The 55,239-nt window shown below is 59.5% G+C and carries 58 protein-coding genes, 1 tRNA gene and 1 pseudogene (1 of these 60 cut by a window edge); 27 read left to right on the plus strand and 33 right to left on the minus strand.

The window, feature by feature from the left end:
- Positions 1-242: 242 nt before the first annotated feature.
- The 4 genes from AGR7B_RS11315 to AGR7B_RS11330 all read right to left on the minus strand — a co-directional run bounded on the left by AGR7B_RS11315 (position 243) and on the right by AGR7B_RS11330 (position 3,638).
- A complete protein-coding gene (locus AGR7B_RS11315; RefSeq protein WP_080856676.1) occupies positions 243-1,151 on the minus strand; it encodes a DMT family transporter in 909 nt (302 codons plus the stop codon).
- A 161-nt stretch (positions 1,152-1,312) separates the two neighbouring features.
- On the minus strand, positions 1,313-1,702 hold the full coding sequence (locus tag AGR7B_RS11320; protein WP_003520528.1) for a DoxX family protein: 390 nt from the start codon (positions 1,700-1,702) through the stop codon (positions 1,313-1,315).
- Between the two features lie 241 nt (positions 1,703-1,943).
- Positions 1,944-2,561, minus strand: a complete 618-nt coding sequence (locus tag AGR7B_RS11325; protein WP_065655057.1) for a L,D-transpeptidase — start codon at positions 2,559-2,561, stop codon at positions 1,944-1,946.
- 180 nt (positions 2,562-2,741) lie between these two features.
- Positions 2,742-3,638: a DMT family transporter gene (locus AGR7B_RS11330; RefSeq protein WP_065655058.1), complete on the minus strand. Its 897-nt coding sequence runs from the start codon at positions 3,636-3,638 to the stop codon at positions 2,742-2,744.
- Positions 3,639-4,081: 443 nt separating this feature from the next.
- Between AGR7B_RS11330 and AGR7B_RS11335 the strand changes: the two genes are divergently transcribed.
- The 7 genes from AGR7B_RS11335 to AGR7B_RS11365 all read left to right on the plus strand — a co-directional run bounded on the left by AGR7B_RS11335 (position 4,082) and on the right by AGR7B_RS11365 (position 9,600).
- Complete coding sequence (locus tag AGR7B_RS11335) at positions 4,082-5,491, plus strand: circularly permuted type 2 ATP-grasp protein (protein WP_065655059.1); 1,410 nt, start codon at positions 4,082-4,084, stop codon at positions 5,489-5,491.
- Positions 5,492-5,494: 3 nt separating this feature from the next.
- Positions 5,495-6,436, plus strand: a complete 942-nt coding sequence (locus AGR7B_RS11340; RefSeq protein ID WP_065655060.1) for an alpha-E domain-containing protein — start codon at positions 5,495-5,497, stop codon at positions 6,434-6,436.
- 21 nt (positions 6,437-6,457) lie between these two features.
- Positions 6,458-7,279: a transglutaminase family protein gene (locus AGR7B_RS11345; protein ID WP_080856677.1), complete on the plus strand. Its 822-nt coding sequence runs from the start codon at positions 6,458-6,460 to the stop codon at positions 7,277-7,279.
- A gap of 4 nt (positions 7,280-7,283) precedes the next feature.
- A complete protein-coding gene (locus tag AGR7B_RS11350) occupies positions 7,284-7,880 on the plus strand; it encodes a class I SAM-dependent methyltransferase (RefSeq protein WP_080856678.1) in 597 nt (198 codons plus the stop codon).
- Positions 7,881-7,997: 117 nt separating this feature from the next.
- On the plus strand, positions 7,998-8,462 hold the full coding sequence (locus AGR7B_RS11355; RefSeq protein ID WP_080856679.1) for a GNAT family N-acetyltransferase: 465 nt from the start codon (positions 7,998-8,000) through the stop codon (positions 8,460-8,462).
- A gap of 50 nt (positions 8,463-8,512) precedes the next feature.
- Positions 8,513-8,923 carry a VOC family protein gene (locus AGR7B_RS11360; RefSeq protein ID WP_080856680.1) on the plus strand — a complete coding sequence of 137 codons (411 nt, stop codon included), beginning with the start codon at positions 8,513-8,515 and terminating at the stop codon, positions 8,921-8,923.
- A gap of 23 nt (positions 8,924-8,946) precedes the next feature.
- Positions 8,947-9,600, plus strand: a complete 654-nt coding sequence (locus tag AGR7B_RS11365) for a histidine phosphatase family protein (protein WP_080856681.1) — start codon at positions 8,947-8,949, stop codon at positions 9,598-9,600.
- 188 nt (positions 9,601-9,788) lie between these two features.
- On the opposite strand, the gene araD1 is transcribed toward AGR7B_RS11365, so the two are convergent.
- From araD1 to chvE, 4 genes are all read right to left on the minus strand, one after another.
- Complete coding sequence (gene araD1, locus AGR7B_RS11370; protein ID WP_080856682.1) at positions 9,789-10,784, minus strand: 2-keto-3-deoxy-L-arabinonate dehydratase AraD1; 996 nt, start codon at positions 10,782-10,784, stop codon at positions 9,789-9,791.
- A gap of 120 nt (positions 10,785-10,904) precedes the next feature.
- On the minus strand, positions 10,905-12,101 hold the full coding sequence (gene gguB, locus AGR7B_RS11375; protein ID WP_065655067.1) for a sugar ABC transporter permease GguB: 1,197 nt from the start codon (positions 12,099-12,101) through the stop codon (positions 10,905-10,907).
- Positions 12,098-13,636, minus strand: a complete 1,539-nt coding sequence (gene gguA, locus AGR7B_RS11380; RefSeq protein WP_003520541.1) for a sugar ABC transporter ATP-binding protein GguA — start codon at positions 13,634-13,636, stop codon at positions 12,098-12,100. Before gguA ends, gguB begins: the two co-directional genes overlap by 4 nt.
- 90 nt (positions 13,637-13,726) lie before the next feature.
- Positions 13,727-14,791 carry a sugar ABC transporter substrate-binding protein ChvE gene (gene chvE, locus AGR7B_RS11385; protein ID WP_065655068.1) on the minus strand — a complete coding sequence of 355 codons (1,065 nt, stop codon included), beginning with the start codon at positions 14,789-14,791 and terminating at the stop codon, positions 13,727-13,729.
- Positions 14,792-15,046: 255 nt separating this feature from the next.
- Here chvE and AGR7B_RS11395 point away from each other — a divergent pair, with 255 nt between their 5' ends.
- Together AGR7B_RS11395 and AGR7B_RS11400 are read left to right on the plus strand one after the other, a co-directional pair.
- Positions 15,047-16,051: a LysR family transcriptional regulator gene (locus AGR7B_RS11395; protein WP_020808912.1), complete on the plus strand. Its 1,005-nt coding sequence runs from the start codon at positions 15,047-15,049 to the stop codon at positions 16,049-16,051.
- 71 nt (positions 16,052-16,122) lie between these two features.
- Positions 16,123-16,599, plus strand: coding sequence for a hypothetical protein (locus AGR7B_RS11400; protein ID WP_065655069.1), 477 nt, complete (start codon positions 16,123-16,125; stop codon positions 16,597-16,599).
- 54 nt (positions 16,600-16,653) lie between these two features.
- Here the strand turns inward: AGR7B_RS11400 and AGR7B_RS11405 are convergent, their stop codons facing one another.
- Together AGR7B_RS11405 and AGR7B_RS11410 are read right to left on the minus strand one after the other, a co-directional pair.
- A complete protein-coding gene (locus AGR7B_RS11405; RefSeq protein ID WP_065655070.1) occupies positions 16,654-16,917 on the minus strand; it encodes a hypothetical protein in 264 nt (87 codons plus the stop codon).
- A gap of 258 nt (positions 16,918-17,175) precedes the next feature.
- Complete coding sequence (locus tag AGR7B_RS11410; protein WP_003520548.1) at positions 17,176-17,682, minus strand: MarR family winged helix-turn-helix transcriptional regulator; 507 nt, start codon at positions 17,680-17,682, stop codon at positions 17,176-17,178.
- Positions 17,683-18,202: 520 nt separating this feature from the next.
- On the opposite strand from AGR7B_RS11410, the gene AGR7B_RS11415 reads away from it, so the two are divergent.
- Positions 18,203-18,279: transfer RNA gene (locus AGR7B_RS11415), tRNA-Arg, on the plus strand.
- A 99-nt stretch (positions 18,280-18,378) separates the two neighbouring features.
- Positions 18,379-19,740 carry a site-specific integrase gene (locus tag AGR7B_RS11420; RefSeq protein WP_162934112.1) on the plus strand — a complete coding sequence of 454 codons (1,362 nt, stop codon included), beginning with the start codon at positions 18,379-18,381 and terminating at the stop codon, positions 19,738-19,740.
- Here AGR7B_RS11420 and AGR7B_RS11425 read toward each other — a convergent pair.
- The 8 genes from AGR7B_RS11425 to AGR7B_RS11460 all read right to left on the minus strand — a co-directional run bounded on the left by AGR7B_RS11425 (position 19,721) and on the right by AGR7B_RS11460 (position 24,911).
- A complete protein-coding gene (locus AGR7B_RS11425; RefSeq protein ID WP_080856684.1) occupies positions 19,721-19,984 on the minus strand; it encodes a hypothetical protein in 264 nt (87 codons plus the stop codon). The genes AGR7B_RS11420 and AGR7B_RS11425 overlap by 20 nt on opposite strands.
- A 157-nt stretch (positions 19,985-20,141) precedes the next feature.
- A complete protein-coding gene (locus tag AGR7B_RS11430) occupies positions 20,142-21,035 on the minus strand; it encodes a hypothetical protein (protein WP_080856685.1) in 894 nt (297 codons plus the stop codon).
- 29 nt (positions 21,036-21,064) lie between these two features.
- Positions 21,065-21,319, minus strand: a complete 255-nt coding sequence (locus tag AGR7B_RS11435) for a hypothetical protein (protein ID WP_080856686.1) — start codon at positions 21,317-21,319, stop codon at positions 21,065-21,067.
- 367 nt (positions 21,320-21,686) lie between these two features.
- Positions 21,687-22,151, minus strand: a complete 465-nt coding sequence (locus tag AGR7B_RS11440; RefSeq protein ID WP_080856687.1) for a hypothetical protein — start codon at positions 22,149-22,151, stop codon at positions 21,687-21,689.
- Between the two features lie 5 nt (positions 22,152-22,156).
- On the minus strand, positions 22,157-22,504 hold the full coding sequence (locus tag AGR7B_RS11445) for a hypothetical protein (protein WP_080856688.1): 348 nt from the start codon (positions 22,502-22,504) through the stop codon (positions 22,157-22,159).
- A 611-nt stretch (positions 22,505-23,115) separates the two neighbouring features.
- Positions 23,116-23,580: a BRO-N domain-containing protein gene (locus AGR7B_RS11450; RefSeq protein WP_080856689.1), complete on the minus strand. Its 465-nt coding sequence runs from the start codon at positions 23,578-23,580 to the stop codon at positions 23,116-23,118.
- An 86-nt stretch (positions 23,581-23,666) separates the two neighbouring features.
- The gene (locus tag AGR7B_RS11455; protein WP_080856690.1) at positions 23,667-24,245 is read right to left on the minus strand and encodes a recombinase family protein; all 579 of its coding nucleotides are present in this window, start codon (positions 24,243-24,245) and stop codon (positions 23,667-23,669) included.
- A 288-nt stretch (positions 24,246-24,533) separates the two neighbouring features.
- The gene (locus AGR7B_RS11460) at positions 24,534-24,911 is read right to left on the minus strand and encodes a hypothetical protein (protein ID WP_080856691.1); all 378 of its coding nucleotides are present in this window, start codon (positions 24,909-24,911) and stop codon (positions 24,534-24,536) included.
- Between the two features lie 473 nt (positions 24,912-25,384).
- On the opposite strand from AGR7B_RS11460, the gene AGR7B_RS25515 reads away from it, so the two are divergent.
- Positions 25,385-25,525, plus strand: a complete 141-nt coding sequence (locus AGR7B_RS25515) for a hypothetical protein (protein ID WP_104679577.1) — start codon at positions 25,385-25,387, stop codon at positions 25,523-25,525.
- 239 nt (positions 25,526-25,764) lie between these two features.
- Here the strand turns inward: AGR7B_RS25515 and AGR7B_RS11465 are convergent, their stop codons facing one another.
- From AGR7B_RS11465 to uppW, 7 genes are all read right to left on the minus strand, one after another.
- Positions 25,765-27,711, minus strand: coding sequence for a methyl-accepting chemotaxis protein (locus tag AGR7B_RS11465; protein WP_080857073.1), 1,947 nt, complete (start codon positions 27,709-27,711; stop codon positions 25,765-25,767).
- A 354-nt stretch (positions 27,712-28,065) separates the two neighbouring features.
- Positions 28,066-28,977, minus strand: coding sequence for a homocysteine S-methyltransferase family protein (locus AGR7B_RS11470; protein WP_080857074.1), 912 nt, complete (start codon positions 28,975-28,977; stop codon positions 28,066-28,068).
- A gap of 19 nt (positions 28,978-28,996) precedes the next feature.
- A complete protein-coding gene (locus AGR7B_RS11475) occupies positions 28,997-29,686 on the minus strand; it encodes an ABC transporter permease (protein WP_059754423.1) in 690 nt (229 codons plus the stop codon).
- A gap of 12 nt (positions 29,687-29,698) precedes the next feature.
- A complete protein-coding gene (locus AGR7B_RS11480) occupies positions 29,699-30,421 on the minus strand; it encodes an ABC transporter permease (RefSeq protein WP_078051708.1) in 723 nt (240 codons plus the stop codon).
- A gap of 12 nt (positions 30,422-30,433) precedes the next feature.
- Positions 30,434-31,210, minus strand: a complete 777-nt coding sequence (locus tag AGR7B_RS11485; protein WP_065655094.1) for a transporter substrate-binding domain-containing protein — start codon at positions 31,208-31,210, stop codon at positions 30,434-30,436.
- 41 nt (positions 31,211-31,251) lie between these two features.
- Positions 31,252-32,031, minus strand: coding sequence for an ABC transporter ATP-binding protein (locus AGR7B_RS11490; protein ID WP_065655095.1), 780 nt, complete (start codon positions 32,029-32,031; stop codon positions 31,252-31,254).
- Positions 32,032-32,205: 174 nt separating this feature from the next.
- On the minus strand, positions 32,206-33,576 hold the full coding sequence (gene uppW, locus AGR7B_RS11495; RefSeq protein WP_080856692.1) for a Wzy-type polysaccharide biosynthesis protein UppW: 1,371 nt from the start codon (positions 33,574-33,576) through the stop codon (positions 32,206-32,208).
- A gap of 511 nt (positions 33,577-34,087) precedes the next feature.
- Here uppW and AGR7B_RS11500 point away from each other — a divergent pair.
- Entirely contained in the window at positions 34,088-35,158 is a 1,071-nt protein-coding gene (locus AGR7B_RS11500) for a GNAT family N-acetyltransferase (protein WP_161987865.1), read from the plus strand.
- A gap of 40 nt (positions 35,159-35,198) precedes the next feature.
- On the opposite strand, the gene uppG is transcribed toward AGR7B_RS11500, so the two are convergent.
- On the minus strand, positions 35,199-36,278 hold the full coding sequence (gene uppG, locus AGR7B_RS11505; protein ID WP_065655097.1) for a polysaccharide biosynthesis glycosyltransferase UppG: 1,080 nt from the start codon (positions 36,276-36,278) through the stop codon (positions 35,199-35,201).
- A 2-nt stretch (positions 36,279-36,280) separates the two neighbouring features.
- Complete coding sequence (uppI, locus tag AGR7B_RS11510; RefSeq protein WP_080856694.1) at positions 36,281-37,351, minus strand: polysaccharide biosynthesis UDP-hexose transferase UppI; 1,071 nt, start codon at positions 37,349-37,351, stop codon at positions 36,281-36,283.
- 177 nt (positions 37,352-37,528) lie between these two features.
- Between uppI and uppH the strand changes: the two genes are divergently transcribed.
- Positions 37,529-38,440: a polysaccharide biosynthesis endo-1,4-beta-xylanase UppH gene (uppH, locus tag AGR7B_RS11515; protein ID WP_233283546.1), complete on the plus strand. Its 912-nt coding sequence runs from the start codon at positions 37,529-37,531 to the stop codon at positions 38,438-38,440.
- 8 nt (positions 38,441-38,448) lie between these two features.
- Positions 38,449-39,393, plus strand: coding sequence for a polysaccharide biosynthesis UDP-hexose transferase UppJ (uppJ, locus tag AGR7B_RS11520; protein ID WP_080856695.1), 945 nt, complete (start codon positions 38,449-38,451; stop codon positions 39,391-39,393).
- A gap of 17 nt (positions 39,394-39,410) precedes the next feature.
- Here uppJ and AGR7B_RS11525 read toward each other — a convergent pair whose 3' ends face one another.
- Both AGR7B_RS11525 and uppL read right to left on the minus strand, forming a co-directional pair.
- Entirely contained in the window at positions 39,411-39,659 is a 249-nt protein-coding gene (locus AGR7B_RS11525) for a hypothetical protein (protein WP_065655100.1), read from the minus strand.
- A gap of 190 nt (positions 39,660-39,849) precedes the next feature.
- A complete protein-coding gene (gene uppL / locus AGR7B_RS11530; protein WP_080856696.1) occupies positions 39,850-40,650 on the minus strand; it encodes a polysaccharide biosynthesis UDP-hexose transferase UppL in 801 nt (266 codons plus the stop codon).
- Positions 40,651-40,895: 245 nt separating this feature from the next.
- Here uppL and AGR7B_RS25875 point away from each other — a divergent pair, with 245 nt between their 5' ends.
- Complete coding sequence (locus AGR7B_RS25875; protein WP_003509414.1) at positions 40,896-41,105, plus strand: hypothetical protein; 210 nt, start codon at positions 40,896-40,898, stop codon at positions 41,103-41,105.
- 22 nt (positions 41,106-41,127) lie between these two features.
- Here the strand turns inward: AGR7B_RS25875 and uppM are convergent, their stop codons facing one another.
- Positions 41,128-42,750 carry a polysaccharide biosynthesis protein UppM gene (gene uppM, locus AGR7B_RS11540; RefSeq protein WP_161987845.1) on the minus strand — a complete coding sequence of 541 codons (1,623 nt, stop codon included), beginning with the start codon at positions 42,748-42,750 and terminating at the stop codon, positions 41,128-41,130.
- 257 nt (positions 42,751-43,007) lie between these two features.
- On the opposite strand from uppM, the gene uppO reads away from it, so the two are divergent.
- The 3 genes from uppO (at position 43,008) to AGR7B_RS11560 (ending at position 45,350) form a co-directional block, all read left to right on the plus strand.
- Positions 43,008-44,423 (plus strand): polysaccharide biosynthesis phosphomannomutase UppO, encoded by a 1,416-nt coding sequence (uppO, locus tag AGR7B_RS11550; protein WP_065655103.1) that lies wholly within the window; start codon positions 43,008-43,010, stop codon positions 44,421-44,423.
- Between the two features lie 133 nt (positions 44,424-44,556).
- A complete protein-coding gene (locus tag AGR7B_RS11555; protein WP_065655104.1) occupies positions 44,557-44,958 on the plus strand; it encodes a globin domain-containing protein in 402 nt (133 codons plus the stop codon).
- Positions 44,955-45,350, plus strand: coding sequence for a DUF423 domain-containing protein (locus AGR7B_RS11560; protein WP_065655105.1), 396 nt, complete (start codon positions 44,955-44,957; stop codon positions 45,348-45,350). Before AGR7B_RS11555 ends, AGR7B_RS11560 begins: the two co-directional genes overlap by 4 nt.
- Before the next feature lie 3 nt (positions 45,351-45,353).
- On the opposite strand, the gene AGR7B_RS11565 is transcribed toward AGR7B_RS11560, so the two are convergent.
- The 3 genes and pseudogenes from AGR7B_RS11565 to rutR form a co-directional block, all read right to left on the minus strand.
- Positions 45,354-45,644, minus strand: a complete 291-nt coding sequence (locus tag AGR7B_RS11565) for a hypothetical protein (RefSeq protein WP_020813661.1) — start codon at positions 45,642-45,644, stop codon at positions 45,354-45,356.
- Positions 45,625-45,948: pseudogene (locus AGR7B_RS11570) on the minus strand (DUF2325 domain-containing protein); the annotation flags it as partial. The gene AGR7B_RS11565 and the pseudogene AGR7B_RS11570, both read right to left, overlap by 20 nt.
- A gap of 354 nt (positions 45,949-46,302) precedes the next feature.
- The gene (gene rutR, locus AGR7B_RS11575; protein WP_003520582.1) at positions 46,303-46,944 is read right to left on the minus strand and encodes an HTH-type transcriptional regulator RutR; all 642 of its coding nucleotides are present in this window, start codon (positions 46,942-46,944) and stop codon (positions 46,303-46,305) included.
- A gap of 259 nt (positions 46,945-47,203) precedes the next feature.
- Between rutR and AGR7B_RS11580 the strand changes: the two genes are divergently transcribed.
- The 8 genes from AGR7B_RS11580 to AGR7B_RS11620 all read left to right on the plus strand — a co-directional run.
- Positions 47,204-48,451 (plus strand): Zn-dependent hydrolase, encoded by a 1,248-nt coding sequence (locus AGR7B_RS11580; RefSeq protein ID WP_121490415.1) that lies wholly within the window; start codon positions 47,204-47,206, stop codon positions 48,449-48,451.
- A complete protein-coding gene (gene hydA, locus AGR7B_RS11585) occupies positions 48,448-49,905 on the plus strand; it encodes a dihydropyrimidinase (RefSeq protein ID WP_080856697.1) in 1,458 nt (485 codons plus the stop codon). Before AGR7B_RS11580 ends, hydA begins: the two co-directional genes overlap by 4 nt.
- Positions 49,902-50,345 (plus strand): NUDIX hydrolase, encoded by a 444-nt coding sequence (locus AGR7B_RS11590; protein WP_162934113.1) that lies wholly within the window; start codon positions 49,902-49,904, stop codon positions 50,343-50,345. Before hydA ends, AGR7B_RS11590 begins: the two co-directional genes overlap by 4 nt.
- Complete coding sequence (locus AGR7B_RS11595; protein ID WP_080856698.1) at positions 50,342-51,136, plus strand: ABC transporter ATP-binding protein; 795 nt, start codon at positions 50,342-50,344, stop codon at positions 51,134-51,136. The genes AGR7B_RS11590 and AGR7B_RS11595 overlap by 4 nt, the downstream gene beginning before the upstream one ends.
- A gap of 234 nt (positions 51,137-51,370) precedes the next feature.
- Positions 51,371-52,246, plus strand: coding sequence for an ABC transporter permease (locus AGR7B_RS11600; RefSeq protein ID WP_080856699.1), 876 nt, complete (start codon positions 51,371-51,373; stop codon positions 52,244-52,246).
- The gene (locus tag AGR7B_RS11605) at positions 52,243-53,115 is read left to right on the plus strand and encodes an ABC transporter permease (protein WP_080856700.1); all 873 of its coding nucleotides are present in this window, start codon (positions 52,243-52,245) and stop codon (positions 53,113-53,115) included. The genes AGR7B_RS11600 and AGR7B_RS11605 overlap by 4 nt, the downstream gene beginning before the upstream one ends.
- A gap of 20 nt (positions 53,116-53,135) precedes the next feature.
- Positions 53,136-54,128 (plus strand): ABC transporter substrate-binding protein, encoded by a 993-nt coding sequence (locus AGR7B_RS11610; RefSeq protein WP_080856701.1) that lies wholly within the window; start codon positions 53,136-53,138, stop codon positions 54,126-54,128.
- Between the two features lie 556 nt (positions 54,129-54,684).
- Positions 54,685-55,239, plus strand: the 5' portion of a protein-coding gene (locus tag AGR7B_RS11620) for an efflux RND transporter periplasmic adaptor subunit (RefSeq protein WP_003520590.1). It continues 639 nt past the right edge of the window; 555 of the gene's 1,194 nt are visible here — the first part of the coding sequence; its start codon is at positions 54,685-54,687; its stop codon lies beyond the right edge, outside the window.

Here is a 55,239-nt window from a genome sequence, read left to right on the forward strand (position 1 = left end):
GCGCGCGCGACGACGCGCGCGCGCGAGCGAGCGCGCGCGCGAGCGCGCGCGCACGCGTGCGCGAGCGAGCGAGCGAGCGAGAGAGAAAACAAAAAAAAAGCACCGTTGCCGTATCTCACCACCCTTGCCCCCTCATCCCGCTGCCGCGACCTTCTCCCCGGGGGGGAGAAGAAACAAGCGGCACGCGCTCGCCAATAATCAAGCCCCGCAGCCACAGCCAGCCAGCGGGGCTTTGCTTTCCCTCACCCGCCCTGTGCGACCGGATGACGCCGTGACGGCAGGGTCATGGCCAGCACGCCGGCAATGACGCAGACGAGGCCCACCCACATGGCAGGTGTCGGCATTTCCCCCAGGAACGCCATGCCGATGGCGACGCCGACCGGCACCCTGAGATAGGCCTGCGACGTCGTGCCGACGGAGCCCAGCGTCTGCATCAGCCGGAAATAGATCATGAAGGCGAGCGCGGTCGAAAACACGCTGAGGCACAGTAGCGCCGTCAGTGACGCCGCCGAAGGCGACAACGTCCAGGGCCGGTCGACGATCAGGCTCACGGGCAACAGGAAAACAGCGCCGCAGATAAGCGAACCCGCTGCCGGCATGATCGGATCGAGCCCCTTGAAATTTTTACTGAAAATAGCCGCACAGGCATAGGAAAAAGCCGCCGTCAGCACGGCGAGCTGGCTCCATATCGCCTCCCCCGCGCCGCTCAGCGCTTCGACGCCGATGATGAGGCACACACCCGTCATGCCGGCAATGGTGCCGAACAGCTTGCGCCCGCTGACCGGCTCGTGCCGGATAACGAGTGCGGTGAGAAGAAAGGTGAAGATCGGCGTCGTTGCATTGAGAATGACGGCAAGACCGGCATCGATGCTCTGTTCCGCCCAGGCGATCAATGTGAAGGGTAGAACGCTGTTGATGCAGGCCTGAATGAAGAACAGCCGCCATGTCGCCACATCCGTGGGCAGGCGCAGCCCGCGCAACCGGATCACCGCAAAGAGCAGCAGACCGGCGATCAGGGTTCTCGAGGCGATGAAGGTGATCGGCGGTATCGTCTCCACCCCGATCTTGATGAAGGTATAGGATGCGGCCCACAGCGTGGACAGCAAGGCAAGAAACAGCAATTCGCGGGCGATGGGGTTCTGGGAGGTCACGGATCGATTTTCCAACTGCGTTCAGGATGGCCCGTTCTTAACCCGAAAACAAGCATCTATGCTTCGGCCACGGCCGAAGTTTTAATCCTTCTCAAAAAAAAGCTCCGCACGGCGTGACCATGCGGAACTTCTGCAAAAGAGATCGATGACGGGTCGGGCAATCAGGCCCGGCGCTCATCCACCGAGAAGGCGCCCGGACCGGCAACGAACAGATAGAGGAAGATGAAGCAGAACAGGATGGCGGCATCGCCACCGTTCAGGGCCGGGAAGAAATTGCTCGGCGCATGCGCCATGAAATAGGCGACCGCCATCTGGCCGGACAGGATGAAGGCGACCGGGCGTGTGAACAGGCCGATCAGCACGAGAATGCCGCCGACGAGTTCCAGCAGCGCCGCCACCAGCAGCATCGTCGGCAGGGAGCCATCCATCTGCGATGCCGGAAAACCGAACAGCTTCTGCGTTCCATGCGAAATGAAAAGCAGCGCCGTCATGATGCGCAGCGCCCCGAGTGCCTGCGGGCGATAGCGGGAAAGAGAGTCGAAAGTTGCCATGTTCATGTGTCCCCGTTGAAGTGGTGCCGCGCTCGATACAGTGCATTTAGGCCTTTATGGATACACGTCTCGAACACCGGAAATCACGTTTCCGATATAGCAGAACTCCCTTAAATATAGAAAGGGAGGCATTCTACACATGGTTGATTTTCCAGCATAAAATTGACCGTCTGCCGAAAAAATCAACTCAAGGATACAGGCATTTTCTGGCGTGGCAAAGGCGGAAAAATCCGCCTCTTCCTCACGCCTGCAAGACGACGACCTTCGAACCGACCGGCACGCGGCTGTAAAGATCGATGATGTCGTGGTTCAGCATGCGGATGCAGCCGCTCGACATGGCGTGGCCGATGGATTGCGGCTGGTTGGTGCCGTGCAGACGGAACATGGTGTCGTTGCCGCCGCGATAGAGATAGAGCGCGCGGGCGCCGAGCGGATTGTTCGGGCCGCCCGCCATGCCGCCGGCGAATTTCAGATTGCGCGGATCGCGGCGCATCATGTTCGCGGTCGGCGTCCAGGACGGCCATTCCGCCTTGCGGCCGATATAGGCATCGCCCTTCAGCGCAAGACCCTGCCGGCCGACACCGACGCCGTAACGCATGGCGCGACCATCGCCCATAACGTAATAAAGCCGCCGCGCCGGCGTATCCACCACGACCGTTCCGGCCGGGTGCATGGTATCGTAGGTGACTTCCTGCCGGCGCAGTTCCGGCTTGACCTTGTCCAGATGCATGGCAGGAAGCGGGAATTTCTCCTCCGGCTTTGCCGCATAATTCAGCCTCTGCTGGCCGATGCCGGTATTCGCGCAGCCGGCCAGAAACAGCGGCAATCCGAACAGAACACCACGACGTGAAATAGACATGTAACCCCCGCCAAATCTTTGGATTAACGAGAGGTATAATTTTATGGTTAACAAAGCCCTAATATGAGGTTGTGGTAATTAAAGAATTTCCAGGAAAAGTGGAGCCCCGCTTTCCGTCCGGAAATGCAGCAAAACAAAGAGTTAGAGCGCTTTCGCTGCTCGAAGAAAAGCGAAAAGGCTCTAACGTGCGACAACCGCTGCGGCAGGTTTGCGATTGGCGAGATAAACCCCCGTCACCGCCAGAACGGTGCCGGCAATCATGGCCGGTGTCAGCGTTTCGCCGAAAAGCAGTGCTGCTTCCACCGCCGCAAGCGGCGGGACGAGATAGATCAGCGAGGCGGCCCGCGAGACCTGCCCGCGTCGGATGAGATAAAGAAGCAACGCCACGGCACCGATGGAGATCGCACCCACCGACCAGGCAAGCGTGGCGGCAAGACCGAGGCTCCAGTCCACATGCCCATCCTCCAGCAGAAGCGCGAAGGGCACGGTGACCAGCAGCGCACCGACATATTGCAGCGTGGCCACCGCCATGATGTTTCCACCATGGACGTATTTCTTCTGGTAGAGCGTGCCATAGGTAACCGACGTCATGCCCAGCACATTCACCGCCACGGCGTAAAGCGGCACCGACAGGCCGACAGCACCGGTGGCCATGACCTTCGGCAGCACGGCAATGGCGATGCCGGCAAAGCCGATGAGCAGGCCGGCGCGCTGCAAGGGCGAGATCCTTTCGCCGATCATGTAGCGGGCGGCCACCGCCGTCATCAGCGGCTGCAGACCGGCGATGATGCCGCCGATCGCCGCCGGCACGCCCTGCCCTATCGCCCACCAGATCATGCCGAGATAAAGACCGTGCAGGAAGACGCCGGAGAGGATCGCCCGGAAGAGATCGGCACGCCGCTCAGGCCACTGGATGGAAGAAAAGCGGCAGATCGCCCACAGCAACGCCCCCGCCAGCAGATAGCGCAGACAGAGAAAGGTCAGCGGTCCGGTATAATAGACCGCATATTTGGCGGTGACCCAGCCGGTCGACCAGAGAAAGACGAAGATGGCCGGAGCCAGACGGTCGAGCGACATGGGAACATCCCCTGTGCCGCACCATGCCCGTAACCGGACACGGTGCGGGAAAGGCGGCGAATTGATATTTCTGCGGCTTCACGCAAACCGGCGAAAGATCGAGCCGGGTATTCAGCAAGGCGGTATCCGCATCCCGACGAAAGGTCAAAGGCGTTTTCGTGATCACATCTTTCAGATTTTCTGATGCGACGCCCGATATTCATCAACCGAAAGCGAGCGACTAAAATTTATGCATTCGCCCACGGCGCACACAGTGCCGCCACCCCAATACGCGCCTCGTCCCCGCGCAACCAATTTTCTAATGCCGCATTTATAGGCTGAAACCGAAAAAACGCTTCTTTTTTAAAACTCTAGGGCGGTAAAAAATCTTCTCGGGGAGGCCTGCATAGTTCTTGCATTGCATTTAGCGTTGTATTCATATGGCAAAAAAGGGGACATCGAAGTTGGCATTTGACGAAATGATAAATGCGGACGACACGCCGCGAAGCCCATATGAAAACTATAACGAGTGGTACAGCCGACAGGACAGGGCGCACCTGATCCAGAAATCAAAAGACGCGGAAAACATCTTTCGAAAAACCGGTATTACTTTCGCAGTCTATGGCCATGCCGACAGTTCAGAAAAACTGATCCCCTTCGATATCATCCCGCGCATCATCTCCGGACGGGAGTGGCGCAAACTGGCCCAGGGCATCGAACAACGCGTCCTCGCCCTCAATGCTTTCCTCGACGATATCTACCACAAACAGGAAATCATCCGCGCCGGGCGCATCCCCCGTGAGATCATCGAAAAGAACGAAGCCTTCCTGCCGGAAATGATCGGCTTCACGCCGCCCGGCGGGGTCTACACCCATATCGTCGGCACGGATATCGTCCGCACCGGCGAAGACCAGTTCTACGTTCTGGAAGACAATGCCCGCACACCGTCCGGCGTCAGCTACATGCTGGAAAACCGCGAAACGATGATGCAGATGTTCCCGGAGCTCTTCCATGAAAACCGGGTGCGCCGGGTGGAGGATTACCCCTATCTGCTGCGCCAGTCGCTCGCCTCGCTCGCACCGCCCGGCTGTTCCGGCAAGCCGCGTGTGGCGGTTTTGACGCCCGGCATCTATAATTCCGCCTATTACGAACATTCCTTCCTCGCCGACATGATGGGCGTGGAACTGGTGGAAGGTTCCGACCTGCGCGTCATGGACGGCAAGGTCAAGATGCGCACCACCCGCGGTTATGAGGCCATCGACGTGCTTTACCGCCGCGTTGATGACGACTTCCTCGACCCGCTGACCTTCCGGCCGGATTCGGCGCTCGGTGTTCCCGGCATCATGGATGTCTACCGCGCCGGCAACATCACCATCGCCAATGCCCCCGGCACCGGCATTTCCGACGACAAGGCGATCTATTCCTACATGCCTGAGATCGTCGAGTTCTATACCGGCCGCAAGCCGCTTCTGGAAAACGTGCCGACCTGGCGCTGTTCGGAGCCGGACAGCCTGAAATACGTGCTGGACAACCTCGCCGATCTCGTCGTCAAGGAAGTTCACGGTTCGGGCGGTTACGGCATGCTGGTCGGCCCCACGGCGACGAAACGCGAGCGGACGCTGTTTGCGGAAAAGCTCAAAGCCCGTCCCGCCAATTACATCGCGCAGCCGACGCTGTCGCTGTCCACCGTGCCGATCATGGTGAAGAACGGCATTGCGCCGCGCCATGTCGATCTGCGCCCCTATGTGCTCGTCTCGGACAAGGTGCAGATCATTCCCGGCGGCCTGACCCGCGTGGCGCTGAAAAAGGGCTCGCTGGTGGTCAATTCCAGCCAGGGCGGCGGCACCAAGGATACCTGGGTACTGGAGGATTAAGCCATGCTGGGCAGAACGGCAAACGGGCTCTACTGGATGTTCCGGTACATCGAGCGCGCTGAAAACATCGCCCGGCTGATCGATGCGGGCCTGCGCGTTTCATTGACGCGCTCGGGCAGCGGCGATGAGGACTGGGATGGCGTGCTGCAAAGTGCGGGCGTGCGCGAAGCCTTCCTTGAAATGCACAAGAAGGTGACGGCGGCGGACGCGATCGATTATCTGCTTCGCGAAAAATCGAACCCTTCCAGCGTCATGTCCTGCATCGAGGCGGGCCGCAACAATGCCCGCATGGTGCGCACGGCGCTGACGCGCGAGACATGGGAAGCCACCAACGAATTCTGGATCGAGCTGAAGAACATTCTCGGTCGCAAGCTCAACCATGCCGAACTGCCGCAGACCATCGATGTCATCAAACATCGCGCCGGTCTGGTGCGCGGCGCCTTCCACGGTTCGATGCTGCGCAACGATCTCTATAACTTCTCCCGCATCGGCACTTTCATCGAGCGCGCCGACAACACGGCCCGTATTCTCGACGTCAAATATTACGTGCTGCTGCCGGCGGTCGCGCATGTGGGGTCGTCGCTCGACAATGCGCAGTGGGAATCCATCCTGCGTTCGGTCTCGGCGCACCGCTCCTATGGCTGGGTCTATGATGCGGAATACAAGCCGGCCAATATTGCCGACTTTCTCATTCTCAATGGCCGCATGCCGCGCTCGCTGGCCTATTGTTATGAAAAGATCGCCAGCAACCTCAATTACATCGCCGAGGATTACAGCGAGAGGCACAAGGCGCACGACACGGCCGAGAGCATTCGCGACAGCCTGCGCGCGACCACCATCAGCCGGGTGATGGATGAAGGCTTGCACGAATTTCTGGAGAGATTTGTCAACCGCAACGGACAATTGGGACAGGAAATCACGGAAGGCTACCGCTTCTATCAATAAGCGCGTGGACGGGGACAGCTTATGCGTCTGAAAATCACCCATACGACGGAATATGTCTATGACGAGCCGATGCCCTATGCGTTGCAGCGGCTGCGCCTGACGCCGCAGACCGGCCCCGGCCAGACGGTGGAGAACTGGGATGTCTCGGTCGATGGCGCCACCGTCGAAGTGACCTATGACGACCACTTCGGCAACCGTGTTGCGCTGGTGGAAACCGAAGGCCCGCAGCAGCGGGTGAAGGTGGTGGCGAGCGGCACCGTGAACACCGAGGACAAGGCCGGCGTGTTCGGTTACCACATCGGCAATGCGCCGCTGTGGCTTTTCCTGCGCGAGACGCCGCGCACCAAACCCGGAAAGCTCGTGCGCGAACTGGTGAAGGTGAGCGCCGGCGACAGCGAGCTGGCCCGCCTGCATGACCTGATGGAAAATATTCACCGCAAGGTAGAGTATGTGCCGGGCGCAACCGATATCGAAACCACGGCGGAAACGGCGCTGGAAGCGGGCAAGGGCGTCTGCCAGGACCACGCCCATATCCTGACTTCCGCCGCCCGGCTGATGGGCCTGCCCGCCCGTTACGTTTCCGGTTATCTGATGATGGAAGAGGTGGAGGAACAGACGGCCACCCATGCCTGGGCCGAAGTGCATCTTCAGGGGCTCGGCTGGGTGGGTTTCGACGCCGCCAACAATATCTGCCCCGACGACCGCTATGTGCGCATCGCATCGGGCCTCTGCTACCGCGATTGCGCGCCGATATCGGGCATGCGCATCGGCCCCGCCGGTGAGACCCTGAATGTATCGGTCACCGTGCAGCAATCGCAGGGCCAGAGCCAGTCGCAAAGCTGACACGATGACCGGCAGGGACGACGACACAATCGGCTTTTATACGGGTAACGCCGCGGCCTACACGTCGCGCGGGCAGGCGGCGGATCGCCCGCATCTGGAAACATTCCTGGCGCGGCTGCAAGAGGGGGCACGCATTCTCGAGCTGGGATGCGGCGGCGGGCAGGACAGCGAATTCATGCTGGCCGCCGGTTACGATGTCCACCCCACCGACGGAACGCCTGAAATCGCCAAAGCGGCGCAAGCCCGGCTCGGCATTCCCGTCCGGACATTGCTGTTCGAGAATATCGATGAGAGTGCGCGATATGACGGCGTCTGGGCCAATGCCTGCCTGCTGCATGTGCCTCGCCCTGCCCTGCCGGGCATTATCGGCCGCATCCACACCGCGCTGAAACGGGGCGGTGTTTTTTATGCCAGCTTCAAGGCGGGAGAAGCCGAAGGCCGCGACATGTTCGGCCGTTATTATAATTACCCTTCGAAGCCCTGGCTGGAAGACGTTTACGGACAGTTTGACTGGGCGGTGGTGGAGATCGAGGCGAGGCAGGGCAGCGGTTATGACAAGCTCCCGACCGCATGGCTGCATGTGACGGCAACGAAACCCTGACCCCGCGCGACAACTTGACGGTTGCGAAACCCCGTCCCACCCGGTTTAATCCCCGCATCGATTTGAAAGCATGATCCGGCTTCAGCCTGCGGGAGGAAAGCCGGCCGGGAGACGGCCTTGTACAGCATTTCCGACTATCGCGACTGCCAGTCGCATGGACCCGTCATCGCCGAACGGGTCTGGACGGCATGGTGGCAGGATAGCGGCCTTCAGGTGGGCGACGTCGCCGAGCACCTGAAGGACATGACCAACCCCCATACGCTGCCCACCGGCTTCGTCGCCCATGACGGCAGCGATTATGTCGGCTCCGCCTTCCTCATCCATTGCGATCTGGAAGAACGTCCGCAATATCTGCCCTGGGTCGCAGCCCTGTGGGTGGAAGAAGACCGCCGGCGCTCGGGCGTGGCGCGGGCCTTGATGCAGGCCGCGACGCAAAGGGCAGCCGAACTTGGCCACGAGACCAGCTATCTCTGCTGCCAACGGGGTCTCGAAGCCTATTATGTCAACTGCGGCTGGACCGTTCTGGAACGTGGCGTCGGCAAACACGACCTGACGGTGCTGACCTACACAACAGGTAAATAGGTTTCCGCCGCGATCCGCCGCCGGAAACCCCTGAACCGCCTGGAGGAACCATGCAACCGCCAACCGCCATTATGGAAACCGCGCTCTACACCGACGACCTCGACGCCGCCGAAGCCTTTTACCGGGATGTTTTCGGGCTGGAAGTGGTGCGCAGGCTGCCGGGGCAATTCATCTTCTTCCGATGCGGGCAGCAGATGCTGCTGCTCTTCGACCCCGAGCAATCCCGCCGGGCCGACCCCGACAATCCGATCCCCCGCCACGGCGCGGTGGGGCAAGGTCATTTCTGCTTTTACGCCAGGGACAAGTCGGAGGTGGACGGCTGGAAGGCCCACTTCGAAGCGCTCGGAATTCCCATCGAACATTATCACCGCTGGCCGAATGACAGCTGTTCCGTCTATATCCGCGATCCCGCTGGTAATTCGGTGGAGATTGGGGAAGGCAAGCTGTGGGGATTTGGATAAGCCCAATACCCGGAAGAAACGCTATGAAGAACATTTTTGTCGTCACGCACACTCAGTCCATCCACCATGTCGAAAACAAGGTCGGGGGTTGGTATGACACCGAGCTGACACCCAAAGGTGTGGCAGATGCGGAAGCAACAGCTGCTAAGCTTATGACCTTGATTGGCAGTGCATCAATCGAAATCTTCAGCTCCGATCTTCTCCGGGCCTCCCAGACTGCGGCAATCGTTGCTGAACATCTCAAGCGCCCTTTTGAAATCACAAATGACCTGCGAGAAATCAGCTACGGTTCGGCTGGCGGCATGCCACAGGAATGGCTCGACGCCCGCCAAATCCCCGCTCAGGACCACAATCGGATGGATCACCGAGGCGGAATCGCCGATGCCGAAACGAGACGTGAGGTGGCGGAAAGAGTGTATCGCTCTGTTAACACCATTATTTCGCGGCCATGCCCAACACAGATCATCGTTACCCATGGCTTTGCCCTTACCTTCGTCATCGCAGCATGGATCAAGATGCCAATAGAAAGCGCCGGCTATGTCAGCTTTCCGGCGCGGTCTGGAAGCATTACCCACCTAAGACAAGATGACTATTGGCAAAGTCGATCCGTTATTGCTTTGGCGGATGTTTCCCACCTGAAGGCAAGCTGTGGGGGTTCGGGTGAGGCAAGCGCCTGACAGTTGCCCGACACACAAAGGGATAACGGGATGAAAGAGGTATCATTTTGCGCATCCTCGGGCTCGTCCCGAGGATCTATCCACGTCGCTTAAAAATCAATCGGTCGCAGGTCCTCGGGACAAGCCCAAGGATGACGTCGAGGGAGGGATGACCCACCCCCGACCATTTTTCACGCGCAGTCCGCAGATCATATCTGACGAACGGTGATCTCTTCTTCCGAATCCACGGCCAGCGGGTTCTTCAGCGGCAGGCCGAAGCCGGCGGCTTCGATCTCGAAGACGTCGCCCGCTTCCGGCTTGATGCCTTCTGCGAAGGAAAGCGTTGCCGTGCCGAACATGTGCACATGCACATCGCCAGGCGCACGGAACAGGCCGTATTTGAAGTGGTGATATTCGAGGTTCGCAAAGGTGTGGGACATGTTGTCCTCGCCCGAAACGAACGGCTTTTCGAAGATAACCTTGTCACCGCGGCGGATGCGCGAGGTGCCACGAATATCCGACGGCGGGGCGCCGACGCGGATTTCCGGGCCGAAGCTTGCCGGGCGCAGCTTGGAATGGGCGAGGTAGAGATAGTTGATCCGCTCGGTGACGTGATCGGAAAACTCGTTCGAAACGGCAAAACCGATGCGCACCGCTTCGCCCTTATCGGAGATCACGTAGATGCCGGCCATTTCCGGCTCTTCGCCGCCATCGAGCGCGAAGGAGGGAGAGGTGAGAGCCGCACCAGGTGCTGCCGCCACATGGCCGTTGCCCTTGTAGAACCACTCGGGCTGAACACCCTTTTCACCGGCCTTGGGCTTGCCGTTTTCGAGACCCATGCGGAACATCTTCATGGAGTCCGTCAGGCTTTCTTCCGCCGCTTCCGTGGTCTTCTTGTGCATGCTGTCACGGGTCGCGGCCGAACCCAGATGGGTGAGGCCCGTGCCGGTCAGATGCAGATGCGCCGGATCGGGATGGGTGATCGGCGGCAGGAAACGGCCTTCGGCATAGGCCTTTTCGAGATCGACGGCATCGCCGAGACCATGGGCGGAAATGACATCGGCAAGGCTCTTGCCGCCATTGGCGGCTTCCATGGCAAGCGCATAAACCGACGCCGCAGCCTCGACGGCGTGCGCCTGTCCGCCTTCTTCGCGAACGGCTACGGTGATCTTGCCACTGGCATCTTTGATCTGTGAAATGAGCACGGGATTTCCTTCCTCCGGCGCAACGCGCCTTTATCTCTTCTACGCGGCACATAACGCCTGCATCTTATGAAAGTGGCCGGAAACCGGCCACTTTTTTGACTTGCTATGTGGGTTGGGCAATCAGCCCTTGTTCTTGTTGTAAACGTCGAAAAACACGGCGGCGAGCAGCACGAGGCCCTTGACCATCTGCTGGAAGTCGATGCCGAGGCCGACGATCGACATGCCGTTGTTCATGACGCCCATGATGAAGGCGCCGATGACCGCACCGGTGATCTTGCCAACGCCGCCGGATGCCGAAGCGCCGCCGATAAAGCAGGCCGCGATAACGTCAAGTTCGAAGCCTACACCCGCTTTCGGCGTCGCCGAGTTGAGGCGTGTCGCGATGATCATGCCGGCAAGACCGGCCAGCACGCCCATGTTGACGAAGGTGAGGAAGCTCAGGCGCTCGGTGTTGATACCGGAAAGCTTGGTCGCCTTTTCATTGCCGCCCATGGCGTAGATGCGACGGCCGATGGTGGTGCGGCGGGTCACGAAGCTGTAGAGCGCAACGAGAACAAGCATCACGATCAGCACGTTCGGCAGGCCGCGATAGGTGGAAAGCTGGTAGCCGAGGAACAGGATCGCGGCCGCGATCAAAAGGTTCTGGGCGATGAAGAAACCGAAAGGCTCGACATCGATACCGTGCTTCACGTTCACGACGCGACGGCGCCATGCGAGATAGAACAGCACGACGGTAATCAAGACCGTCAGGATCATCGAGGTGGTGTTGAGACCTTCAATGCCGCCGATATCAGGCAGGAAGCCGGTGCTGATGATCTGGAAATCGGTCGGGAACGGACCGATGTTCTTGCCGCCGAGCACGAACAGCGTCAGGCCGCGGAACACCAGCATGCCCGCCAGCGTCACGATGAAGGACGGGATGCGGTGATAGGCGATCCAGTAACCCTGTGCAGCACCGATGATGCCGCCGATGACGAGACAAATCAGCGCCGCAAGGAACGGGTTCATGCCCCATTGCACGGTCAATATGGCCGCTATCGCGCCGACAAAGGCGACGATGGAGCCGACCGAAAGGTCGATATGCCCGGCCACGATGACGAGCAGCATGCCCAGCGCCATGATGACGATGAACGAGTTCTGCAGGATGAGGTTGGTCAGGTTCACAGGGCGGAACAGGATGCCGCCGGTGTAGAACTGGAAGAAAACCATGATGGCGACGAGCGCGATCAGCATACCGTATTCGCGAATATTGGCGCGAATATAGGACGAGATCGAGACGACGTTACTTTCTTCGTTTGTGGTGTTTGCCGAACTCATGAGTTCTTCTCCCCTGAGCGCATGATAGCGCGCATGATGCTTTCCTGGCTCGCCTCTCCCTTCGGCAATTCAGCGACGATGCGGCCTTCGTTCATGACGTAGATGCGGTCGCAATTGCCGAGCAGTTCGGGCATTTCCGATGAGATCATCAGAACGCCTTTGCCGTCGGCAGCGAGCTGGTTGATGATGGTGTAGATTTCATATTTCGCGCCGACATCGATACCGCGGGTCGGTTCATCGAGGATCAGCACGTCGGGATTGGAGAACAGCCACTTGGAGAGCACGACCTTCTGCTGGTTGCCGCCCGAAAGATTGACCGTTTCCTGAAAAATCCCCGACGAGCGGATGCGCAGGCGCGTGCGAAAGTCGCTCGCCACCTTCATTTCCTTGATGTCGTCGATGATGCTGGCACTCGACACGCCGGCCAGATTGGCAAGCGTGGTATTGTGCAGAATGTTGTCGTTGAGCACGAGACCGAGATGCTTGCGGTCTTCCGTGACATAGGCGAGACCCGCATCGATGGCCTTGCGCACGGTGCTGACATCGACCGGCTTGCCGTCGATCAGCACTTCGCCGCTGATCTTGTGGCCATAGGACTTGCCGAACACGCTCATCGCAAATTCGGTGCGCCCCGCACCCATCAGACCGGCAATGCCGACGACTTCGCCCTTGCGCACGGTCACGTTGATATCGTGCAGAACCTGGCGGTCGCGGTGCTGCTGGTGATAGGCGTTCCAGTTCTTCACTTCGAGAATGGTCTCGCCGATCGGCACGTCGCGCGGCGGATAACGATCCTCGAGATCGCGCCCCACCATGTTGCGGATGATGACATCCTCGCTGATTTCTTCCTGATGACAGTCGAGCGTCTTCACCGTCATGCCGTCGCGCAAAACGGTGATCTGGTCGGCCACCTTGCGCACTTCGTTGAGCTTGTGGGTGATGATGATCGAGGTCATGCCCTGCTTGCGGAATTCCATCAGCAGGTTCAGCAGCGCCTCGGAATCGCTTTCGTTGAGCGAAGCCGTCGGCTCATCGAGAATGAGCAGCTTCACGCTCTTCGACAGCGCCTTGGCGATTTCGACGAGCTGCTGCTTGCCCACGCCGATATCGGTGATCAGCGTCTCCGGCGATTCCTTCAGACCCACCTTTTTTAAAAGTTCGCGGGTACGGTTGAAGGTCTGCTGCCAGCTGATGACGCCGCTCGAAGCGACCTCGTTGCCAAGAAAGATGTTTTCCGCAATCGACAGAAGCGGCACGAGCGCCAGCTCCTGGTGAATGATGATGATACCAATATCTTCACTGTCGTTGATGGCGCGAAAATTCCGCACTGCGCCTTCATAGTGGATTTCGCCCTCATAGGTGCCGGCGGGGTAAACACCGGAAAGGACCTTCATCAAGGTCGACTTCCCCGCGCCGTTCTCACCGACGAGTGCGTGGATCTCACCCTCTTTAACCTTGAGGTTGACGTTCTCAAGCGCTTTCACGCCCGGAAACGTCTTGGTGATGTTCCGCATTTCGAGAATGGTATTGGCCATATCGCAATCCAGCGCCCGATTAATTCCGGCGTTTTTATTTTTATGGAAAAACGGGGATGACGCCAAGTCATCCCCGCATGTGTGTCGAGCTTATTTCAGCTGGTCTTCCTTGTAGTAACCGCCATCGACGAGAACCTGCTTGTAGTTCTCCTTGGTCACTGCAACCGGCTTCAGCAGGTAGGACGGAACGACCTTGACGCCATTTTCATAGGTCTTGGTGTCGTTCACTTCCGGCTCCTTGCCTTCCATCACGGCGTTGACCATGTTCACGGTCACCTTGGCGAGTTCGCGGGTGTCCTTGAAGATGGTGGAATACTGCTCGCCGGCAATGATCGACTTGACGGAAGGAACTTCAGCGTCCTGACCGGAAACGACCGGCAGCGGCTGGTCCTTCGTGCCATAACCAACGCCCTTCAGCGAGGAGATGATGCCTATGGAGAGACCGTCGTAAGGCGACAGAACGGCGTCAACCTTGGCGTCGGTGTAATAAGCCGACAGCAGGTTGTCCATGCGGGCCTGGGCCGTTGCCGGGTCCCAACGCAGCGTACCGACCTTGTCCATGCCGGTCTGGCCGGACTTCACGACGAGCTTGCCGCTGTCGATGTAAGGCTGGAGAACCGACATCGCGCCGTCATAGAAGAAGAAGGCGTTGTTGTCGTCCGGGGAGCCGCCGAAGAGCTCGATGTTGAACGGGCCCTTGCCGTCCTTCAGGCCGAGCTTGTCGACGATCGAAGTCGCCTGCAGAACGCCAACCTGGAAGTTGTCGAAGGTGGCGTAGTAGCTGACGTCGCCGCTGTTACGGATCAGGCGGTCATAAGCGATGACCTTGATGCCCTGCTCGCCGGCCTGCTTCAGCACGTCCGACAGCGTCGTGCCGTCGATCGATGCGATCACGAGGACCTTGACGCCCTTGGTGACCATGTTTTCGATCTGGGAAAGCTGGTTCGGAATATCGTCATCGGCATATTGCAGGTCGGTCGTGTAACCGGCTTCCTGAAGCTGCTTTACGATGTTGTTGCCGTCGTCGATCCAGCGTGCGGACGACTTGGTCGGCATGGCGATACCAACGGAACCCTTGTCCTGTGCGAAAGCCGGCACTGCGAAAGAAGCAGCACCGATGGCACAAGCCGCCATCAGCGAAATAATGGACTTCATTAACTCTCTCCCTTGAGCCCTTCTCTGGAGCCCGCATGCTGCGGTGCACCATGAAATTCATGCCGTCAGAGGAAGAAGCCGCATTGCGCTCATTCCGATTTCGCAATTGCGAAATGGAACAGCTGCCGCTCCTCCCCGGCATTCCGCAAATTGTTCTGAATCCATATAACTGTCAAATAGAATAAATCAGTTTCCATATATCAATTATGATATATTAAATCGATACAAAAACCGATGAGGGGTATAAAACCACGAATGAACAACCAAAAAGTGTATGAGCAGGCGCAAACAACGGATGCCCTTTTCGTCTTTGAGGACAACCCTTTGCTGCGGGCCGGATTGAAGATGAGCCACCTGCGCATGCTGGTCATGATCGAGGAGCACGGGCAGGTCAGCGCGGCCGCCGCCGCCATGAACATGACGCAGCCGGCCGCCTCGCGCATGCTCTCGGAAATGGAGGCGATCGTCAAATCACCCCTTTGTCAGCGGGCCTCGCGCGGCGTTGTGCTGACGAAATTCGGCGAGGCGCTGGCGCGGCGGGCGCGCACCATATTGCTGGAACTGCGCGAGGCGAGCCGCGAGCTGAACCAGATGAAATCCGGCAGCGGCGGCTCGGTTTATATCGGCGCCGTCACAGCACCTGCGATCAGCCTCGTGGTTCCCGCCATAAGGCGCGCCATGGACACCTATCCCGGAATCGAAATCAACGTGCAGGTGGAAAGCAGCAACGTGCTGGCCCGGGAACTGCTTGCGGCCCGGCACGATTTCATCATCGGCCGGATACCGGACGATTTCGATCCCGGCCTCTTTTCCATCCATGAAATCGGCATAGAGCGCGCCTGTCTGGTGGTTCGCGAAGGCCACCCGCTGCTTCGCGGCGAGCCCGTGACCCTGCAGGATCTCTCCGGTTACGACTGGGTCTTCCAGCCGCCCGGCGCGCTTTTGCGCAGAACCATGGAGGATGTCTTCCTCACCCATGGCGTCGCCATGCCGCGCAACGTCATCAACACACCATCCGTGGTGCTCACCCTTGCGCTTGTCTGCAACACGGATGCCATCGCCCCAATCGCGCAGGACATGGCCGAATTCGTTGCCGGCCAGCAGGCCGATATCGGCCGAACCCGGATATTGCCGACGGATTTCGAACTCGTCGTAAAGCCATACAGCATCATCACCACCAAGGGTCGCGTTTTGCCGCCCAGCGCCCGCCTGCTCTACGATCTGGTTCTGGATGAAAGCCGCAAGCTGACCGGCCCGTGACGGCGGCAAGCCAGACACCACCTTCATGATCCATAAAGGCCGGATAGTCAGACCGGCGAGGGAAAAGCTGCATGCTCTTCGGACAATCCGTCTTCCAGTCGGTCGTCGACAGGCTGAAACACGAAAAAGAAACGGAAGAGGAAGGCGCGGAGCCGCCACCGCCCGCCGGTCACCGCATTGCCGGTTTCAGCTCGGGCTTTGTTATCGATACACATATTGAAACGCCGCCGCCCGCGAACGGCAATCTCGATGCCTATCTCGCCTTCCTGGCCGACCCCGCGCCACCGCCCGAACCGGAGCCCGAACCGGAACCGATGCCGGCCCATCTCGAAAAGACGTCGCTTGCCGATGTTTCGGCGGAACTGGCGATCCACGACACCGACACGGCCGCAACGCTTGCGGAAAAGCGCCGCGCCTTTGCCCGCCTCAATCATCCCGACCGGGTGAAACCGCAGTTCCGGCACAATGCGACGCTGCGCATGACGGCGGCCAACCTCCTGATCGACCAGGCGATACGGATGCTGCGGGCGCGGGAGCATTTTCGGTAAAGCGCCGGACGACCTTATCTCGTAAAATACATGAAACGAAAGATAGGAAGCGCTTCAGCCCACATCGTTCTTGTCGGTGGGCGCGTTTTCGGCGGCAGGCTCATCCGCGCCATTTCCGCTTTTGACAGCATCGCTTGCGGGTTTGAACTTCAGCAGCAATTCATAGGCCGCATAAGCGCCGATGCCGGCAACGATGGTTCCCCAGAAAAACTCGCGATTGACGAATTCGATGACGGCCCACGCGGCGCAAAAGCCAACGATGAGCAACCGGACCCATAGGGGACGATAAAGCGGATGACTCGTATCGATATTCAGCATGGCATTCCCGTCCCGGGCCTTTCCAGTCGATCGCATGATTGCGGTTCCACGCCCAAAGGCGTGAAGATGCTTATGCGTCTTGGCGGTTTCACAGGAAAATTGCAACGCAATTCAGCCCCGCTACCGATCAGGCTGGCGTGAAAGACCCACGCAGGAAGACCGTCACCGGTGCCGAAGGCAATGGCAAGACGGAACACCTGCGTCACAGGCCGCACCTTGCGGCGGCCAGCGCCCGGGTTGCCCCGCTCTCGTCGAAGCTCAGTCGCGCAGGCGTCCGAGCAGCGCCAGAAGCTGGTCGCGGGCCTTCTTGCCGCCGATCCTGTCAATCAGCTTTTCCTCACGATCCCGCCAGGTGTTGGAAAGCCGGTCGAGGAGGCTGCTGCCCTCCTCCGTCATGTCGAGGAAATGAACGCGCCTGTCTTCTTCCGATTTGCGGCGGACGAGCAGTCCCTTCTCTTCCATGCTGTCGACGATGGCGACGAAATTGGCGCGCTGTATGCCGAGCGCTTCGGCCACATCGCTCTGCTTGAGACCCGGATTGCCGCCGACGATGACGAGAACGGAAAAATCGGCCGGCCGTAACCCCTGCTCCGCCAGCACATCGGCAAAACCGTTTGCCACGGCAAGTTGCGAGTGCCGCAAATGATAGCTGATCGCAGTCGTCAGCAACCCATAGTCGATTGCCGTGATATGCGCCGCTTCCGCGCTGCCGCTTTCGGCCTTTTCCGTCCGCGGCCCGTTGCTGTGTGCCAATCGCAAAGCCATCCGATCCCCCGCCTGATTCGTTCCTTTACCCTGTCGAAATCATAACCGACAACGTCACGAAACTGTATCCCAAATAAATGTAGATGATACTAATATTGTATAATAATTTGACAGTTAATCGCCGGAAAAGCAAACCCGGACTCCGGATCGCCACCCGGCCAACGAAAAAAGTATGACTATTTACCCGCCAGTTTTGAGGGGATAAAATCGCGTCCCGCGCCGTATTTGAAAGGCGTTGCCCTCATCCGGCCGCCTATTCGTGAAAGCGGCAAAACAGCGGCCCGCCCCGGCAATAACATACTACTTATAAGGGAAACCCTGTTCCGGCAAAAAGACAATACGTCAAACGACGCACCACCCCGCCGCCGTTGAAAGGCCCACGACCACCCCAAAACAGGCCCCGCGCCCCACCCCGCCCAAAAACAGGCAACGTTTCGCAAATCTCTGATTTTTAGACATTGATGCGAAAACAAAGCTGGGGTATGAACCAACCGCTGCACGCGATTCAAGCGTGACCGCTGCACCCGTAGCTCAGCTGGATAGAGTGTTGGATTCCGATTCCAAAGGTCACAGGTTCGAATCCTGTCGGGTGCGCCATTTCCATCAAGAAAACCATTAAATCCCAATAGTTTCAATGCTTTCGTAATCTTTCCGGTCCACATTCGGGTCCACGGAAGGTACGCAATGGGGTTAACTGTGAAGTATGTCATTAGAAGCAAGGCGGGAACATTTCACTATCGACGCAGAGTGCCGAAGGACGTTGCCGCGATCATCGGCAGGAACGAGTTCAAGCGTCTCTTGGGTGAGACGGAGCGTGAAGCCCTGAAAAACTTCATGAAGGTCAATGCGCTTTATGAGCGGATGGTCGAGGAAGCGAGAGGACGGAGCGCCGGGGAAGCCCCGACACCACTTGAGTTGCACCGTATGGCCGAACTAAGGGCCGCTGAACTGGCTGACATGAAGGTCTATATCGGGGGCCGTGAGTTGACTGGGGCTGACCCGGAAGCCGCTGACGTGATTCGTGATAGCGCCCTGTCGCGGGGTGTCGTTGATCCTGTGGAGCGTCGGGCGGTCAATCTGGTGGCAAACGGCGGGAACCTTCCCCGGCCTGTTCCGACTGTCGAGGACGCGAAGCGGCTATATCTCAAGGAAAAGATCAAGGGCGACATAAACGAAAGCAAGAGAACACTCCGGCTTGATCGTGTCATGGATATTCTCGGCCACTCTGTCGAGGCCAGTAGGCCGCTCGACAAGCTCACCCGCGAAGATGCCCGTGAGGTCCGGGACCATATGCTCCGCGATCTCGACATGAAGCCCGGAACCGTGAAGCGGTATATTGCCGACATCCGGTCTATGGTGAACCTCGGTCTACGGGAAAACGACATGAGCAATGTCGGCAACCCGTTCAATGGTCTTCCGATCAAGATGGAAACGCTTGCCGTGGATGAGCGGCACCCGATCCCGGAGGACATGCTTCCAGCTATCAACGGCACCATATCAACCCACGCGGGGGCCGATCTGTGGCAACTATGGCGGATGCTAGAGGGGACCGGATGCCGGTTAGCGGAGGTTGCCGCGCTGCTGGTCGAGGACGTGAAGCTGGACGCCGCGATCCCGTATCTAGACGTGGGTTTCAGGGCGCATAGGCGGGTCAAGAACCAGAGTTCGGCGCGGCGAGTGCCGTTGATAGGCGATGCCCTGAAAGCTGCCAGAGAGGCCGTGGAGGCCGCTGGTGAAGGCCCGTATCTCTTTGTTCAATATGCCGGGGTCCTGAAAACCAAAGGCGGCAAGGGGAAGGGGAAAAAGGATGCCACCCACGCCTCCAACGCGCTCATGAAGCATATTCGCAAGGTGACGACTGATCCGAAGATCACCGTCCATTCCCTGCGGCACACGATGGAAGATCGGCTAATCCGGGCAAGGGTCGAGGAGTTCGACCGCAATCTCGTTCTAGGCCATACCAAGGGCGGCATGAGTGAGCGGTATGGTGGCCCGGATGCGCGGCTAGAGGCGGCGGTCAAGGCCGTGAAGGCGGCACTTAATCAATCGGCGTCTTGATCGTCAGGCCGAATGCCGACTTCTCGACAATGAACCGCTTGCCGTTCTCGGTGACGATCTTGTGGCCGTGGGCCTCTGCTGCGGCAACCTGTGCCTTGAGAGCGGCGGCGTCTTCCGCCTTGGAACGCTGGCCCGTGTGTACTTTATTCGTCGCTGGAACGCCGGTCGCCGGGGTGCTGGCCGTCTTGGCGGTCTCCGCTGCTGCGGTCGTGCTGGTCTTGCGGTTCGCTAGAACGCTGGTCATGAATGATATTTCCTTTTGATGATGATGAGGGAAGAAAAGGCCACACAGACTCACCAGCGGCCACCAGAGTCCCGCGATAGGTGACACTACCGGGGAACTACTGGTGCGCTTGTGTGAGTCCGTATGGGGCGGAATAAGGGGGGGCAGCCGACTGGCGTCAGAGGCAGACGAGGCCCATACGGACCGCCGCTCCATAGGACATTTCCGGCTTGCCGGGGATCGAGACGATCCATTCGCCAGAGTTCTTGTGCTGCCGGAGGCAAGCCCTTTCGGCCTTGGTCATGCCCTCAAGGCGTTCCGCGAACTGATCCGGGTCAGACTGGGGAAGCGTGGCAAGGCGCTCGACTGCCGCCCTTCCAATCTCCCGTAGGCGGTCATGAGAACCGTGAATGGTGGCCTGTCGTGCATCCCTTAGTTCATCGGAATTGCAGAAGTCCATGAGCATGTCCACGCTGGCCCCGACTTCGGAAAGCTGGTTATTCGCCTGAGCGACGTATCCGGCATGAACCTTGATGACATCGGCGATGGTGACGCCTTCCGGCAAGGAACCGTCTTCGGGGATATAACCGCTATCGACCACCTCGGCCAATGCAGCGTCCACGGCTGCGGCCCCAATAGTGGCGTCGAGGGCGTTGAGGGTGTCGGAGGCTTCCTTGGCGGCGTGTGCGTCCTCGGAGACCGGAGCGGGCTTGTCCTGCTGGTCCTTCTGTTCGCCCGCCTCAATCCCGTTACCTGCGGACTGGGCGGGCTGCTGAAAACCCTGTGCGGCCTGATCCCTTGTCATGAGACCGGAGGCGATGGCGCTTTCAATGTCGGTTTCGATGCCGCCAATGATGACGCGGCCCGGAGCAAGACCCGGAGAGGCGTAGGCCGTATGGTTCACCTGCTTGGTGACTACCTGCTTGCCGTTCGCAATCTCGACGTGGTGCGACATGCCAACAAAGCCGGTCGGAACCGTCTTCTGGCTGATCTGCGGAACCTGCTTTTCGTACTGGGCCTTGAGGCTTTCAAATTCCTCGGAGGACATTTCGTTGATGGTAACTTCGGTCATATGGTGTGATCCTTTCAATTGATGGATGATTAGAGGTGTTGCCAGACCTGCGGATGCAGCGAGACCTCTGGCGGGCCTTGTTTTGTGGTGATGGCGCGGGCTGCTTTGATCTGCCGATCTCGCCACCATGCTGGAGCAAGATCGAACTGGGCGAACCCGTAAGGGCCACCCATGGATTGAAGACCCCGTTCCCTTCCGGTGAGCCTGTCGTGCATCTTGCGGTCACGTTCGGGATCATCGTCGCGGATCGACTGGGAACCCCATCCCCAGTTCTTGGCGGTCAAGTCCAGTCCTCCAGCGTGTCAGCGCCAAGGGGTCTTTCGGTGGAGCCGAATGGGACGGAGGAAGGGCGGCTATCGGTGGCCGTGGGTGGCGCGGAAGGGGACAATGATCCGTCCGGGGCCATATCCAGCGCGGAGACCGGAGCGCCGTTGATCTTCGCAGAGGCGGCGGCGGTGAGGCAAGGGGTACAGCGCCCCACGTCACCACGTCCAGAAACATAGGCGACACCACAAGAGCGGCATTTACCTGCCCGGACACCAAGCCTCATAGCCATACTGGCGTGGAGCTTCCGGCTTTCCTGATTGGTCCCCGTACCGGTTCCGAAGACAGTCGATGTAGGGCGATTGTCGGAGCCGAACTCGATTGCCATTAGGCGATGATCCCGGCTTCTCTAAGGGCGCTAACGTGGGCGGTGCGATTGATGACATAGAGATTGGAGCGGCGAAGATCGGTGCGATCCGTCGAGATAAGCCGGACAATTTCGCCACCTGTCGCGTCGAGGATGACCCGTGCAATCTGGATGGTGACGCCTCCGCTTTGGCTCGCCTGAACATAGGCGGCACCTCTACCGTCCGTTTTGAAGCGCCAAGGATAGTCAATCTCGTCCAGAACGTTCAGATAGTCTTCACGCTCGACAATGGCCCATTCGTCACCCTCTCGGTCCAGCGCAACGCGGACACATTCAATGCCCTGATCGTCAACGAATGGGATCGGTGCGGGTCGGTGCCGGTGGCACGGAAGGTCGCTTGAGGGGTCAGGGGTGATGTTTGGAGCGGCGAAGGCGCCTTCAAAGACGTGGGCCAAGGTGCGAGGTGCTGTTGAGGTTGCGATCATGCTGATTATTTCTTTCGACGGTTGTTGATGTAGAGAATGTTTTCGGGGGTCAGGTCTGTGGGGTCGCCATCCACGTATCGGATGAGACCACCCTTCGGTTTCCCGACAAGAAGACGTGCGGCCATTTCCTGTCGGCGTGATCCGTCATCGGCCCATACATGGGTTCGGACATATTTCTTTCCCTCGACCACGTGGCCGGTGAGAACCCCGTTCGATCCCATGCGGAGGAGCCGCTGGTAGTCGCTTTCGAGGATTTTGGCGTAGGCTCGACCTGTTTTGTCGAGGGGAACTTTCAGGACCTTTCGACCGCCTCTGTCGATGAATGAGAGGGTCTGTGGGCGCGGATAGGTCATGCGCGGAAACTCCTTCGCTGACTGCTTATGCAGGTGCGTGAAAAAGAGGCCCTTCCCGCCGCTATGATCGGGCAGACGAAAGGGGTTTGACTGGGGTGCGAATGGGGGATTGCAAGTTTGGAAACAGATATGGTCAGATGCACACAGCGCATAACTCGGCGTGGAGCATTGCGTTATTGCATAGGTCTATGAGGCTGGTGCGTGTCGAGGAAAAGAGAGGCCCGTACAGAACTGAGGAAAACTGTACGGACCCCTAAGTCGCAACAACAGCGAACCCCAGACTTCCAATCGAGGTCACGTTGGCGGACAGCATAGACCGCCATGTAAGCCCCCGCCTTGATCGTCAGATGACTGGACATCGCCTCGCCACTGGAAAGGATCGAATACAGATAGCGGGTGAATCACGGGGACTCACAAAGAGGTTTATGCAGGTTGAAAAAGCAGGTGGAGTGCCACGTCCCCGGCAATCCCGTATCTAAACACGATAGGTATCCCGTACGTGGGACTATAGGTGATGCTATCGGTGGATGAGGTGGAGTCTTCGACTCTGGAGATAAAGAGGAATGACTACGGAGCAGCTATCCACTTCAATCACCACTACAGGAAAACGTTCATCCCCCTTCCCATATAACTAATGTTCCACATGATCCCATGTTCCACATTAATATGTGATCCGGGAGGACGGAGAGGAGAACTCTCTTAATGAGGCTGTAATCAAAGGTCCGGGTCATCCCCCCATCCTTCCTGATCGCCGGGAGGACTTCCTTCGTCACCCAGTCTTGGAATGGCTTGGCTTCGGGCTTGTCGCTGCGGAGGACGAGCTTGTAGAGGCCGCTTTCGGAGATTGCGTTGATCGGAGCGCCGCCCGGAAGCCCAACCTTAATCCGATTAAGGGTGCACTTCTCGTCCTCACCTAGCGGACGGACGGCAAGCGTCGTGTTGCTCAGGCCGAGTACGCGGCAGACATTGGATGCGAAAAACCACGGCTCTTCTCCAATCGTCACCACCCTGATCTGGTGGCCTTTGAAATCGAACAGGGAAACGTCAGGGGACGCCTGTGGCGCTGTCTGACTCATAGAGAGTCGTGGAGTGGCTTTCCGGCTTGTCCGGTGCCGACATGCCTAAAGCCCGTCAGATCGCTTCTGTGACCCACTGTGGCCGTTTATGTCGCCTTGAGTACCTTCTGTACGGCTGACGATGAGCAACCTACTTCCTTGGCAATCTGCCTTACAGACAACCCATCGGCGCGGAGCTTCCTGATTTCATCGTGGTTGAGCGACACAGGGCGTCCAGTGATCCACTTCTCACCGGCCTTCTCCGCCTTGGCCTTCGCCTTGGCAATGCCTTCAAGCTGACGCTCCTTCCGAAGCTCGGTCTCAAACTGGGCAATGCTGGCAAGGATACCGAACACCAGTTTCCCGGTGCGTGTCGTGGTGTCGAGGCTGGTATCGTCCAGCACCTTGAAGCCCGCCCCAAGGGCATTGAGACGGTCCACTATCTGGTGGAGGTGAGAGGCCGAACGGGCCAGACGGTCCAGCTTGGTGACAATGAGCGTGTCGCCTTCCCGTACATAGTCGAGGCACTTGGCAAGCTCTGGCCGGTCATCATCGAGACCGGATTGCTTCTCGCTGAATATCTTGGTGGCCCCTGCTGCGGTCAGCCTGTCAATCTGTGTCTGATAGTCCTGCCCTGTCGAGCTAACCCGTGCGTACCCGACAATGGTCCCTGCTTTGGCGTTCATGTGCACTATCCTCTATGATGTTTCGTGAACACGACTTAGTGCACGAATAATGCACATGTCAACAGCTATGTGCACCAATGTTTACCTTAGTGGACACGACTAGGCGGCTGGCATGGCGCGGAAGTAGAATGAAGGTGGAGCCGCTGGACTGGGACAGGCAAGGACCCGAGCGGGGCACCGTGCGGGCAACGGACTGGGAGCCGGAAGGGGCCACGGGGGGCCATGCGCTTCCTCACCTGTCGAGGTCGATGCCTCGGAAATTTCGGTCAGTTTGAAACCGGGTCCGCGCTAGCAATACGCAGTCACGACTACCGTCAAGATGGCAAGCAACAGCGCCAGAAATGATAAGATGGTGGACCAGACTGAAATTCGCTCCCAACGCCGTTCAGCATATTGGTCCTGCGGATTTCCTTGCTGGATGAAGCGTGATCGGGCGGCGTGCATCAGATACGTGAAGGCAAGCGACAAAGTTCCAAGGAATAGGCTTGCAAACAGTGTCGTGATGACAAAACGCGCCCATAAAGGATCAAGAATGTCCTTTGTTCCTTCCCTTCCTGTGAAGGCGAGATAACCCGCAAGCATCCCACCAGTGACCACAAGAAGCTGCTTTGTTGCCTCCCGTCCTGCTTCCGTTGCCAGCTTATAGGCGTCTGACGCTTCCCCCATGACCTCTCCTGCAAATGTTTACCTAGACGCCATTTAGTGCGTCGTCGCTTCAATATACGATAAATGGTTTCAATGGTGGAGATTGATCTAATCTCGCCGTCGATCTATGCTTGACGTGCGGTCCACATTTGGAGCCGCATAAAGTCCACACTAGCAAAACCGACCAGAGACCGGACAGGCGATAACCGTTTGAAATAACTAGGATATTATCGGTTTCTTGATGAGCGCAATACACGCCCGAAACGCATGTCGGGTGCGCCATTTCTCAGGGTCTTCAGCGTTTCTTACTACCCCTGAAACAATCACAGGAACACATCGAGGGTAAGCTTTAAGAGCCCTGGATGAAACGATCCGGCTGGGACTGCGTCAAAAGGCCCCTGCCCGAGTGCATGAATTGGCGTTGTTGAAGCAGCCGTTTTGAGGTAGCCCTGTCCTCGATAGATTGTATCAAGTAACAGACTGGAAATACTCGGATGATGGAATGGGATTGGGTAGATTTGTTCCCCTTGGTCTTCTTTCCGTTCAAGATTATCGTGTTGGGCACGGGCATGTTCTTCGCCATCAAGTGGCATCACGATCAGGCGAAGAAGGAAAAGGGCCCCAGCGGCCCGTAAGCGCCCGCCGGTCGGGCAGTGAAGATTTCATCAGATGGATGTTTTCGCGCGTGAACCGGTGCTTGGGGGAACCGCATGGCGATGGTTGCCGATGCGGATGATCCAGCCGTCGCGAAGATGTTGCGTTTCGCACGGTGGACATCGATTTTGCCAGAACGGCTTTCGATCAAGCCACATCGTCGTTGAACGCCGGCGGGGATGCCTCCCCGCCGAAACGCATATTGGAAACGGATCGCCGCTCAGAACTCCTGCCAGTCGCCTTTTGTATCGACGGCGGCATTGCCCGAAAACGCCGAGGCGATCTTGCGGCCCAGCGCGCGGACGGGAGAGGCGACATATTTGTCGCTGCCACCGGCGCTGCGAACTGGTGCTGGCTGGCTTTTCTGCTGATACGCGCCGTCGGCGAGCCGGAACTGGGAGAGCAGCTGGTTGAGCGACGCCACTTCCTTTGCGAGGCTGTGGCTTGCGGCATTGGTTTCTTCCACCATGGCCGCATTTTTCTGCGTGTCCTGATCCATCTGGTTGACCGCCGTATTGATCTGCTGCAGTCCGGAAGACTGTTCCTGCGCGGCCTCCACGATGGAGACGACGTGCCGGTTGATTTCCTGCACTTCCGAAACGATGGTCGCCAGCGCCTTGCCGGTGTCGCCCACCAGCTGAACGCCCTGCTGCACCTGATCGTTCGAGGTGTTGATCAGCGCCTTGATCTCCTTGGCGGCATGGGCGGAGCGCTGGGCAAGCTCACGCACTTCCTGCGCGACGACGGCAAAACCCTTGCCGGCCTCACCCGCACGCGCGGCTTCCACGCCGGCATTCAGCGCCAGAAGATTGGTCTGGAAGGCGATCTCATCGATGACGCCGATGATGTTGCTGATCTCATTGGCGGATTTCGCAATCTGCTCCATGGCGACCACGGCGCGGCGCACCACCTCGCCGGATTGCTCGGCGCCCGCCTTGGCGCGGCTGACGATCTCGCCCGCCTCCTGCGCACGACGGGTGGAATCGTGCACCGTCGTGGTGATCTCCTCCAGAGCGGCGGCGGTTTCTTCCACGGCAGCGGCCTGCTGTTCGGTGCGCTTGGCCAAATCGTCGGCGGCAGATTTGATCTCGTCCGCGCCCGCGCCGATGCCGCTGGCGTTCTGGGCCACCTTGGTCAGGGCCGCCTGCAGCTTTTCGGCGGACATGTTGAAATCGTTACGAACAGCGTCGAGCGTGGCGGTGAACGGCTGGCCGATGCGATAGGAAACATCGCCTTCAGAAAGCTTCGAGAGACCGGCTGCGAGATTGTCGACGGCGAACTTGACGTCGGCCGCTTCCCTTGCCTTCTGCTGCTCGCGCTCCATCCGGTCTTTCTCCGAGAGGCTGCGATTGGCTTCGGTTTCCTGCTCGAGACGAATGCGCTCGATGGCGTTTTCACGGAAGACCTGCACGGCCTTCGCCATCTGGCCCACTTCGTCGCGGCGCGTCATGCCGTCGATTTCCGTCGCCGTCTCGCCGCCGGCAAGCGACACCATCCGCTCGCGCAGGCGGGCGATAGGGGTTGTGATGCCGCGGGACGCCACGAACAGCGCCAGAATGATGCCGACCGCAAAAGCGACGCCGACAACCAACAGGGAGGTGAAGATGGTCGAATTGGTCTGGTCCGTCAGTTCGTCGCTTCCCTGGACGACGCCCTTGGCAAGCTTGTCCAGCAGCGCCGTCATGGCAACCGAAGTCGCGTGAATGGAGGCGTCCGCCTTGAGCAACTGGGCAGCGGATTCGTCATTACGGTTTGCCATACCAAGTTCGACAGCCTTATCCGTCATGGCGGTTATGGCCTGCGACTGCGCGATGAAGGCGTCCATGGCGGCGGACTCTTCGGGAAAAACAGTCTTCACATTATTGAGGCGCTGGAGGAGCGCGCCCTTGCTGTCACTGTAGGCCTGCTTGGCGGCCTTTATCTCCGGCCCGTTCACGTCGTACGCCATGACCTGATAGGCGCCATAGGCCAGGGCAACCAGATTTCGGTTGGCACGCGCAAGCTCCACCAGAGCGGCGTTGTCGTTGGCGATAAAGAGCGAGTAGGCCGTGTCCGCTTCCTTGTAGCGGGTGGACATGAAGGCGGCGGCGCCAAGGCCGACGATGCAGAGCGGAAGAATGAGCGACAGGATTTTGGTGCGGATACTGGCGTTTTGAAGAAACGACACGGGAAACTCCTGAAATTGACGCCGCTCCTTTCCCGTGCCGGAGGTGTTCGGCAAAAATGACATTGCACGTCGAAAGCCTACATCATCAAGGCCCCGTCAGCCGGATCATCAGCCATGTCGCAGCCTGCATCATGCACCTGCCCGCAAAACCGGGAAACGACTGACCGCGACCGGAAAAAAATGGAGAACAGTACTTTATAATGTTCAAATTTACTTTATATAATAACAATTATACTTAAAAACTTTAAAATTCCTTTATGCCGCATGCTGTTTCGAGCGCGCACGGAACAAAAAAACGGCAGGCTTTTCAGCCTGCCGCATGCATTTCCGATAGTGGCGTTGGAAGCGCTCGCGTCAGGCCGCCGCGCGCCGCAGCGCTGTCGCAACCGTGTGGATATGCGCCGCACCAATGCCGCAGCAGCCGCCGATCATGGTCGCGCCCGCATCCGCCCAGGAGCAGGCAAAACGGGAATAGACATCGCCGGGCAGATCGGCGCGCGTGCCATGCAGCCCTTCATTTGCGGCGGAATCGCCCTGCTCGCCTTCGAAGGCATTGGCGTAGACGCCGATTTCCAGCGACACAGCCTTGTCCGCGAAGACGGCGGCGGCCGTCTCCACGGCGGCCTTCATGACTTCCGGCTTGCTGCAATTGAACAGAAGCGCGGCGGCACCCGATTGCGCCGCCCATTCGGCGGCCGCCCTTACCGTTTCACCGGAGCGAAGCGCGGGCTCGCCGCCGGCCGCAGCCGCATCGTCGTTGAGCGTGAAGGAAATCCAGAACGGTTTGCCGGTTGCGGCAACGGCCTCGCGCACCGCGTCGCCCTCGGCGATCAGGCTGAGCGTCTCACCGAGCCAGACATCGACATGGGGCGCAAGATTGTCGACCAGCACCTTCAGATAGGCCTGCACCCGCGTGGCATCGAAATTCTGCGGCTCATAGGAACCGAAAATCGGCGGCAGCGAACCCGCCACCAGCACCTTGCGGCCGGAAGCATCCGCCGCTTCGCGCGCCAGCTTGCCAGAAAGGGCGATCAGCGATGCGCCATCGTCCTGGAAACGCTCTTCGCCGATGTGGAAGGGCACCAGCGCATAAGAATTGGTGGTGACGACATCGGCGCCGGCCTCGATGAATTCCGCATGCACCTGCCGCACGATATCGGGCGCGTCGATCAGCGCCAGCGCCGACCATTCCGGCTGTTTCAGTTCGGCGCCGAGCCGCTGCAATTCGCGGCTCATGCCGCCGTCGAGGATACGGATTGTGCTCATGGTCATACTCCCTGAATGTTTATCGCCTGACCGGCACCTGCTGTTCGACAAGGCCGAAACAGCGGGCGATGATGGCGGTGAGAATGAGATAGAAGACGGTGACGACGATCAGCGGCTCATAGACCAGAAGCGTATCCTGCCGCACCTTGTAGGCGACGGCGTAGAGGTCCATCACCGTCACGGTGAAAGCAAGCGGCGTGGCTTTAAGCTGCATCACCACCTCGCCGGCAATCGTCGGCAGCGCGATGCGGATGGCGCGCGGCAGCCAGATGCGGCGAATGAGGGTGAAACGGCCCATGCCGAAAGCCCTGCCCGCCTCCAGCTCACCTTTCGGCACCGCCAGCAGCGCGCCGCGCAGAACTTCCGCCTCATAGGCCGCATAATTCAGCGTGAAGCTCACGGCCGCAAAGAAGAACCCTTCGCGCAGCACCGGCCACATGAAGCTTTGGCGCAGGCCGGGGATCATCGGCAGAAGCGAGCCAACGCCGTAATAAAGCAGCCAGAGCTGGATGAGCAACGGCGTGCCCCGGAAGAAGGTGCAATAGGCCCGCGCCAGGATTTTCGTCATCCGCCCGCCGCTCACCTGCGCAAAGGCAAGCCCGATGGCAAGGAGAAAACCGATGCTGACGGAGATGGCGAGCAGCGCCACCGTCTGCCATGCACCCGAAAGAAGCAGCGGCCAATATTTCGCGACCCATGAAAAATCCATGCCGTCCCCTCCTCAGGCCAGGGCCGGCTGGCCGCGCCGCACGCGGCGCTCGATCAGCGAAAAAACGAGGTTCGAAACGAGCGTGATGGCAAGGTAAAGCAGGGCGGCGGCAAGGAAGAACAGGAAATATTGCTTGGTGCTGGCCCCGGCCAGCCGCGTCGCGAGCGCCAGTTCCTGATAACCGACGACCGCCACCAAAGCGCTGTCCTTGGTCACCGCAAGCCAGAGATTGCCAAGACCCGGCAAGGCGTTCGGCAAAAGCGCCGGCAAGACCACCCGGCGGAAACGTAAGGCCGGCGACATGCCGAAGGCGCGCGCCGCCTCGATCTGCCCGCTCGGAATGGCAAGGATCGCCCCGCGCAGCACCTCGGTCATATAGGCCCCCTGCACGAAACCCAGAACCGCAACGGCGGCGACGAAACCGTTCACCTCCAGCGGCGGCATGCCGGCCAGCAGCAGCAGCCGGTTGAGACCGTCAGTCCCGGCATAATAAAGCCCGACGATGAGGATCAGCTCGGGAACGGCGCGGATCGCGGTGGTATAGAGGTTGAGCAGCAGGCCCAGCGGCCTGTTGCCCGAAAGCTTGCCGAGCGCCCCGGCCATGCCGATGGCAAGGCCGATCAGATAGGCGCCGGCGGAAATGGCAAGCGTCGATGCCGCACCCTTCAACAGGGTGCCGCCCCATCCCGGAGGATAGGGAGACAGAAGTTGCAACGTGGTTTCAAGGCTTGCCATTGATATGACCGATCAGGGCTTGCTGCCGTAGATGTCGAAGCTGAAATACTTCTTGGTGATCTCGTCATATTTCCCGCTGGCGCGGACGGCGGCGAGGGCGGCGTTCAGCTTGGTCTTCAGTTCTGTATCGTCCTTGCGCAGGCCGCCGGAAACGCCGAGACCGAGGATTTGCTTGTCGTCGGCCACGTTGCCCATGTCGGCGCAGCAATCCTTGCCGGCATCGCTCTTCACGAAGGCATCGAGAACCAGCGAGTCGCCAAAGACATAGTCGATACGGCCGGCGGCCAGATCCTGGAACGCCTCGTCCAGCGTCTGGTAGGTCTTCTCATCGGCGACACCGGCGAAATATTTCTTGTAATATTCGGACTGGATGGTGGCCACCTGAATGCCGATGGTCTTGCCCTTGACGTCTTCCGCCGCTGCACCGGGCTTTTCGCCCTTGGCGCCAATCAGCTTGCTCGGCGTGTTGTAATATTTGTCGGTGAAATCGATCACCTTCTGGCGCTCTTCCGTGTTCGACATGGACGACCAGATGACGTCGAATTTCTTGGTTTGGAGAGCCGGGATCAGCCCATCCCACGACAGTTCCACGATCGAGCATTTTTCCTTCATTTCCGCGCAGACGGCGTCCATGAGGTCGATTTCCCAGCCCTGCCACTTGCCGCTCGCATCCTTGGCGAAGAAGGGCGGATAGGCCTCGTTCATGATGCCGAAGCGCACGTCGGCGCTGGCGGTGAAGGCGGAAAACGCAAATGCCGTTCCGGCAAGCAGCGTGGCGAAAAATTTCATTCAAGTCTCTCCTGTTAAATACGGACTGTCAGGCAAAAGGGTCAATTGGTGAGCGCGCCGGTAAATTCCCGGCAGCGGGCGCTCAAGGGGTTTCCGAACACCTGCGCCGGCGGCCCCGCCTCCTCCACCCGGCCCTGATGCAAAAACACGACCTGCGAGGATACATCGCGCGCAAAGCGCATTTCGTGGGTGACGAGCAGCATGGTGCGGCCTTCCTCGGCCAGATCGCGAATGACCTTCAGAACCTCGCCCACCAGTTCGGGATCGAGCGCCGAAGTGGGTTCGTCGAACAGCATCACCGCCGGCTCCATGCAGAGCGCGCGCGCAATGGCGGCACGTTGCTGCTGCCCGCCGGACAGGAATGCCGGATAGGCGTTTTTCTTGTCATAAAGCCCGACCTTGTTCAGCAGGGCTTCGGCCTTTTCAACCGCCTCCTGCCGCCTGACGCCGAGAACATGAACGGGCGCCTCGATGACGTTTTCCAGAACGGTGCGATGGGCCCAGAGATTGAAATTCTGGAACACCATGCCAAGACCGGTGCGCAGTTTTTCCACCTGCCGCCAGCTTTTCGGCACGGCCTTGCCGTCGCGGCCGGTTTTCGTGGCGATTTCCTCGCCATTGACGATGACGCGGCCGCGATCCGGCGTTTCGAGAAAATTCATGCAGCGCAGAAAGGTGCTTTTGCCGGAACCGGAGGACCCGATGATCGAGATGACATCGCCCTTGTGGGCCTGCAAGGAAACGCCCTTCAAAACTTCATGCGTGCCGAAGCTCTTGTGGATGTCATCCGCTTCGAGCGCGCAGGCGCCTGTATCTGCCATCGATTAACCTAGCCGATCCGTTTTTTGAGTGCCGCCGCGCCAATAGCCGGGGTTTCGCGGTGCGACGTGCACAATAACAAAGACTTGAGCCGCGCATGTTTAGCGAAAATAGCCGCAGACGCGCGCAACAATCGGCTCTTTTACATATTTGCAACGAAAAATCATTTCAAAATATCATCTGGAGCGAACGACAGGCGAAACCTGTCCTTGTAGCGGTGTCGGGACGATGCCCGCTCCACCCACGGCTCTCTCCGGTTCTCGGTCCGCCTCGTCCTCCACGAGGCTGGCATTGGCCTGAAGGTGCAGACCCATCACGGCGACGATGAGGAAGAACCAGACGAACCCGGTACTGAGGAAAAACAGCGTTTCCAGAAAGCCGTAGAGCAACACATAAAGCCATACGCCGACATAAAGCCGCGTCAGCGGACTGTTGCGCGTGGCCTCGTTCATTTTGCCGAGATAGTGCAGCGGCAGGAGATAAATCCACACCATCACCAGCACCAGACCCGGCACGCCACCCGCCAGCAGAAGGTCGAAATAACCATTGTGCGAATCCGGCGCGGTCGTCGCCCAGGTATTGTTCTCGGTGAAACTCGACATCAGGGCATCGCTGCGCCAGAAGGCCTGATAGCCGTATCCCAGAAGCGGGCTTTGACGGATGTAATCGATGGCGACGGTCCAGATATCCCGTCTGCCGGTAAAGCTGGCGTCGAGCCCCAGCTTCGTCAGCATCTGCGAAAAGACGGGATCGACCGTGGTGCCGACGGTCACCAGCGCAAAAACCGCCAGAAACAGGGTCACGACCGTATAACGCCAGCGCGGCCAGCGCAGGATGAACCAGCCTGCCGCAATGATGATCGGCATCAGCCCGAGCGCGGTCTTGCCGCCCGACTTGACCAGAAAGACCAGCGACAGCAACAGCACCGACAGCCCGCCGATGAAGGACCAGCGCTTGCAGAGATAAATACCGACGATAATCAACACCGCCATGACCGAGGCGGCCTCGTTCTTATGGCGGAAAACCCCGCGCCAGTCCCCCGCCAGCAGCGGCTCCAGCGCATCGCTGGCCTGATGGATCGAGCGCGAGGGCAGCACGGTGATTCCGAAATAGCACAGGAACAATATGATCAGGGCGCATGTGGCAAGCAGCGTCGTGAAATGCCGCTCGGTGCGCGGCAATTGCAGGAAGCCGCCGGCAAGCACACAGATGATGGCGGACATGACCAGCCGCCTGAGCGAAAATAGCGGCGCTTCGCCCGCAAGCGAGGTCAGGACAAACCAGCCGAAAATCGCCGCCATCAGCAGGCGCGGCATGAAGAGGATGGAAAACGACCGCTCCTTCGCCATGAAGGCCAGGAAACTGAAAAACAGGATGATCGCGGTCAACTGGTTGAGCAGGTTGGACCCGGCCGCCATGGCGGAGCCCTGATAGGTCGATGAGAGCGAGATATAGGGCGAAAAGCCGACCGTGAAAAACAGGAACGTCACGTAAAACAACACGTCCCGCCAGTAGCCACGCCCCTGTTCGCCATGCGCTGCATCCATAAGGGGTTTTTCTCTCCCTCTTTCCTGAAGCCACCCGCATTGAAACTCGTGCTTCGCATATTCGATAATACTAATATCCCGCGCAAATCCTATTTTTTAGTTATTCATGATGCACGGGGAAATAGTACCGCGATCGTGCGCTTTTCCTCGGGAAATCGGAGCCCGTAGACGCCAAACCCCAAAAAATCGCCTATAAAAATTTATCCGTATTTCATCCAAAGGTTGCTTGCTTGAGCGTATTTTGTTAACCTCAACCGATGCGGTTGATGCAGATCAATATATTGATATTAATATGATTTATTTCAAATCCGATACTTTCGATTCCACCGGATTGCGGGTTTTATATCTATATTAATACATTCAAATATACGCTGCCTATGGTTGATTTCGTCAATGCGTAAAAAGGTGGGGGCCGACGGTGGACGTTCCGATACACACCCATATGGACGATGGCGATAGCGGTCACTTGACACAACGCCCGGTTCAAATCGGTGTGTCCGGCATCCGCCCCATGCGCAGGGAAGACGTTCCGGCTGTCGAGGCCGTGCTCAACAGCGCTTTCAGGAAAACCGGGCAGGAGCGGAACTTCGATTTCGGCTCCTATATCGAAAAACTGTTTTTCGGCAGCCCCGCCTTCAGCCCGGAAAACGGCAGCGTTGTCTACGATGCCGGGGAGAACGGGGTCACCAGCGTCATTCTCGCCGTGCCCATGCGCTTCGTTGCGAATGGAAAAACCATTACCGCACGGCTGCTCTGCGCCTTCGCATCGGACGGGAAACGCGGCGCACTCGGCGCGGCGCGTCTGTCCCGGGGCATGCGCGCCTCCAAACACGACATGTTGTTCTCGGATACGGCTTCACCCGTCAGCGCCGACCACTGGGTGGCGACCGGCGGCAACATGCTGCCGATTGAAAGCCTGCAATGGCACAAGGCGCTCAAGCCCTTCTGCACCATCGCGCTGCGCATGCCGCGCCGTTCGAAACTGGCAAAGACCACGCTGGCGCTCGCCGCGCTCGGATTTGTGGATGGAATTCTGCGGCGGTGGAAAAAGGGTCTGAGACCGCAGGAGGCCGCCGGCGCTACGGTGAGAACCGTGGATTACGAAACCTTCCGCCGCAGGGCGCTCGCGATGATCGAGCGTTTTTCCATCCGCCCGGAATGGTCTCATGAGGAATTCCACTGGCTGATCGAGATGAGCAGGACCAATGAGAGTCTCGGCGAACTGAAGGGCGTGGTGATCGAGAATGCCGAAGGCCATGCCATGGGCGCTGCGCTGTTTTTCGGCCAGCGGGGCAGAACGGCCTATGTGCTCAATCTCGTCTGCGATGCCGGTTGCGAAAACGATGTCCTCAACACCCTGTTCCGCCATTTCGATGACGAGAACTATGCCCATGTCACCGGCATGGCACAGCCCTTTCTCATCAACGCGCTTTACCGCCAGAACCACATGAGCTTCCGCCATGACGGCTATTTCTGCATGGCGACGCGCGATGACGCCCTGCGGGAAAGGGCGCTGGCCGGCGATATCTATATTGGCGGACTGTGCTCGGAGAGCTGGAGCAAGCTCATCACCGACTATTGAGCCCCCGCCCCGCCTCACGACGGAAGACGGATCGAAACCCTCAAGCCTTGCTGAACCGCCCGACATTGGCCGAGATGAGATGGCGCAGCGCTTTCGCATAACGTTTAGAGCGCGTCTTGGCCGCCAGCGCGCTGGTCCAGTCCACCATCGATCCGTTGATGTCGAAATCGCCGAGCTGGCCTTCGGGAATATCGCCCTTTTCGATGCGCTCGACGATGGAGGCCAGCGCCGCATAAAATTCCGGCGAACGATAGGGCGGATGCAGTGAATACATGCCCTTGCCCGTGCCGAGAAAATCGAGGCGATAAACACCCGTGCGCATCATGTTCGTGCTCAGCACCTCCTCGGCGGGCATCGAGACAGGCTGCTGGTTATAGGCATAGGAGCGGATGCGCCGTTTGACATCTGGCTTGAGGAGTTCCAGCGAACCGATGCGTTTCGCAAAACGTTCCATGTCGATCATGAAAAGCCGGGTGGAAACGGTGGCGAAACGCCAGGTGGGAATGCGCGACGGCAGCTTGCGCGGCGCAGGAATATTCTTTACGCCGGGCATGCCGACATGGCGGGAAATATCCAGATCGCCGCGCACCGTCGGCGGCCCGGAAAAGGGCGTGATGCACAGCGCATCCGGATTGGCCTTCTGAAGCGCGATGGCCTCGCCGAACCAGCTCTGGCTGCCGCCGCCGAACATCATGTCGCTGTCCATATGCAGCACATAACGGGCATTGGCGCGTTTCAGCCCGTAGAAATAGACATGGAAAGGCCCGCCATCGAAAGCCTTGGCGGGATAGGGGATCGGCGAGCGGGGAAAGAAGGTTTCCGTCACGGCGCTGCGCGCCGCATCGCTGTAATCGACGATATCCACGGAGAGATGCGGATAATTGGTCTGCATTTCCTCCAGCATGTCGAAGAGACGCTGGCGCGCCGCATCGAAACCGTTCCCCTTGTAGCGGCCGGCTCCGACCTGGCCCGTATCGACGGTCAGCAGAATGCGGTCCACCTGTCCTCCCCAGACCCTAAGCTGATGCGGCAGGGTCAGGGCCGCATGCGGGGCATCGAAGGGGTGCAGGTTGATTTGCAGCGCCTTTTGCACGGGAGGAAGCGGCATTTCAGCATTCATAGTCATGCACCACGGTTCCGGAATTCATTGATGATGGCCATCATGGGTTTTTCGTTGAAACTCCAGTCCAGCGGCAGCGGCCGGTTGGCGGTGCCGTCCCGGCGCGGATAGGCCCAGCGGATCCAGCTATATTGATCCGAGATGCCCCATGTGGTGATGGAGGAAAGTGCGCCGCCCGCGGAAGCCGCCTCCAGAAACTCGCGGACCTGGCCGTTGATCAGCATATCGCGTTCGGCTTCCGGTGCGGGCAGCGTCTGGTCCATCACATCCAGCTCCGTCACCAGAACGGCAAGACCGTAACTGCGCATTTCCGCCGTGAAGGCGGCAAGCTCGTCCTTGGCGATCGGCCAGCCGCCGCGCAAATGCCCCTGCAGGCCGACGGCGTTGATCGGCGCGCCCTTCTCCAGCAGTTCGAGAATGAGATTACGGAAGGCGGCGCGTTTGGCCGGCGATTTCTCGGCGGCAAATTCCACATCATATTCGTTGAGCACGAGCTGCGCTTTCGGATCGACCGCATGGGCGATCTCGAAAGCCTTCTTGATGGCGTCCGGCCCGGCGCCGTAATACCAGGCATCGCGCCGCGCGCGCACATTGCCCGGCACGTCGGGGATCGGCTCATTGACCACGTCCCAGCTATGGATCACGTCCTTATAACGCTCCATCACCGTGACGATATGGGTCTCCATCAGCTTCTCGACCTTCACGCCGCCGCCGATGCTCGCAAGCCAGGGCGCGTTAGAGGCATACCAGATCAGCGGATGGCCGTGCATGGAAAGCTTGTGCTGACGGGCAAAATTGGCGATTGCATCGGCGGCGGCGAAATCGAACACCTCCGCCGAAGGCCGCAGGACCTCCCATTTCATTTCGGTAACGGGGGTAATGCGCGAGCAATATTTCACCACCGCCTCGCCGATGCGGCTATCGGCCGTGAGATCCGGCAGGTAAACGGCCGCGCCGTAAGGGGCGGTTTTGCTCGCCGCTTTCTTCTGCGCGGCAAAGGCCGAGCCGGCCACGGCATGCAGCAGGCCAGCGCTTGCCGCACCGCCCATAAAATTCCGCCGCCCGATCCGCATGTACCCGCCTCCGCAACCTTTATTCCCAAAACATAACATTCCGATCATAGGAAAAGGATATTAAAGATTTGCAAGGTTAACCGACGTTATACCACGTCATAATTGGCCAGACCCGCTTAATGCGGTAGTAACTTCGCTGTGCGAATTCTTGGCCCACGCCGCATGGAGTTTGAAGTCTTGGTTTCCGTTTCGATTGTCATTCCCGTTCGCAATGGCGAGCGTTACATCGTGGAAGCGATCGAAAGCGTGTTGCTGCAGGGCGAGACCATCGGCGAAGTGCTGGTGGTCGATGACGGCTCCACCGACACCACAGCACAAAAGGTGGAAGGTTTTTCCGACCCTCGCGTCAAATTGCTTGCCCGGCCACAGGGAAGGCAGGGCGTTTCCGCCGTGCGCAATTTCGGCCTGTCGCAGGCGCGCGGCGAATGGACGATGTTTCTCGACGCCGACGATCGCCTGAAACCGGGCGCCATCGCAGCCCTTTGCGCCGGCATTTCCGGGCCGGATGTCGTCGCCGTTTATGGCGATTACGAGCGGATCGATGAAAACGGCGTCAAGATCGGCCGGCGCAATCTCATTCGCCGCCGGGAAAAACCCGATGGTTTCATTCTCCAGCCGCTGCTCGGCGGCAACTTCATCGTCAATGGCGGCATCATGCTGGTCAGGACCCGCATCTTTCAGGAATTCGGCGGTTTCGACGAGACTTTGCGTTATGCCGAAGACTGGTATGGCTGGTGCAGGCTGGCCGCCGCCGGCCGTTTCGTTTACCTGCCCGGCTGCCATGTGCTGGATTACCGCGTGCACAGAACGAGCGTGATGATGAACCGGCTTTTGACCTTCCGGGATTGCGAACCGGCAATCGAGGCCGTGTTTTCCGACCCGGCCATCGTCGCTGCCGTTTCGCCGCCGGAGCTGCGACGGCTTCGCCGCCGGTCCGAAAACCACATGAATGCCTATACCGTGGCGCAGGCCTTCCGCGCCCGCCGCTACCGCGAGGCCTTTTCGGCGCTTGCCGATACCTTCCTCAACCGCCCGCGCCAGAGCCTCAGGGCCGTCGTTTTTTCCGCCGCAGCGCTTGCCGGAATTTAGGAGTTTCCATGTCCGAGATCATGCCGGAAGCGGTGGTGTGCATTCCGAGTTTCCGCCGGCCGGAAGGCCTGAAAAAGACGCTTCGGTCACTCGCAGCCCAGAAGGTCGATTTTCCCTTCGCCATCGTCGTGGTCGATAATGACGGCGCGGGCCAGGCGGGCCTTGCGGTCGCGCGCGCCTTTTTCGCCGAAAGCGGCATGGCCGGCGAGGCATTGGTCGAACCGACGCAAGGCAATTGTTACGCCATCAACACGGCCTTCCGCACCGCCCGGCAAAGCTATGCTTCGGCTGAGTGGTTCCTGATGATCGATGACGACGAGGCCGCCTCCCCCGTCTGGCTTGCCGAAATGGTTTCGGCGGCGAAATCCTTCGGCGTCGATATCGTCGGCGGACCGGTCAACCGGGAATTCGACGCACCGGCTTCGAAGGCGGTTCTCTCGCATCCGCTGTTCGGCTCCATCGAAGCGCCGACCGGCCCCGTCGAGCAAATCCACGGATCGGGCAACTGCCTGATCTCACGGCGGGTTTTCGAGACGCTGGCGAAACCGGAATTCGACGTGCGCTTCAATTTCCTCGGCGGAGGCGACATGGATTTCTTCACCCGCTGCCGCAAGGCCGGTTTCAAATTCGCCTGGAATGCACAAGCGCTCATCATCGAATATGTGCCGGAAAACCGCATGGCGCCGCGCTGGATCATGGAGCGCTCGCTCCGAACCGGCATCATCAATTACAGCATCGACCGTGCCCGACGCCCCGGCCTGAAAGGCGGGCTGCTGCTTGCCGCCAAAAACGCCCTCAGCCTGTGCCTGTCTCTTGTCCGCGCCGTTTCCGCCTTCGTGAAAACCGGAACCCTGCTGCCAGCCACGCATCCGCCGCTGATGTCCATCGGCCGCGTGATGGCAAGCCTCGGCATTACGCTCACGCCCTACAAGGCGCCGGCGAAGAAGAGCTGAAGCGGGATAGCTTCGGCTCAGCCAAGGGTTTTTTGCCTGCCGAGCGAGATCGTATTCGTGAACCGTTTCTGGAAACCGAACGACGACAAGGCCGTCGCGAGGACGAGGAGCGGCACGAGCACCGGCCAGAAGAAACAAAGGACAATGCCGGTCACGCGATAAAAATCCCAGTCCTTGCCGCGGCGGGCGCCTTCGATATAGGTCATGGCGAGAGAGGTAACGGTGCCAATTCCATATATGAAAAGAGAAATGGACGTAATCACCATTGGTGGCCTCAATAAATCTATGATTCGAATAAATTTGTAATATTGATGCACTGTAGCGCAGATGTTCGCAGTTGCAACGGATTTCAGCGACGCAGCGCATCCATTCAATAAGTTAGGAAAATCTTATATTGTCGGGCGGGAGGCGCACGCGCGGTTTATTCTTTGCGTAGCAGCAGCTTGTCGCGATGATCTAGCGACCTTGTCCCGAAGCTCCGAAGCGATACTTCAGCAGCGAATATATGGCGATAGGATTGGTCAGCAGGTAACGTTTTCCGAGCCGCTTCGGCTCGAGCATGGCCCGGTAGAGCCATTCCAGCCCCATATCCTGCATCCATTGCGGCGCCCGGCTGTTCTTGCCGGCGAGGAAATCGAAAAGGCCGCCGCAGGTCTTGATTACGGCGATGCCGGAAAGCCTGTCCAGATTACGCGAGACGAAACGCTGCTCCAGCGGTATGCCGAAGCCGACCCAGAGAATATCCGTCCCGGATGCCGCGATATCGGCTAGGATCGCCTCTTCCTCGGCCCGGCTGAAATAACCGTTGCGCCGCCCCGCAAATACGAGGCGCGGATAAAGCCTCTGCATTTCCTCGACCGCCGCGCGGTTCACCTCTTCGGAACCGCCGAGGAAATAGAAACGGCTACCGGTCTCTTCGGCGCGCTTCGCAACCGCATGAACGAGATCCGTGGTCGCAACCCGCTCTCTCAATGCCTTCGGGCAGAATTTGCGGGAGAAGATCACCAGCGACATGCCGTCCGCATGAATCTGGTCCGCCTGCCGCAGCATGGCGTCGAATTCCCGGTCGTGATGGCAGAGCGCGATGACCTGACCGTTTGCCGATGTCGAATAAAACGGTTTTGCACCGGCCGCACGCGCCGTCGTCGCGCGCAGGATGAAATCCCGCGCGGTTTCGTCGATGGTCGCGTCGGTAATGGGTAACGCCGCAAGCGGAATAACCGGCCAGACCTGGCCAGTCCCCTCCGCACCCGGCATCTCTCTCCCTGTCATAATCTGTCCGGTGTCCAAGATAGGCATCGTTTCATTGTTATATTCACGCTTATGCTTAGGGTATAAGGCTTCAAACACTACGAAGAACTATCATTAATATTTTTATAAATCCCCGTATGCGGCAGCCATTTTACACGCCTGAAGGTTGTGCGCCACATTTTCCGCCTATTCCGGTTTTCCAGCCGATGGGTTAAGGGACGCGGAAATCAAACCACGGAAGGGCTCCGGCCATGGAAACAATCTCGATCGACAATCGCGGCGATTTCGGCCTCTGGGCGATAGAACGGGCGAAAGAAATCGTCGCCAACGAGGCGTCCGACCTTGCCATTTCGGTTCGCGACGGTGACGAAGCGGGCATTCGCGATGCCGGCAATGCACTGGGCGCGGCCATCGCCGCCGCGCTGCTCGAGGTTTATGACGGTCTGATTTCGGAAGAATAAGGCGACGCGCAGCCGCCTTGTCTTACCGCGCCGCGACATCCGCGTGATCGTCCCGGCGAAGATAACCCCAGAGGCCGAGCGCCACGGCAATTGCCAGACCAAGGAACAGGCCGCCCATGCCGCCGGCAATCAGGAACGTCAGCTTGCCCGGCGGCCAGCTTCTGGAATTGGGCGCAACCGGCTGAGAAATCACCCGTACATTGGTGGAATCGATCGACTGCTGTTCGGCCAGCTGGCGTGAGCGGGTGAGATAAGTCTCATAGATCGCCGCCGCCGAGCGGGCGTCACGATCGAGATCGCGCAGCCGCACCTGCGCCTCATTGTCGGTAAAGACATTGGCGCGTTCCGCCACCGCTTTCAGCCGCAGGGCATCGAGTGAGGAGCGCGCCTCCGCGACGTTGATCTTTGCCGCTTGAAGGATACGCCGCGCCTCATCCGCCATTCCCTGTTCCAGCATCGCCCGCTCCGCACCCGCGGTCGCAAGACGCGGATGGCGCGCGCCATAGGTCAGCGTCATCGCACCGATCTGCTGTTGCAGCGTGCTGTATTGCGCGCGGATGGTATTCATCGTCTGGCTGTCGAAGATGGCGTCGCTCTGGGTGCGGTTCTGCGCAATCGCCGCCTCCATCTGCTTGAGGCGCGATTCTTCCTGAATGAGGCGCTGCTGGGTCGCAAGCACCTGAGCGTTCAGCTCACCGGAAGCCAGATTGCTGACGAGCTGGCCGTTATTTTCCTGCAGGCCGTTCTCACGGCGAAAATCGGCCACGCGCTTTTCGGCGGCGGTCACATTCTCGCGCATTTCCTCGAGCCGCCTCCTGAGATCGTCAACGACGCGTTGACTGCTGTCGGAGTTTGTCTGGAATAGCTCGCTTTCGAAAGCCTTCACGATGGCCTTGGAGACAGTCACCGATTTTTCGGCATCATTGGTCCAGACCGAAAGCGTCACGACAAAGGAGCGCGGGTCGCGTTCCGCCGCCACCCGATCGCCGAGCGAACGAAGCGCACCGACCCGGTTGTCGTCATCTTCCGGTTTCGATGAGAACATCGCCTTCAGCCGGGCGAGCGGCGGTGGACTGATGAATTCAGGGTCCTGATCGAGCTTCAACTCGTCCACCACCCGTGCCAGCACGTTGCGCGAGGTGATGGTGCGCAGCTTGCTTTCCACCTCGAGGATTTGCGTGTCGCGCTGCTGGTTGGGTGAAAACACGCCGTCATTGACGACATTCAGGTTGGAGGGATTGACGACGATATCCGTATAGGCCTTGTAGCGCGGCGGCGTCATGGAGGCATAGGTCAGCGCGCCGGCGACGCAGAGAACGATTGCCAGCACGATCCAGACAATGCCTTTGCGAAGCCAGAGGATGACGTCATCCACACCGATCCTGTCGATATGTTTCAGGCCCGGCAGCGCAGTCGCCAGACTGCCGCTCGGCGAAGCCGTCTTCACCGGCGTCTCGGCCGCAGCCGGCTCGGCGACGGTTTTCGCCGGTTTCGGCTCCAGATGCTCCTTCAGCACCGTGCGCTCGAAAACCTCGTCCTCATCCACCAGATCGTCCAGCAGGGAACCATGGGTTCTCGCGGCAGGCGCCGTTTTTTCATCGAGCGGACGTGCCTGCTTATGTCCCGCCTTTTGAAGCCTGTACATCAGCCAATCCAACTCGAACGAACCACAAAAAGGCCGGCAACAGAGGGTTCCCATCGTCGCCAGAGCCGCTATCGACGGACAAGTTTAAATATGACGGGTGAATTTTAGGTTACCCGCATCAGTCCCGCCATCATCACCTATTCGCGTCCGCGTTGAAAGGGATGATTGACTTGAATGGATCGATACGGTTCTTTCAACCGTTATATTTTTGCATTATCCATTTGACCCTCAAAGATTTTATCGAAACGGAGTTTGGAATGAGCCTGAAATTTGGAACGAGCGGCCTTCGCGGCCTCTCCGTCGATCTGAAAGGAAAAGCCTCGGCCGTTTATGCCACGGCATTTGCGAGGCACCTTCTCACGTCGGGCCAGGCAAAGGCGGGCGATCCCATTCTCGTCGGCCGCGATTTCCGCGATTCGAGCCCGGATGTTTCCGCCACCTGCATCGCCGCGCTCAAAAAAGCCGGCCTGACCCCGTTCGATTGCGGCACGGTGCCGACACCCGCGCTGGCGCTTTACGGCCTGTCGCTGAAGGCCGGCGCGCTGATGATCACCGGCTCGCATATCCCGGCCGACCGCAACGGCATCAAGTTCTACCGCCCGGACGGTGAAATCGACAAGCAGGACGAGACGGCGATTGCCGCTCTTGCCGCCGAGATCGAAGCGGAAGGCATCAGCGACGAGGCGGCGACCGCAGAGGACCATTCCGCCGCGGCAGCCGAACTTTTCTACGAGCGCAACATCGCGCTGCTGCCGGAAAAAGCGCTCTCCGGCCTCAAGATCGGCGTTTACCAGCACAGCACGGTGGCGCGCGATCTCTTTGTCGACGTGCTTGCCCATTATGGTGCGGATGTCGTTCCGCTCGGCCGCTCCGAAACCTTCATCCCTGTCGATACCGAAGCGGTCTCGCCGGAAACGCTGGCCCTTCTCAAGAAATGGTCGCCGGAGCACGGTCTCGACGCCATCGTTTCCGCCGATGGCGACGGAGACCGTCCCCTGCTGACCGATGAAAACGGCGTGCCGCTGCGCGGCGACCTCATCGGCCTGATCACCGCCAATTTCCTCGGCGCCGGCGTGGTCGTCACCCCCGTCACCTCCAATTCCGGCATCGAGGCAAGCGGTTCGTTCGACGTCGTCCGCACCAAAGTCGGCTCCCCTTTCGTGATCGCGGGAATGGCTGAGGCGCTCGCCGCCGGCAAGAACGGTGTCATGGGCTTCGAGGCCAATGGCGGCCTGCTGACGGCCTCTGCCTTCACACTTAACGGTCGGGCGCTTTCGCCGCTGCCGACGCGTGACAGCTTCCTGCCGGTTCTCGCCGTGCTGCTTCTCTCGGCAGAACAGAAAAAGCCGCTGTCGCAGATCGCCGCCGCCTATAACCTGCCGGTCGCCGCCGCCGACCGTCTGGAAAATTTCGCGCAGGAAAAGAGCGCCGCCCTGATGACGCATCTGCGCGCCTCGCGCAGCAATCTCGAGGCCTTCCTCGCACCGGTCGGCACCGTGAAGACGCTGAGCGACATCGACGGCCTGCGCGTCGCGCTCACCGATGGCAGCACCATCCATTTCCGCCCTTCCGGCAACGCTCCCGAAATGCGCTGCTATGTCGAAGCCGCCAATCAGGACGAGGCCGAGACGCTCCTGAACAAGGGACTCGATCTCATCCGTAATTTTGGGTGACGCTTTGCGCGATGCCGGGCCTGCCCGGCATCTATCCTCCTTGACCTGTCGCAAATGTCGCACCCCGCCCGTGCCCTGTTGCTCTTCCGGCTCCATGGAGCGATAAGGACCGAAGGGCCACAAGAGGCGGACGATGAGCGGCGAGACCATTACCCTTTATGAAGCGATAGGTGGCGATGCGACCGTAAGGGCGCTGACCCGGCGCTTTTACGAATTGATGGATACCCTGCCGGAAGCGGCGCGCTGCCGCGTCATCCATCCCGCCGATCTTTCCGGCAGCGAGGCGAAGTTTTACGATTATCTGACGGGATATCTTGGCGGACCGCCCGTCTATGTCGAGAAACATGGCCACCCGATGCTGCGCCGCCGCCATTTCGTCGCCCCCATCGGCCCGGCAGAGCGGGATGAATGGCTGCTCTGCTTCCGCCGCGCCATGGACGAGACCATCGAAAATCCGAAGCTGCGCGAGATCATCTGGACGCCGGTGGAGCGGCTGGCCTTTCACATGCAGAACCAGGAGGCGGACAGCCAATGACCACGCAGAGCGCGACCATCGCAAGCCTGCCGCGCGAAAGATTGCGGGCCTTGATTCTGTTGCTGGGCGGCCTCCTGGGTGCTGCGGGCGTCATGCTTGCCGCCGCCGCCACGCATACCGGCGAAACCTATATGCTCGGCAATGCGTCGGCCATGGCGCTGGCGCATGCGCCGTTGCTGGTGGCGCTTCATATCGGCGGGGATCGCATCAGAACCGCCATTCCGGCAGGCCTGATCCTCGGCTTCGGTACTGCGGTCTTTGTCGGCGATCTCGTTACCCGGCATTTTTCCGGCCACAGCCTGTTTCCCTACGCCGCACCCACGGGCGGCCTCGGCATGATCGGCGGATGGCTGGTGCTGTGCGCGGGAGCATTTCTGAAGCCGAAGGGTTAGGCTTTAGCCCTTACGCCGCGTCCAGCGAAACGAGAGGATATTGCGGCCCTCTTCGGCCGCCGCGCCGATCTCGAAGGACGGCGTTTCACCGGGCTGGCGGGTGCGCAGATAGGGAAAAGTCACAACATTGCCGCCGCTTCTGGCAAGGCGGTTGCGCCTTTCGCGTTCACCGATGATTTCATAGATGTCGGTCAGGGCCGGATCGGCAGCCTGCTCGGCCATCTTGTGCAGTTCCACACGGCAGGCTTCCGCCGCCGGCTCTTCACCCTTAAAATTATTGCGCTCGTCGCTCATCGCTGGAGGTCCGTTCATTCATGGTCTGCAGCGCCCGCTCCAGACTGGATTTGCTGCCGTTGCGCAGCGGAATGAACGTCTTGCCGAATTTCTTGCAACCGGACTTCACCCGCAGACACGCATCGTGGCTGATACAGTCGATCGGGCAGAAAACGCAGTCGACGGAGGGAAGCACGGTATCGATGCGCGAGACGGCTTCACGCAGGCCGCCATCGTGATGAATGAGCTCCGCGCCGAAATTGCTGGCGATCTGGCGAAGATGAGCAACCTGACAGTCACGGCCGCCGACATAAAGAAAGCTTTTGGGACCGGAAAGCTGCTGTTCGGCCACGTCCCGCTCGGTTTGGGGAACGCCCTTGCCCTGCTTGCCGCCACGTTCGGCCTTCTTCTTTTCCTTGCGTGCCATTCCCTCACCTGCCGGTTGATTTTTCAATGCCCCGGACGTTCGGGATGCCGTCACCATAATAAAGATGAGTTTTGGAGTAAAGTATAAAGGTGATAATTTTCCTCATGTTTCGGCATAAAGAATCGATTGCTTAGAGCATTTCCAGGAAAAGTGGACCCGGTTTTCCGTCCGGAAATGCGCCAAAACAAAGAGTTAGAGTGTTTTCGCGATTCGAAGAACGCGAAAACACTCTAGGCGCGAGAACGGTTCCCTTCAGCCGTTTATCCGCAATCCGCCCATGAAAAGCTGCTCCAAATGCCGGGCCGCATCCTCGAAACGGCCCTCGCCGCCATTCTTCTCGCCCAGCACCGCCCGCACCTGCACATCGAAATCCGCATAATGCTGGGTGGTAGACCAGATGGAAAAAATGAGGTGATAAGGATCGCATTTGGCCATCCGTCCGGCCTTCACCCAGGCGCGGATCACCTCGGCCTTTTCATCCACCAGTTGTTTCAGCGGCCCCTTCAGCTCATCCTCGATATGCGGCGCGCCCTGTAGGATTTCATTGGCGAACAGGCGGCTTTCACGCGGGAAATCGCGCGACATTTCCAGCTTGCGACGAATATAGGAGCGAATCTCGCTTTCAGGATTGCCCTCGGCATCGAAAGCGCGCAGCGGGTCGAGCCATGTGTCCAGCACCCGCTCGATCAGCGCGCGATGCATCGCCTCTTTGGTGCGGAAATAATAAAGCACGTTCGGTTTCGACATGCCGGCCGCCTCGGCAATCTGATCGATGGTGGAACCGCGAAACCCGTTTGTGGAAAAAACACTGAGCGCGGCTTCAAGAATCGCTTCCTGCTTTTCTTCCTGAATGCGGGTCCGCTTCTGTGTTTTCGCTGCGCGCGGTATGGCCATTCTCAGCTCTCTGTTTCTTTTCCATGCAATTGCCGTTACAGTATGCTTAAAAAATAATCTCCGCGTACAGTTTAGGCAAAATTACTGCGATTCGTCACGAAATCCCTTGCTGACGCCACCGCGAATTTGCAATGTTTACCAGCCGGTCAATTTATCCCCCATCGCCATCACAAGGCAATGGCTGTTATCTTAACCGGCAAAAAAGGGAACGGCACAAGCTTTGCTTCGATAAAAACAAAACAGGTGAGGACGACACTTTATGGCGGCGGGTAAGAACTTGACGGTCAATGGCGACCGTCTGTGGGACAGTCTGATGGATATGGCGAAGATTGGCCCCGGCATTGCCGGCGGCAATAATCGCCGCACGCTGACGGATGAGGATGCGGAAGGCCGCCGCCTCTTTCAGCGCTGGTGCGAAGCGGCGGGCCTGACGATGGGCGTCGACCGCATGGGCACCATGTTCGCCACCCGCCCCGGCGAGGATCCGGATGCGCTTCCCGTTTATATCGGCAGCCACCTCGACACCCAGCCGACCGGCGGCAAGTTCGATGGCGTGCTCGGCGTGCTGGCCGGGCTGGAGGTGGTGCGCAGCCTGAATGACTTGAACATCAAAACCAGACACCCGATCACCGTCACCAACTGGTCAAACGAGGAAGGCGCGCGCTTTGCCCCGGCCATGCTGGCCTCCGGCGTCTTCGCCGGCATTCACGATCTCGATTATGCCTATGGCCGCACCGATACCGACGGCAAGACCTATGGCGAAGAGCTGAAACGCATCGGCTGGCTGGGCGAGGAAGAGGTGGGCGCGCGCAAAATGCACGCCTATTTCGAATATCACATCGAACAGGGTCCGATCCTGGAGGCGGAAAGCAAACAGATCGGCGTTGTCACCCATTGCCAGGGCCTGTGGTGGCTGGAAGTGACGCTGACCGGCAAGGAAGCCCACACCGGCTCCACGCCTATGGCCATGCGCGTCAATGCCGGTCTTGCCGCCGCCCGCATTCTCGAAAAGGTGCAGGAGGTGGCCATGGCTCACCAGCCCGGCGCCGTCGCCGGCGTTGGCCAGATGATCTTCACGCCCAATTCCCGCAATGTGCTGCCCGGCAAGGTGGTCTTCACCATCGACCTCAGAACCCCCTCACAGGCGAAACTCGACAGCATGCGCGCCATCTTCGAGCGCGAGGTGCCGCAGATCGCCGAAGAACTCGGCGTCGGCTGCTCGATCGAGGCCATCGGCCATTTCGATCCCGTCACCTTCGACCCCGTTCTGGTCGGCCGCGTGCGCTCCGCCGCCGAAAAACTCGGCTACAGCCACATGGATATCATCTCCGGCGCCGGCCACGATGCCTGCTGGACGGCAAGGGTCGCCCCCTCCACCATGATCTTCTGCCCTTGCGTAGACGGGCTTTCCCACAACGAGGCCGAAGAAATTTCGCCGGAATGGGCAGCCGCCGGCTGCGATGTGCTGCTGCATGCAGTGCTGGAGACTGCGGAGATCGCGGAATGACCGCCACCATCATCAAAAACGGCACCATCGTTACCGCCGACCTCACCTATAAGGCCGATGTGAAGATCGAAGGCGGCAGGATCACCGAGATCGGGCCTGATCTGACCGGCGGCACGGTACTCGATGCCACCGGATGTTACGTCATGCCCGGCGGCATCGATCCGCATGTGCATCTGGAAATGCCCTTCATGGGCACCTATTCCGCCGATGATTTCAAGAGCGGCACGCGCGCGGCGCTTGCCGGCGGCACGACCATGGTGGTGGATTTCTGCCTGCCGGAGCCCGGCCAGTCGCTGCTCGATGCCCTGCAAAGATGGGACAACAAGGCGACGCGCGCCAATTGCGATTATTGCTTCCACATGGCCGTCACCTGGTGGGGCGAGCAGGTCTTCGATGAGATGAAGACGGTGGTGCGGGAAAAAGGCATCAACTCCTTCAAGCACTTCATGGCCTATAAGGGCGCTTTGATGGTGAATGACGACGAGATGTTCGCCTCCTTCTCGCGCTGCGCCGAACTGGGCGCCATTCCCTTCGTGCATGCGGAAAACGGCGATATCGTCGCGCAGATGCAGGAAAAACTGATGGCGGAAGGCAATGTCGGACCGGAGGCGCATGCTTACTCCCGCCCGCCCTCGGTGGAAGGCGAGGCCACCAACCGCGCCATCATCATCGCCGATATGGCCGGTGCGCCGCTTTATGTCGTCCATACCTCCTGCGAGCAGGCCCATGAAGCCATCCGCCGCGCCCGGCAAAACGGCATGCGGGTCTATGGCGAACCGCTGATCCAGCACCTGATCCTCGATGAAAGCGAATATGCTAATCCCGACTGGGATCACGCCGCGCGTCGGGTGATGTCGCCGCCCTTCCGCAACCGGCAGCATCAGGACAGCCTCTGGGCGGGCCTCGCCTCCGGCTCGCTGCAATGCGTGGCGACCGACCATTGCGCCTTCACCACCGAACAGAAACGCTTTGGTCTTGGCGATTTCCGAAGGATTCCGAACGGCACCGGCGGGCTGGAAGATCGCATGCCGCTGCTCTGGACCCATGGCGTGGCGACCGGCCGCCTGACGATGAACGAATTCGTCGCCGTCACCTCCACCAACATCGCCAAGATTCTGAACATCTACCCCAGAAAGGGCGCGATCCTCGTCGGCAGCGATGCCGATATCGTCGTCTGGGATCCGGCGCTGGAAAAGACCATCCGCGCGGCGAGCCAGCAATCGGCCATCGATTACAACGTGTTCGAAGGGCAGAAGGTCAAAGGCCTGCCGCGCTACACCCTGTCGCGCGGTCTCGTCAGCATCGAGGAGGCCACCATCGAAACGCAGCCGGGTCACGGCCAGTTCATCGCCCGCGATGCTTATCCAGCCGTCAGCCGGGCGCTTTCCACCTGGAAGGAACTCGTCGCGCCGCGCAAGGTGGAGCGCAGCGGCATTCCGGCATCGGGTGTATGACCGTGAGCGCCGGGCCGAAACGCGAAATCGTCATCGCCGCAGCCGTTCTCCTCAATGAGCGGCGGCAGATGCTGGTCGTGCGCAAGCGCGGCACCACGCAATTCATGCAGCCGGGCGGCAAGATCGATCCAGGCGAAACGCCGGAACAGGCGCTTCACCGCGAACTTGCCGAGGAAATCGGCCTGACGCTGCCCGAAAATGCCGCCCGTTATGAAGGCGTCTTTCGCGAGGAGGCCGCCAATGAGACGGGGGCGGACGTCGTCGCCCATACATTCATCGCGAGGCTTCATGCCGATGTCGCCCCGCAGGCGGAAATAGAGGAAGTGCGCTGGCTCGATCTCGACCGCCACACCGGCATAACGATCGCAAGGCTTACGGAAACCCAAATGCTGCCGCTGGCGCGCGCGGCCCTGACGGAAAGCGAAACCAAGCCCAGATGAACCAGGCCTCCCCCTATTCCGTCGTTTCCGCCAGAAATCTCGGCCTCACTTTCGAAACGGGCGATGGCCCGGTGCACGCACTTTCCAATGTCGACCTGGAGGTCGGCAAGGGCGATTTCGTCTCCTTCATCGGCCCTTCCGGCTGCGGCAAGACCACCTTTCTGCGGGTCATCGCCGATCTTGAAAAACACACATCCGGCGACATCACCGTCAACGGCACGACGCCGGAAAACGCCCGCCGGGACCGCTCTTATGGTTACGTTTTTCAGGCCGCCGCCCTTTATCCGTGGCGCAGCATCGAAAAGAACATTGCGCTGCCGCTCGAAATCATGGGCTATACCAAAGCTGAGCAGCGCGAGCGCATCGAGCGCACGCTCGATCTCGTCAACCTCAACGGTTTCGGCAAGAAATATCCCTGGCAGCTTTCCGGCGGCATGCAGCAGCGCGCCTCCATTGCCCGCGCTCTCGCCTTCGATGCCGACCTGCTGTTGATGGACGAGCCCTTCGGCGCACTGGATGAGATCGTGCGCGATCACCTCAACGAACAGCTTCTGAAACTCTGGGATACGACCGGCAAGACCATTTGCTTCGTCACCCATTCCATTCCCGAAGCGGTCTATCTTTCGACCAAGATCGTTGTGATGTCGCCGCGGCCGGGCCGGGTGACGGATGTAATCGAATCCACTTTGCCGCGTGAAAGGCCGCTCGAGATTCGCGAGACGCCGGAGTTTCTGGCGATCGCACATCGGGTGCGTGAGGGGTTGAAGGCGGGGCATAGCTATGAGGGGTGAGGTCAGCGCCAGCATTACCCCCCTCTGCCCTGCCGGGCATCTCCCCCTCAAGGGGGGAGATCGGCAAGAGGCGCGACCACCGCTTCATTCGCAAACGTTAAGACGTGCGAGACCTCACCACGAGTCGATCTCCCCCCTTGAGGGGGAGATGTCCGGCAGGACAGAGGGGGGCAAGCCACACCCACAAGGCACCGCTAAGCCCCACCCGCGGCAAAAGCGGCGGAGCGAAAACCCATGACCCTCCTCCGCCACCGCATCCTCCCCATCCTAACCGTCCTCCTCGCCATCCTCATCCTCTGGCACCTCGCCGTCATCTACCTCAACATGCCTTTCGCCCGCGATCAGGCCGCCCGCGCCGGTCAAACGCCGGGCTTCTTCGAGCTCCTGCCGCAAACCTTCGCCCAGGAGCGTCCGGTTCTCCCCGCCCCGCACCAGATTGCCGCAGAACTGTGGGACACCACGGTCAACAAGGCCATCACCTCCAAGCGCAGCCTCATTTACCACGCCGGCGTTACGCTCTCGGCCACGCTGCTCGGTTTCGCCATCGGTGCGGTACTCGGCATCCTGCTTGCCGTCGCCATCGTGCATAACCGCGCCATGGACCGCTCCGTCATGCCGTGGATCATCGCCAGCCAGACCATCCCCATCCTTGCCGTCGCGCCGATGATTATCGTCGTGTTGAATTCCATCGGCATTTCCGGGCTGCTGCCGAAGGCGCTGATCTCCACCTATCTTTCCTTCTTTCCCATCGTCGTCGGCATGGTGAAGGGTCTCCGAAGCCCGGAGACGATCCAGCTCGACCTGATGCACACCTATAATGCCTCACCCGGCCAGATATTCTGGAAGCTGCGCTGGCCCGCGGCGCTGCCCTATCTCTTCACCTCGCTGAAGATCGCCGTCGCCATCGCGTTGGTCGGCGCCATCGTCGGTGAATTGCCGACAGGCGCCGTTGCCGGGCTCGGCGCGCGCCTGCTTTCCGGTTCCTATTACGGCCAGACGGTGCAGATATGGGCGGCGCTGTTCATGGCCGCCGGTGTGGCTGCGCTGCTGGTATCCATCATCGGCATCGCCCATGCCGCCGTCCTCAAGAGAATGGGAGCCCGGCCATGACCCATCCCGGCTGGTTTTTCGGCGCGATCCTGTTCTGGCTTGCCGCCTGGGCCTTCAACGAATGGCTGGTGCGCCGCCACGTCTCCACGCCAGCGGCAAAACGCATCGGCCGCATCGCCGTGCCGCTCCTCTTCGGGCTGGCCATCCTCGCGTTGTGGGAAGGCGTGGTGCGCGGTTTTTCCGTGCCGCGCATTCTGCTGCCCGCCCCAAGCGCCATCCTCGTACGGCTCGCCGGCTCCCTGCCGATCCTCTGGGCGGATTTCCGCCAGACCTTCATCAAATCGGTACTGACGGGCTATGTGCTGGGCTGCGGCCTCGGCTTTGCCGTCGCCATCCTCATCGACCGCTCGCCTTTCCTCCAGCGCGGGCTGCTGCCCATCGGCAATTTCGTCTCGGCTCTGCCGGTCGTCGGCGTAGCACCCATCATGGTCATGTGGTTCGGCTTCGACTGGCAGTCGAAAGTCGCCGTCGTTGTCATCATGACCTTCTTCCCCATGCTGGTGAACACGGTTCAGGGGCTTGCCGCTTCCAGCCACATGGAACGCGACCTGATGCGCACCTATGCCGCTGGCTGGTGGCAGACGTTGCTGAAGCTGCGCCTGCCCGCCGCCTGGCCGTTCATCTTCAACGCGTTGAAGATCAATTCCACGCTGGCGCTGATCGGCGCCATCGTCGCGGAATTCTTCGGCACGCCCATCGTCGGCATGGGTTTCCGCATCTCGGCGGAAATGGGCCGCAGCAATGTCGATATGGTCTGGGCCGAAATCGCGGTCGCAGCACTCGCCGGCTCCGGCTTTTATGGTCTCGTGGCGCTCGCAGAGCGGGCCGTCACCTTCTGGCATCCGTCCGTCCGTGGGGGACGAACGTAATAACGAAAAAGGGAACAGCGATGAAAATGAAACTTGCATCCATGCTTCTTGCCGGCGCGTCAGTGATGACGGCATTCAGCGCGCAGGCCGCCGACAAGATCACCCTTCAACTCAAATGGGTGACCCAGGCGCAGTTCGCCGGATATTACGTCGCCAAGGACAAGGGTTTTTACGAAGCCGAAGGCCTCGATGTCGACATCAAGCCCGGCGGCCCGGACATTGCACCCGCGCAGGTTCTGGCCGGCGGCGGCGCGGACGTCATCGTCGACTGGATGCCATCCGCACTCGCCACCCGCGAAAAAGGCGTGCCGCTGGTCAATATCGCCCAGCCGTTCAAATCGTCAGGCATGATGCTGACCTGCCTGAAAGAAACCGGCATCACCAAGCCGGAAGATTTCAAGGGCAAGACGCTGGGCGTCTGGTTCTTCGGCAATGAATATCCGTTCCTGTCCTGGATGGCGCACCTGAAAATCCCGACAACCGGCGGCGCCGACGGCGTGACCGTTCTCAAACAGGGCTTCAATGTCGATCCGCTGCTGCAGAAACAGGCCGCCTGCATTTCCACCATGACCTATAATGAATATTGGCAGGTCATCGATGCCGGCATCAAGCCGGCGGAACTCGTCACCTTTAAATACGAGGCGGAAGGCGTGGCGACGCTGGAAGACGGGCTTTACGTTCTGGAAGACAAGCTGAAGGACGCCAAGTTCAAGGAAGACATGGTCAAATTCGTCCGCGCTTCCATGAAGGGCTGGAAATGGGCCGAAGAAAACCCTGACGACGCCGCCGATATCGTTCTCGAAAACGACGCCTCCGGCGCCCAGACCGAAAAACACCAGAAGCGCATGATGGGCGAAGTGGCAAAACTGACCGCCGGTTCGAAGGGCGCGCTCGATAAGGCGGACTATGACCGCACGGTCAAGACGCTGCTGGGCGGCGGTTCCGACCCGGTCATTACCAAGGAACCGACAGGCGCCTACACCACCGAAATCACCGATGCGGCGCTGAAATAATTCGAAGTGACGCCTAGATAATGGAGCGCGCGGGAGGTCCGCGCGTTCTGATTTATGATTGGTACCAGGGCGACAACTCTCTCGACGTCATCCTTGGGCTTGTCCCAAGGATCTAACCACGTCAACAAAATCACAACGTTGCAGATCCTCGGCACAAGGCCGAAGATGACGTCGGTGAGAATCGCTTAACTCGATTTCCCATCTGGCGTCGATCTTCTTTTGGAGGCTTTGCCGGAATGCGCCTATTTCGCTGGCAACCCATTTGACGAATTACAATATCCCGACCTATACAAAAATGTATATCAACCATCGCGGCTATGCGGATTGATTTGTACGACAACAAGAATTACAGTCCCGCCCACAAGACTGCCAAATTTGATCTTGTAAAATAAGCACAGGGCAAAGGTGCTTAAGATTCGCGTTGAGGGGCGTTTGAATCGGGAGGATCGAAAAGGAAGTATTGTGATCCCTTGTTTCACATTCGCTATCGCATGACCTTCTAATTGAGCCCTGGGGCTGCAGGACATGCGATCGGATATTGCGCGAGCCAAGACACATGCAGCATAAAGTCACGTTTAACCGCTTTGTATTCCTTCTTCTTTCCGCAACGGCGCTTCCCCTCTCCGCAGCCGCCGAGGGAGAGGCGCAGGCGCCGGTCAAACAGCAGAACCTGCCTTCCATCATCGTCGCCCATGCGGCAAAACGCGATCTCGTGGACCGCATCATCGCCACCGGCACGATCCGCCCCGTGGACGAGATTTACGTCCAGCCGCTGGTCGACGGCCTGTCGATCGACACGCTGAATGCCGATATCGGCGACCGGGTGGAAGCGAATGCGGTTCTGGCCGTGCTGTCCTCCGACAGCCTCGTGCTGCAAAAGAGCCAGCTTGAGGCCAACAAGGCCAAGGCCGAAGCCTCCGTCACCCAGTCGAAAGCCCAGGTGCTGGAAGCGCAGGCCAATCTCAATGACGCCCTTCGCCAGCGCGACCGCGCTGCAAAGCTCGGCCAGAGCGGCTCCGGCTCCGTCTCCGAGACGGAAAAGACCGAAGCGGCCGCGCAGGTGGCGCAGGCCCGCCTCGATGCGGCCAAACAGGCCGTTTCCGCCGGCGAG

The sequence above is a fragment of the Agrobacterium deltaense RV3 genome (assembly GCF_900013505.1).
In the GTDB taxonomy this organism is placed as follows: Bacteria; Pseudomonadota; Alphaproteobacteria; order Rhizobiales; family Rhizobiaceae; genus Agrobacterium; species Agrobacterium leguminum.

Excerpts from the sequence above, each read along its gene's own strand:
- AGR7B_RS11320 (WP_003520528.1), bottom strand. The coding sequence starts at position 1,702 with ATGGCAACTTTCGACTCTCTTTCCCGCTATCGCCCGCAGGCACTCGGG.
- AGR7B_RS11325 (WP_065655057.1), bottom strand. The coding sequence starts at position 2,561 with ATGTCTATTTCACGTCGTGGTGTTCTGTTCGGATTGCCGCTGTTTCTG.
- AGR7B_RS11330 (WP_065655058.1), bottom strand. The coding sequence starts at position 3,638 with ATGTCGCTCGACCGTCTGGCTCCGGCCATCTTCGTCTTTCTCTGGTCG.
- AGR7B_RS11340 (WP_065655060.1), top strand. The coding sequence starts at position 5,495 with ATGCTGGGCAGAACGGCAAACGGGCTCTACTGGATGTTCCGGTACATC.
- AGR7B_RS11345 (WP_080856677.1), top strand. The coding sequence starts at position 6,458 with ATGCGTCTGAAAATCACCCATACGACGGAATATGTCTATGACGAGCCG.
- AGR7B_RS11350 (WP_080856678.1), top strand. The coding sequence starts at position 7,284 with ATGACCGGCAGGGACGACGACACAATCGGCTTTTATACGGGTAACGCC.
- AGR7B_RS11360 (WP_080856680.1), top strand. The coding sequence starts at position 8,513 with ATGCAACCGCCAACCGCCATTATGGAAACCGCGCTCTACACCGACGAC.
- AGR7B_RS11365 (WP_080856681.1), top strand. The coding sequence starts at position 8,947 with ATGAAGAACATTTTTGTCGTCACGCACACTCAGTCCATCCACCATGTC.
- gguB (WP_065655067.1), bottom strand. The coding sequence starts at position 12,101 with ATGAGTTCGGCAAACACCACAAACGAAGAAAGTAACGTCGTCTCGATC.
- gguA (WP_003520541.1), bottom strand. The coding sequence starts at position 13,636 with ATGGCCAATACCATTCTCGAAATGCGGAACATCACCAAGACGTTTCCG.
- chvE (WP_065655068.1), bottom strand. The coding sequence starts at position 14,791 with ATGAAGTCCATTATTTCGCTGATGGCGGCTTGTGCCATCGGTGCTGCT.
- AGR7B_RS11395 (WP_020808912.1), top strand. The coding sequence starts at position 15,047 with ATGAACAACCAAAAAGTGTATGAGCAGGCGCAAACAACGGATGCCCTT.
- AGR7B_RS11400 (WP_065655069.1), top strand. The coding sequence starts at position 16,123 with ATGCTCTTCGGACAATCCGTCTTCCAGTCGGTCGTCGACAGGCTGAAA.
- AGR7B_RS11405 (WP_065655070.1), bottom strand. The coding sequence starts at position 16,917 with ATGCTGAATATCGATACGAGTCATCCGCTTTATCGTCCCCTATGGGTC.
- AGR7B_RS11410 (WP_003520548.1), bottom strand. The coding sequence starts at position 17,682 with ATGGCTTTGCGATTGGCACACAGCAACGGGCCGCGGACGGAAAAGGCC.
- AGR7B_RS11425 (WP_080856684.1), bottom strand. The coding sequence starts at position 19,984 with ATGACCAGCGTTCTAGCGAACCGCAAGACCAGCACGACCGCAGCAGCG.
- AGR7B_RS11430 (WP_080856685.1), bottom strand. The coding sequence starts at position 21,035 with ATGACCGAAGTTACCATCAACGAAATGTCCTCCGAGGAATTTGAAAGC.
- AGR7B_RS11440 (WP_080856687.1), bottom strand. The coding sequence starts at position 22,151 with ATGATCGCAACCTCAACAGCACCTCGCACCTTGGCCCACGTCTTTGAA.
- AGR7B_RS11445 (WP_080856688.1), bottom strand. The coding sequence starts at position 22,504 with ATGACCTATCCGCGCCCACAGACCCTCTCATTCATCGACAGAGGCGGT.
- AGR7B_RS11450 (WP_080856689.1), bottom strand. The coding sequence starts at position 23,580 with ATGAGTCAGACAGCGCCACAGGCGTCCCCTGACGTTTCCCTGTTCGAT.
- AGR7B_RS11455 (WP_080856690.1), bottom strand. The coding sequence starts at position 24,245 with ATGAACGCCAAAGCAGGGACCATTGTCGGGTACGCACGGGTTAGCTCG.
- AGR7B_RS11460 (WP_080856691.1), bottom strand. The coding sequence starts at position 24,911 with ATGGGGGAAGCGTCAGACGCCTATAAGCTGGCAACGGAAGCAGGACGG.
- AGR7B_RS25515 (WP_104679577.1), top strand. The coding sequence starts at position 25,385 with ATGATGGAATGGGATTGGGTAGATTTGTTCCCCTTGGTCTTCTTTCCG.
- AGR7B_RS11470 (WP_080857074.1), bottom strand. The coding sequence starts at position 28,977 with ATGAGCACAATCCGTATCCTCGACGGCGGCATGAGCCGCGAATTGCAG.
- AGR7B_RS11475 (WP_059754423.1), bottom strand. The coding sequence starts at position 29,686 with ATGGATTTTTCATGGGTCGCGAAATATTGGCCGCTGCTTCTTTCGGGT.
- AGR7B_RS11480 (WP_078051708.1), bottom strand. The coding sequence starts at position 30,421 with ATGGCAAGCCTTGAAACCACGTTGCAACTTCTGTCTCCCTATCCTCCG.
- AGR7B_RS11485 (WP_065655094.1), bottom strand. The coding sequence starts at position 31,210 with ATGAAATTTTTCGCCACGCTGCTTGCCGGAACGGCATTTGCGTTTTCC.
- AGR7B_RS11490 (WP_065655095.1), bottom strand. The coding sequence starts at position 32,031 with ATGGCAGATACAGGCGCCTGCGCGCTCGAAGCGGATGACATCCACAAG.
- uppW (WP_080856692.1), bottom strand. The coding sequence starts at position 33,576 with ATGGATGCAGCGCATGGCGAACAGGGGCGTGGCTACTGGCGGGACGTG.
- AGR7B_RS11500 (WP_161987865.1), top strand. The coding sequence starts at position 34,088 with ATGCGCAGGGAAGACGTTCCGGCTGTCGAGGCCGTGCTCAACAGCGCT.
- uppG (WP_065655097.1), bottom strand. The coding sequence starts at position 36,278 with ATGAATGCTGAAATGCCGCTTCCTCCCGTGCAAAAGGCGCTGCAAATC.
- uppI (WP_080856694.1), bottom strand. The coding sequence starts at position 37,351 with ATGCGGATCGGGCGGCGGAATTTTATGGGCGGTGCGGCAAGCGCTGGC.
- uppJ (WP_080856695.1), top strand. The coding sequence starts at position 38,449 with ATGTCCGAGATCATGCCGGAAGCGGTGGTGTGCATTCCGAGTTTCCGC.
- AGR7B_RS11525 (WP_065655100.1), bottom strand. The coding sequence starts at position 39,659 with ATGGTGATTACGTCCATTTCTCTTTTCATATATGGAATTGGCACCGTT.
- uppL (WP_080856696.1), bottom strand. The coding sequence starts at position 40,650 with ATGCCGGGTGCGGAGGGGACTGGCCAGGTCTGGCCGGTTATTCCGCTT.
- AGR7B_RS25875 (WP_003509414.1), top strand. The coding sequence starts at position 40,896 with ATGGAAACAATCTCGATCGACAATCGCGGCGATTTCGGCCTCTGGGCG.
- uppM (WP_161987845.1), bottom strand. The coding sequence starts at position 42,750 with ATGTACAGGCTTCAAAAGGCGGGACATAAGCAGGCACGTCCGCTCGAT.
- uppO (WP_065655103.1), top strand. The coding sequence starts at position 43,008 with ATGAGCCTGAAATTTGGAACGAGCGGCCTTCGCGGCCTCTCCGTCGAT.
- AGR7B_RS11555 (WP_065655104.1), top strand. The coding sequence starts at position 44,557 with ATGAGCGGCGAGACCATTACCCTTTATGAAGCGATAGGTGGCGATGCG.
- AGR7B_RS11560 (WP_065655105.1), top strand. The coding sequence starts at position 44,955 with ATGACCACGCAGAGCGCGACCATCGCAAGCCTGCCGCGCGAAAGATTG.
- AGR7B_RS11565 (WP_020813661.1), bottom strand. The coding sequence starts at position 45,644 with ATGAGCGACGAGCGCAATAATTTTAAGGGTGAAGAGCCGGCGGCGGAA.
- rutR (WP_003520582.1), bottom strand. The coding sequence starts at position 46,944 with ATGGCCATACCGCGCGCAGCGAAAACACAGAAGCGGACCCGCATTCAG.
- AGR7B_RS11580 (WP_121490415.1), top strand. The coding sequence starts at position 47,204 with ATGGCGGCGGGTAAGAACTTGACGGTCAATGGCGACCGTCTGTGGGAC.
- hydA (WP_080856697.1), top strand. The coding sequence starts at position 48,448 with ATGACCGCCACCATCATCAAAAACGGCACCATCGTTACCGCCGACCTC.
- AGR7B_RS11590 (WP_162934113.1), top strand. The coding sequence starts at position 49,902 with ATGACCGTGAGCGCCGGGCCGAAACGCGAAATCGTCATCGCCGCAGCC.
- AGR7B_RS11595 (WP_080856698.1), top strand. The coding sequence starts at position 50,342 with ATGAACCAGGCCTCCCCCTATTCCGTCGTTTCCGCCAGAAATCTCGGC.
- AGR7B_RS11600 (WP_080856699.1), top strand. The coding sequence starts at position 51,371 with ATGACCCTCCTCCGCCACCGCATCCTCCCCATCCTAACCGTCCTCCTC.
- AGR7B_RS11605 (WP_080856700.1), top strand. The coding sequence starts at position 52,243 with ATGACCCATCCCGGCTGGTTTTTCGGCGCGATCCTGTTCTGGCTTGCC.
- AGR7B_RS11610 (WP_080856701.1), top strand. The coding sequence starts at position 53,136 with ATGAAAATGAAACTTGCATCCATGCTTCTTGCCGGCGCGTCAGTGATG.